The organism is Rhodoferax sp. (assembly GCF_037143375.1).
Classification (GTDB): Bacteria; Pseudomonadota; Gammaproteobacteria; order Burkholderiales; family Burkholderiaceae_C; genus Rhodoferax.
In genome coordinates this window covers 1-56,530 of sequence record NZ_JBAWYV010000009.1, presented here as the reverse complement: position 1 = coordinate 56,530, position 56,530 = coordinate 1, and the positions used below count along the sequence as shown (strand labels likewise).

Here is a 56,530-nt window from a genome sequence, read left to right as displayed (position 1 = left end):
ACATGCCCACGCTGGCCAATCGGCAGCGCGACAAAGTCAAGGTCTTTGCCGACTGGCAGCCCAACGCCGACATGACATTCCAGTTCAGCGCCGAAGACGGCAAAGACAAGTTCAGTGCCCCCACGGTTTATGGCCTGCAAGAAACACGCATGAACCAATACAGCGTCGACTGGAACTACGCGCTGAATTACGCCTGGTCCCTGAACGGCTACGTATCTCAAGGCGTGCAAACTTTGAACCAGTTGCGCCCAGCAGGTTCCCTGATGGCGTTTGAAAACACCACCACCAGCATCAATATCGGTATTGCCGGCAAAGCCAGCAGCAAAATCAATGTGGGCGCCAACCTGACGTTCTCAAACGACAGAAGCATTTATGCCCAAACGCTGGACGGTTCAGCCAGCGCGAGCGATGCCGCATTGCTGGCCTCCACCGGTGGCTTGCCCGACATCGTTTACCGCCAGACAGTTTTGAAAATGTTTGGCAAATATGAGCTCGAGAAAAACTCCTCGCTGCGGCTGGATGTGATCTACCAACAAGCTGCTGTCAGCGACTGGACGTGGGTCTCTTATGCCTATTCTGACGGAACCACCGTCAAACAAAACGCAACACAAAACGTTGGCTTCATAGGTCTCACTTACACCTATCAGTGGCAATAGCCTGAACGAGCAAAACATGTTCTTCGCCAACTTAACCGAGTTCGATACAGGGCGATTACCTGCCCACAACCCGCCAAACACTCTCTCCGAAGTCAGTGGTATTGGTTTTTTAGTAACTCCCTTGGAGACACTCATGAAATATTCTGAGATATCAGAGAAAAAGCTGCCCACGCGGCGCTGGATGCCGTATTTGGCCTCCAGTGTGCTCGCGCTCGCTATTGCCGGTTGCGGCGGTGGCGGTACCGGTGCAAACAGCACCGCTGCAAACACAGCAGCAGCCACCATTGACAGCACGGCTGCATGGAAAGCACTTGCACCTCAAATTACCATTACCAGTGCCAACATTGACACAAAGCCAGTAGTTAACTTCACAGTAAAGGATGCTACCGGCAAGCCGGTCACTGGTATTGGAGGTAAATCAAAAAGTGCAACAGCATCTGTTGCCAGTTTGACAAATATCGCTTTTACTTTAGCCAAGTTGGTACCAGGAACCAACAATCAGCCTAGTAAATGGGTCAGTTACATCGTTACAACGGCACCTGTTTACAACACAGCAACACCACCAGTCCTTCAACCCGTCCTCGGCACATTTCCTGCTAATGACAAGGAAGGTGCCCTGACCGATAACGGAGATGGAAGCTACACCTATACCTTTTATCGAGATGTCAAACAAGCCGCGACCCAAGTTGCTGCACTGGCAGAATTTGCTACCCCAGCGCTTGTAGCTACTGCAGCTACGGCATTTAAATACCAAGCTGATTTGGGTGATGTCACCTTTGATCCTACCTTAACCCATCGCGTAGGCATCCAAATTGGTGGAACGGCCCCAGGTACTGGCACAAATTACGTTGACCCACTCACACTCTTGCCGATCGCCACAGGCGCGCCAGTGGGTGTCAGCATGGTCAACGCAGGCAATGCTTGGTTCGACTTCCGTCCTGACCACAACCCGATTACTTCCACGCGTGAAGTTGTCAAGCTGCAATCATGCAATGACTGTCACGCAGGAAAAGTTCTGGCCCATGGAAGCCGCGTTGATCCAAACTACTGCGTGACCTGCCACACGGATCAGATCAAGTACAGTTTTAATCAGGAAGCTAGCACGGCTGCAGGAAGCAACGGTCTAATTCTGAACGGAACAACCCGACCAACAACTGCAGTCATTGATGGCAGAGCCGTTGGCAATTATCCGAACATGGTTCACAAGATCCACATGGGTACGGAGTTGGTCAAACAAGGCTATTTCTTCAATGCTGCCTCTGAAGGTATGTTTAATGAAGTGAAATTCCCTCAGGATCAACGCAATTGTTCTAAGTGCCACAACGAATCACTGACACCCGTTAATCACAACGATGCCGGTAATTGGAAAACAGTTCCAAGTCCATTGGCTTGCGGATCTTGCCACGACGGTATTAAATTCACCGACGGCACCGGCACCACCACTTCAGGCAAGACGACTGGCCATGGCGGTTGGGCTTTGAAAGGCGTAGCTTCTGCTGACCCAGCGTTGTGCAGTACCTGCCATGATGCAACCAGCATTGCTTTTGTTCATACCCCGGTAACCCCACCAGATACGAACAATTCACTGCTTTTAGGTGGTACGAACGCTAATACAAACGCAGCTTGGATTGCTTCGAACACAGCAAACCGCCCAGCAAATTCAATCAAAGTGACCTATGACATTAAATATGTCTCTCGTGTAGGAACTCATCCTGTCATGAGTTTCAGAATGAAGCAAAACGATGTCGTAGTGCCTTTGAACATCTATACACCATCAGCAAGTCCACCTGTTACTGAAATCTGGAATAACTTCATGGGTTCACCTAGCGTGTACTTTGTTTTCTCTGTACCACAAGATGGCATTGCTACACCCGCTGATTTCAACGCATCAGCATCTAGCTACCTGCGCAGCCTTTGGAACGGTACAGCAACAGGAACTGGTGCAGGAACACTTGTAGCAGATACCGTTAATACTGGCTACTATATTGCGACACTCACCAACGTGATCATTCCTGATAGTGCAGTAATGCTAACTGGTGGATTAGGTTATACCTACAACGTGACTAGTAGCTTGCCACTGACTCAGACAAATCTGCCGGCATATCCAGTAGTCGCGGCAACAGGAAGCGGTCTCACAACAGGGATGCCAAATCAAACTGGTGGCTTAATTGTTGTCGCCCCTGATGTGCAAGTTGTTGCGTCTAAGGGATGTGTTGCAACAACATTAGCACCGAATGCAAATTGCACAAGCTCTGGTGGCTATACAGGCCGTCGAGCCATCGTTGAGGATGCACGTTGCAACAAGTGCCATCAGGAATTGGGTGTCTTTACGGCTGAATCTTTCCACGGTGGACAGCGCAACGATGGTACAACTTGTGCATGGTGTCATACACCAAATAAGACAAGCTCTGGCTGGGGTGCGGACTCCACTAACTATATACATGCCATCCACGCAGCGTCAAAACGAGTTGATCAGTTTACTTGGCACGCAACTGCAGTGCCGACTACAGCAATGCCAAAAGGAGATGGGTTCTTTAGTATCGGCTTCCCTGGCGTATTGAAGAAATGCGAAACTTGTCACCTGCCAGGTACTTATGACCTCGCAGCGACCGCATCTGCTGCTGCGTTGCCTAACAAGCAATATCGGACTGTAGCCACAGGTGTGATAGATAAGACCTCAATGACTCCATTGAACGCATTCTCAGTTTCACCGTACCTTCCAGTGGCAAACCCTAGCACCTTCAACTATGGCGCTGGTTTCTCGTTTAACGTAGCAACAGGGGCGACGACGCAAGCAGCAGGAACTACGCTAGTTGATTCACCAGTCACCACCGTTTGCTTTGCCTGCCATGACAGCAAGGCTGCACAAGCGCACATGAAGGCTGAAGGCGGTTCGATTTACGTTGACCGTGCGACCGCCCTAAACACTCCAGAGCTTTGCATGACCTGCCATGCTTCTGGACGTGTGGCCGATATCAGGCTCATGCACTCGAAATAACGTGAGTCACGTTAGATCGAATTAGCAACTATCTGGGGTCGTGCAAACGGCCCCAGGTTAAGCCAACCAAAACAGAAAAAAACTAACCCGGATGTGGCGACGTATCCGGGTTTTTCGTTAGAAAGTTAGTATGCAATACCGATGTTTCTTACTGGCGCTGACAGCAAGTGCCATGCTCATTGGGACCAGTGTGTCATTTGCCGCCGATAGCATCAGCACAAGCCCGGATAGCGTTGCAACGAGCAAAAAAGCCATTGCCGCCAAACGCAAAGCACAAGCCAATGTGAAACAGGTCAACATTAATGCCGCAACACGCGATGAACTTAAAACGTTGCCCGGCATAGGCGATGCAGAAGCTGACAAAATTATTGCTGGCCGACCCTATGGCAGCAAAGGCGGGCTTGCAAGTAATAATGTTTTGCCAATGGACAAAGCGCTGGCGATCAGAGACTTGGTGTTTGCGGGGAAACCCAACAAAGCAGGTGCGAAGAAGTCACCTACCAACACCCCAAAGAAATAGTCATTGACTTGTTCTCATTCATTTACCGGCCCAAAGGCCGAATGGTTTAACAAAATTGGAGAACCAAATGCAATTTAAATTACGTTTAATACCGGCAGCAGTGGTTGCCTTGACCATCGCCGCCTGTGGCGGTGGCGGCGGTGGCGGAACACCGGCCAGCAACGCCACCAGCGGCGTCGCTGTGGATGGTTACCTGAGTGGCGCCACCATCGTCTGCGATGTGGACGACAACGGCATCGTCAGTGCCAGTGAATTAGCCGCTGCGGTCGTTACCGATGCCAATGGCAAATTCACGTTTCCCAATGGCTGTACGCATGGAATGATTGCCAGTAAGGGTACGAGTGCAGACACAGGACTTGCGTTTACCGGCTTGCTGAAAGCACCCAAGGGCGCCACCGTGATTTCACCGCTGACCACCTTGTTGGCTTCTGGCACCCTGAATGAAGCGGCTCTCAAAACGGCTCTGGGCTTGACTACAACGACAAGTTTGCTCAATACCGACCCTGTCGCGCTGGCCGACCCATCATTGCTCCAGAAAACATTGGTCATTCAGCAGTTGATACAAAAAACCGCTGAGCTGATTGCCGGACTTGCACCTGCAGCAATTAACGCAGGTGTAACGCCTGCTGCAATTTACGCAGAAGTAGCAAAAGCCGTTGCAGCTAACCTGACTGCTGGCAGCTCGCTTAATAGCGCCACACTCCTTCCAGCCGATGTCACGCCGCTAGTCAGTGCGGCCATCACAGCAGTCAATACGGCTATCCCGTCCGTCGGTACCATCTTGACTGCAGTTGGTAAACCAACGCCAGACGTGCTGGCCGCTGTGGCTGGACCCGCCCTTGCGTCTCAGGCACAAGCCATTTTGAGTGCTGCTACGCCCACAGCCATCACAGCAGCGACTTTGGACAAGCAAAGCAATACCACCATCACAAGCGTCATTACCACAGCGGTAACGGACGGTTTGCTAAACGCAACTAGCACGACGACATCTGCAGCCGCGGTGGCGACCACAGTGACAACGGCCGCAGCAACGCCCACGCCAGTCCCCGTCTCTAAAGACTACCTGTACCTGGCCAACAACACCATCAATCTGGTGGACGGCGGAACGACCAGCGCCTACTCGATGGCTGATTTCCAGTCGGCAGCTGGCATCTCCGTGAAATGGCCCTTGACCAACTTGGCCGCTGTCACCTTCACTCTCTCGGAAAATGGCACAGCTGTACTGCCTAGCGGTCAGTTAACGGCGGCCATCTCGGTCAGTGATACAGCCGGTTCTGGACAGGTCAAGGCCTACATTGACAACGTGAATGTCACCAAGACGGGTGGCGTGATACAAGTCACCGTGCCCACCACAGCCAATGCGCTGGTTTACGCTGTGTCAGGCTCGGGCACATTTACTGGTCTGGCAAGTTTCACTTCAGCCGTTTGGGGTGCCAACAATACGATCACAGCAGGCTCTTTGAGCAGTCTACTGTTGGGCAGTACTGTTAACTCGACGTTCACCAGTTTGGGCACGAACTTCAATAGCCAAACTGCTTTGGGTGGGAAATATAAGGTTAGTATCGTCGTCACGAATCTGCCTTTGCGTCAAACTGATGGAACGCCATTCAAGAGTGTGACTGTTGTGGTCCCGACATCTCTTGTCTCAAATGGTTCAAGCAAAACTGTCACTGGTTTGGGTCTCGAAGGCTTTATCACACTGACTAACTGATGTACTTAACATGCTGAAACCTCTTGCCGACATCTTCGTCGGGTTAGGCAAGCGGACATTAACCAGGCAAGCTTTCAGCTTCCTGGTTATTTGTCTTGCTCTGCCCGCATCGGCTGCACCGCTGGATGCTTTATTGACTGCCTTGCCGGAACAGATAGCGCCGAATGGCTATCTGGAAGTTGGCGCAGACCACATGAACGAAGCGCTTGATTTTTTCAAAATCAGAGACAGCAACAAACTGGCATCAGGCTCATCAGCAGGCGACTACCATGGTTCGCATATTGAAGGTGCTTACAAAGTAGCTGACGGCGCGTGGCTTTCAGGCAGCTTTTGGAAGCGCGACATCAGCGGACTGGCGGACAACGACTATCACTTCAACAGTTGGCGGGCGGCTGGCTTGTATCGTTTCGTAGAACAAGATGGCAAGATTCCGGCCATAGCCGTAAAGGTGTCGGCGTGGGGCAATTACGCCAGTGAAATGGGATCAACTTCACCCGTTCACGTTCCTGGCGCAACGCTTGTCAAAAATCAAAACCTGAGCACCGTCAAGATCACAGATCCTTCCGACCGTCAATTGCAAGCAGATTTGATAGGCACCTGGAAACTCTCGCCCTCGACGGATATCAGCGTGCTACTCAGTGCGGGTAGTACTCAATTGTCCTATGGTGAGTTGTCAGCCACGGCAACACTGAATAGCGACGGATGTAGCTACCAACTTCGTTTTATCGGTAATAGCATTCTTGGAACTTGCGATCAGCCATTCAAACAATTTCTTGACAGCAGCGGGAGCTATGGCGTTGACGTCAATAAAGAACTCGGCTGGCGCGGTAACTTCATCCAGGTCGGTGCCAACGCTGCCTGGCGCAGCGGCCCCTGGACCTTGCGCGGTGGATATCTGTTTTACGCCGTGCAGCGCGAAGCGGTGGACGATATTCTGGCCTCACGCGGCTGGACGGTTTACAACCAGAGTCAAAACCTTTTGCTCGAAGCCAACTACCGTTTTCACCCGCATTTGACCGCCTACGCCCGCAGCCAGTTAAGCAGCACCATGTTTTTCAATGAAATGCCGGTGACCTACAACACGTTCTCGTCAGACCTGTTCGGGACTCGCTACTCGCTGTTTACCGTCGGACTGCGAGCAGATTTTTAACCTGCGTCGGTTGCATCCTGGCGCACAGTTTGCTATGAATTAAATAGCTTCTTACGCTTAAAGGACGTTGGCTACAGGCTGATTTGATATAAAAAAACTTGCATGTCATCCCCATCAAAATGCTTCGCAGTTTCTGGCAAAGGCATCCCGAAGCGGAAAACGTCCTACGAGAGTGGCACTCCGTGCTGGAGCACGTCGAATTTAGAGACTTCAATCATGTGCGGGAATTTTTCAACTCGGCAGACTACGTTCCGCCGTACACCATCTTTGATGTAAGTGGAAATAACTACCGCGTTGTAGTGATTGTTAGTTACAAATTCAAAAAGGTTTTCGTGCAAAAGGTATTGACTCACCGTGAATACGATGACTGGAACAAACTTTATCGGAAAGGCAAGGTGTAGCAGTATGCAAGTAGCTAACGCTCAACTCAATATCGGGGCTCTGCAAGCTTCATGGCAGGCGTTCGACGCCATAGCGCACCTGCGCCCCATTCAAAACGAATCAGATGACGACCGTAGGGTCATACTAATGAATTCACTTTTGGAGGCAACCTGTGACGATGACGAGCACCCCATGTCTGGTTTGCTTGAGTTGGCAAGTGAACTGGTATCGCGCTACGAACAAGAACACCATGCCATTGAACCGGCGAGTCCGAAAGATGCATTACGTTTTCTGATGGACGCACGCGGTTTAAAACAAGATGATCTCGAGGCCATTGTTGCCCAAAGTAACTTGTCAGCCATTCTGGCCGGCAAACGAAATATCAGCGCCACGATGGCTGGCAAACTAGGTCAGTTTTTCGGCATCAGCCCTGCTGTATTCGTACCAATTTAAGCAACCCGGCTCACACGTTGATATTAAATAAATAGCTACCTACGCTTACTAGACGGTGGCTACAGGCCGATTCGCATGTTATTTAGGCACTTTATCAAAGAAAACCTCTTTGAGCATGTTCGTGCAGTGTGCGATGGCCGCCACCACATGCGGTATGGACTGCGCCACCTCGGCTTCACGCTCGATGACAAACTCAGCGGTCAGTATCAAGCGCTGCAACCGGTCATAGGGGTCAGCCACCTGGCAGACCTTGGCAAAGTCCAACAGTCCTTGCCGGGCCGAGAAAAACGACTTTTGACCGCATAAGTCCAGCGCCAGTACATCCTCGGGAATGTAGGCCGTGGTGTTGACCACGTCAAATGCCGGTGCCAGACGGCAGTCGCTGGTGGTGGGGTCGGTGTAGAGCATGCTAAAATTTTTCAGATGTGCATCGCCATTGCCCACCACACACGACAGCGCCACCATGTCAAAAAGCGCCTGCAAAGAGGCCGTAACGTGAGGGCCGGAGGCAAAAGCTGCAACCAGTTTTGCCACATGGGTGTAACTGGTTTTGTATTTCTCGCGCGATGAAAATCCTGCCAGCACCGCCATGTCTTCAAACCCCAGGGGGGTGCCGTCAGGCGTTCGGTCGAATCGCTGCATGACGAACAGTTCTTTGTTTTTTCTTCAAAACTGACGCCATCCCGAATAGGGGCAAGTTTTCGTCGGGCCTGTGCGGCACTCACTACTCGCTGTTCACCGTCGGACTACGGGTATATTTTTAGCCTGCGTCGGTGGCAACCGCGCTCACACTTTGCTATTAATAAAATATCAGCTTACGCTTTCTGGACGAGGGCCTACAGGCCGAGTAACCCTAAACCGGCTCAAGGCTAACGGCTACGCTTACATTTAGTCCTCATAGTTTTTTCTTAGAAAATTTTTACTTTCGAAGTAAAATTTTTCTAAACGGAGTGAAAAATGGTTGGACGCACTGTCGGATACGAATTTCTAAGAGAGCAACTTAATCTCAGCGCATTTCCATGCGCGCGACCGGCGCGAATCGCGAGTGTCACAAAAGTCATTCAAGGCCCAGACAGCCTGGAAATACCCGCCAGTGTCGCGCCCGCCTCGCAAATTCCGCTGGATCACGTTTTGTTCGCCTTGAAGCACGAGGGCATCAACCTGCAAGTGCTGGCCCAGGCCTTGCCGCGGATCCCAGCCGCTCAGATCATGGAAGCTTTTCGAAGCAGTCCAGCCAGTAAATACATTCGCATAACGGCTTATTTATGGGAGCAGTTTTGCGGTACTGAAATGGCGGGTATTCCTGCTGCGATTGGCCCCTACGTTGATTTATTTGATGGAAGCAGGTATATAACAGGGCAGCGAACACGAAATACTAAATGGCGCGTAGATTTCAACGGTTTAGGAAACATTAGATATTGTCCAACGGTTGAGCGAACGAATATTATTTCTGAGCTTCTTGAAAAAAATACGCTACAACGTGCACAAGAATTTATATCAGGGCTCGACCTCGAATTACTTGACCGGACCATGAGTTGGTCTTATTTAAGTGAGACAGAGAGTTCGTTTGCTATCGAACGCGAAAACCCAAGCCCAAGCAAAGCAGTAGCCTTTACTGAATTACTAAAACAGGCGCGAGATACAACGCCAATCACCGAAGAATACTTGGTCCAGTTGCAAAACATGACGGTGACCAACCCCATGGACCACGATATGCAGTTTCGTCATCGTGTCAATTGGTTGCGAGGTCCCGGTCGTGGTGTTTTGGGTATTACTTATGTTCCGCCAACGCCTGATTTGATTCCTGAAATCATGGATTCGGTTATGGACTTGCTCAATCATCCGCCGATCAATGTCAGCCCGATTATTATTGGCGCACTAGCGAGCTTTGCCTTTGTCTTTGCGCATCCGTTCATGGATGGAAATGGGCGTTTGTCGCGTTTTATTTTTCATAAGGCTGTTTGTAAATCGAAAATTCTTTCGCAAGGATTGGTCTTGCCCATATCAATTGCCATGAAACGCAATGAATCCAATTATCTGCAAGCCCTGAAATCATTTTCAGTACCAGCTCGCAGGCTTTGGGATATATCGATGATTGATGATGAAAACTTTGATTTAAAATTTAAAGGTGAATCATCAATTTATCGATATTGGGATGCAACTCAATGCGTTGAATTTGGACTTAAAATGGCACAACAAGCGCTTGAACTCGATTTATATAATGAAACAAGTTATTTAAAGAAATACAATACTATTTACGATAAAATAAATAGTGAAATTGACATTAATAATAACGATTTATCACTTATGGTGCGCTTGTGTTTGCAAAACGATGGTTTGGTTTCCCTCAGCCAGCGCAAAAAATTTTTGGCTAATGGCTACAAAGAAGAGACCATTAAGATGGTTGAGTCAATTGCAACATCGGCCTTAAATGGCGGAGCGACGACTCTTTAAAGAAATTCAGCTTTAATGCGCCGCGCAGCGCTGGCCTCTTGCTCCAACCGCACCGCCTGCTCCTCCACAAATTCTGATATCTGCACGGCAAAGGCACGCTCTTCTTCAAGGTAGTCTGAACTCATCGCCACGTCTTTGGCATGCTTGTGCACCAGCTTTGCCAGTCGTTTGGCCTCACGATTCAAGACGCCACAGTCCACGCCGCAGCGCTGAGCGAAATCAGCAAGGGCAAAGCTCTTGACGTCATCCAGAACAAACACATCACCAAAAGCCATGGCCAGTTCGTGGTTCACGCCCGGGTACTGCACCACGCTCACCAAGTCGTACCAGGGCGCTGGCTCCAGACCTTGACTCTGCACAAAAAACGAATAGTTCTTGCCATGCGCATCGCTGTTGCCAATCAAAAACTGAAACAACGCCCATCGCAACATATTGAGCCGTGCAGCCGCTTTGTTGATGGTTTGCGCGACACGGGCAAAGAGAACTTCAAAACTGACGCCATCCCGAATATGGGCCACCATTTCGCCGTTGCCGATATTGCGCTCGTACTTGAAGCTGACGGGCATGTCTGAGGCTTGGCACGCATCAATAACGTGCAGTCGCCGCACGGTCAAATCATCTGGCCCCTCGGTGACAAGTCGGTCAAAACGGGTCACCACCAGCACCGGCAACGGTGCGCGCAAGATACTCACCGCCGCAACCGGCAAGCCCATGCGATGGGCCAAGGTCATGCAGTAATGTTCGTTAACAACCAGGTGCGGCATGTCAGCACCCAAAGGCTGCGGCTTGAGCAGATGCGTTGAAGCCAAAGGCGGCTCTGCCAAAAACATGCGCCCGCCTGCTGCTAGTGGTGAATCCAGATAGACCAGCAATTTGTCTTGGTAGCCGGCAACGGATATGCGAGGGTTGCCGTCCCAGATCACAAAAGGGATTTGCGCCCGCTGAGCCAGTCGTGCATCAAGCTCTGCCAGTGTCAATTCACGCGAAGCAGGCCGTGGGCCCGTTCCAGGGAGATCTGTATTGGGCGGCCAAAACCGAAATGCGCCCGAGGTCTCAACGCCCAACGCGTAGATGAGTCCAAAAATATTCGCCTTGGAAAGGTTGTAGGTGGTCGCCGAGATGTCCAACGCCCGACCTTCTGGCAGCAGGTTTTCAACAAAGCGTTTGACAGCGCCTGGCGCGTAGCCGGTGGCAGGCTCAATCAAAGGCAAAGCGGGCGACAAGGGAAAGGCGTCTTGCGATTGAATCCAGGACGGTTCATAGCGAAGCGACCAACGATCCAGTGTGGGATCGTATTCAAGGGTACTCACTGTCACTCCATCAGCAATCAGGAGCAGCGAGTGGCTCACGGTTGAGCCTCGGCGAGTAGAAGCGTTCGCAGCGCAGGATGGCTGCGGGCGGAAACAACGAGGCACAAGCCCATGCCATCCAGAACTGACAGCAACTTTTCCAAACCAACGCTGCCCTGACCATTTTCCAACCGGGAGAGCAGGTCAACAGAAACATGTGACAGCGCGGCAGCATCGTCAATGCGTAGCCCTTGGTCTTTGCGTTGCTTGCGAACCATCCGACCGATATCCGCCATTTGATGAACCATTTGTGGTGCTGGCAGAACAAACGCAGTTGTGTTTTGACTTTGGCTCTTTGAAATTTTTTGTGTCATAAAAAGATTTCGGAAAATTGGAAACAACTTGATAAATGAAAAAATATACTATAAGTTTCTAGTTTTCCGAAATTATATTGATATTTACAATTTTCTTAACTAATTTCTACTAATCCGAAATTTTCTATTAGTAGCCCAACACCAACGCTTGCATTCCGGCAATCTGTCTGCACATGGTTTGTTTACGAAACCAGGTATTTCAATGACTTCTTTGTTTTCTCCCGTTCAAGTCGGCCGCATCCACTGCGCCAACCGTGTCGTCATGGCGCCGCTCACCCGCAACCGCGCACCTGGCGCGATTCCAACGCCGCTTATGGCCACTTATTACACGCAGCGGGCTGACCCGGTGAATGGCGCAGGCCTGATCGTGACTGAGGCCACCGCCATCAGCCACCAAGGGCAAGGTTATTCCGACGTGCCCGGCATCTGGAGCGATGAACAAGTAGCAGCCTGGAAACTCATCACCGACTCGGTTCACGCCGCTGGCGGCAAGATGGTCATGCAACTCTGGCATGTGGGCCGCGTCTCGCACGTCGACTTGCAACCCGGTGGCCAGGCGCCGGTGGCACCCTCAGCCATTCAAGCCAAGACCAAAACGGTGCTGATTCGTGATGGCGTGCCTTCATTTGAAGACACGTCCATGCCACGGGCTTTAACAATTGAAGAGTTGCCCGGCATCGTTAACGACTATCGCCGCGCGGCCCGCAACGCTATTGCAGCTGGCTTTGACGGGGTTGAAGTACACGGCGCCAACGGTTATCTGCTGGACCAGTTCATGCGCTCGGGCTCCAACACACGCACCGACGCTTATGGTGGCAGCATCGAAAACCGGGCCCGCTTTTTACTTGAAGTGATGACCGCTGTGACTCAGGAAATTGGCGGCGACCGTGTCGGCCTGCGCCTATCGCCCGTTACCCCGGCCAACGATGCGCAAGATCCGAATCCACAACCGTTGTTTGACTACGTGGTGGCTAAGTTGGCGCTGCTGAACCTGGCTTTTCTGCATATCGTCGAAGGCGCTACCGGTGGCGCACGTGACTTTGTGCAGGGCGACACCCCGTTTGACTATGCTGCGTTGCACACCACTTATCAAAATGCGGGTGGCAAGGGTGCCTGGATGGTGAACAACGGGTATGGCGCAGAACTAGCCCAGCAATCACTGGACGCTGGGGCTGATTTGGTGGCGTTTGGTCGTCCCTTCATCTCAAACCCTGACCTGACCCGCCGCCTGCGCGTAGGGGCTGCTTTGAACGAGCAAGATCGCACGACGTTTTACGGCGGTGGCGCTAAAGGCTATACCGACTACCCCGCGTTGGTTTGAAGAGAGCGTTAATTTAAAAAGGGCCGCGCCTGCATCACGATGCGGGTAAATAAGCGGTCAAATAAAGGATCCCGCGGATATTTACCGGAAAGGGGGTCGCAGTTTTTAGCAAAAGCAGCGTCCAGTTCTTTCCAGTCCGCCGCATTCAACACCCGTAGCGCAGCGGGCAAAATCACTGTTTCTTCCAGGCGCATGTGCTCCACATAAAAGCCCAGATACAGCTTCAGCGCGTCATTGAAGGCAACTCGGCGCGAATCACCCACCAGTTCCCAAGCCAGTAGCAAGTGCTGCAATTCCCGCACCGCAGACTCGCCCTTGAGGTGGTCTTGGTCAAGTCGGGCTATTAACTCAGCCGTTTCTGGCGCCAGCAGCGCCACCCGGGGAAAGAGCAACTCGGTCTCTTTGGTGTGGTGCAAGCGGGTAGGGAACTCGTCGACGTAAAACAGCATCGCCCGCATGACATCAAAAAAAAGTTCAGCCTCATTGCCAGGATCCCGGTCGACCATGCGCGTAAGCGACTTAAGCATGGCGGCAAGGGCCAGGTGCTCGTCCTGAATGATGCGAATACTCTCGTGAGCCATGAGGGAGTCTCCTTTTTTATAAGAGTTTCATCTTAACGAACTCAAATTACCTGACTATTTTAAATTTTGACCATGATTAAGGGCTATTTGATAAATGATAAAGCTGTGGATAGAGCTGGCATAAACCACAAGTTATCCACAGACAAATCAAAACCTTGAAAGTTGTTCCTTTTTTGGTTACACCAGAAAAGCAGAGCAGCGCACATGAGTTGTCATCATGTAAGTCATTGAAATTAAATGAAATTATTACCTTATCCACAGAACAGGGCATTCCTTATCTACTACTACTATTAAAAAATAGAATAATTAGAAGATAGCAATACCCAGACAAAACATCCTGTCTTGCAGACGGCAGGAACCCTGATTTCATTCAAGTAAAATTTGCCTGGACAGAAGCTTGGACCCTGCTTCCGGACAATTGCATTCCTACTTTTTTTCTATTCCCTTTTTAAATGCCTGTTTCATCATCAAACACCCCGACAGAAGCTGTGCCTGTTTCTTTTGAAATAAAAAGTGCACAGTTGCCCTTGGTGGCGCTGATGCTCATGACCAGTGACTGGGATCGGTTGGCGTTGGATGTTTCAAAGCAATATGGCGTGAAGGGTGAAGAACCAGATTTCTTTGACCACGATGCACTGGTTATTGACTTTTCACACCTGCCTTCAGACCTGCCGTTGCAAGACATGAAGCCTTTGCTGGTCGCGTTGCGTTTGTGTCGTCTGGTGCCGGTCGCCGTGCGGGGCGCCAGTGAGCTTTGGCTGGAAGCGGCATTGGCAATTGGATTGGTTGAAGCACCGGTAGATTTGCCCCGCGTTCGCCCGGTCGCGGCGGCACCTGTGGCAGCACAACCCGTGGCCCAAGAGGTGGTGATTCGGGAACTGGTGCGTGAAGTCCCCGGCCCGCTCACCATGGTGGTCGACAAGCCGCTGCGCTCAGGGCAAAAAATCTATGCCCGAGGCGCCGATTTGGTGGTGTTGGCCATGGTCAACCAGGGCGCTGAAGTGGTGGCCGATGGCAACATTCATGTCTATGCGCCGCTGCGCGGTAAAGCCATGGCTGGTGCCAGCGGCAATGTGAACGCCCGCATTTTTTCCTTGTGCCTAGAGCCCGAATTAATTTCGATCGCAGGCATTTACCGCACCAGCGAGCATCCCTTGGCGCCTGAAGTGCGCGGCAAGGCAGCGCAAGTGCGCTTGAGCAACGATGGGCAGGACAAACTGCTGATCGAAGCCCTGAACAACTAATTTTTATTTGAAAGACCTCCCTTCCATGGCAAAAATCATTGTGGTTACTTCGGGCAAAGGCGGTGTCGGCAAGACCACCACCAGTGCCAGCTTTGCTACCGGCCTGGCCATGCGCGGCCACAAAACAGCCGTTATTGACTTTGATGTGGGCTTGCGTAATCTTGACTTGATCATGGGTTGCGAGCGGCGTGTGGTGTATGACCTGATTAACGTCATCCAGGGTGAAGCGAACCTGAACCAGGCGCTCATCAAGGACAAGCAGTGCGATAACCTGTTTGTGTTGGCCGCTTCTCAAACCCGCGACAAAGAAGCCTTGTCCCAAGAAGGCGTGGCCAAGGTGCTTGATGACCTGGCCGCCATGGACTTTGAATTCATCGTCTGTGATTCGCCTGCGGGTATCGAAACCGGCGCCATGATGGCGATGCACTTTGCCGACGAAGCGCTGGTGGTCACCAACCCCGAGGTGTCTTCAGTGCGTGACTCAGACCGCATCCTGGGCATGCTCTCAAGCAAAACCAAGCGCGCGATTGAAGGGCTGGCACCCATCAAGGAACATTTGCTTATCACCCGCTACAACCCGGCACGCGTCAACCAGGGCCAAATGCTGTCGCTGGAAGACATTCAGGACATTTTGCGCATCAAGCTGATTGGGGTTATTCCCGAGAGCGAGTCGGTGCTGCAAGCGTCCAACCAGGGCGTACCCGCCGTGCACATGCAGGGCAGTGATGTGTCAGAAGCCTACAAAGACGTGATTGACCGCTTTTTGGGCACCGAGAAGCCGATGCGTTTCACTGAGGCGCCCAAGCAAGGCCTGCTGAAGCGTCTCTTCGGGGGGAAATAAAGTGATGTCATTCCTCTCTTTTTTCATTGGCGAGAAAAAGAAAACCGCCAGCGTGGCCAAGGAACGGCTGCAAATCATCCTGGCACACGAGCGCAGCGGTCGCAATGCCGCCGAGCCTGATTACCTGCCGGACCTTCAGCGTGAACTGATCGCCGTGATCAGTAAATACATCAAGATCAATCCGGCCGACATCAAGGTCAACCTTGAGCGTCAGGACAACCTGGAAGTGCTGGAAGTCAAGATTGAGCTGCCCGACAACCGGTAGTCGCTAGTTTTACAAGTCAACGGGCCTTTTGGGCCCGTTACTTTTCGTGATCTATGTCAAATCAGCACATTTGGTTACAGGGTTGTCTTAAAATTTATCCCTATTCAAAAAATGGTGATATCGCCATTAAATATGGAGACAACATGAAATCACATCCACGTTTACGCTTGGCAATTGCCGGCATTTCATTGGCCGTTTTGTCTTTGGGCGCGACTTCCGCTCTCGCTGCCGATAAAACAGGGCGAGAAGTTGTAGAGCAGGTTTGTGCCGGCTGCCACACCAGCGGTAAAGACGGCGCGCCCAAGATTGGCGACGTGGCCGCCTGGACGCAGCGCTCCAAAAACGGATTGATCAAATTGACCGAACACGCCATCAGTGGCATTGGGAAAATGCCCGCACACGGTGGGCAATCCAACCTGAGCGACCTGGAAATGAGCCGCGCCATTGCCTTCATGGTGAGCTTTGGCCACGCCGTTGACCCCAATAAACCTTACGCTTCGCCGACGACGGTGACCGCCGAGCAATTGGTGGGCAGCCATTGCGTGAATTGCCATGGCACCGGGGTTGCTGGCGCGCCACGCATTGATGACTTTGCGGCCTGGAAACCACGCCTGCAGAAGGGCATGGACAGCCTGGTGCAATCAGCCATTGGCGGCCACAAGGCGATGCCCCCCCGTGCCGGCATGGCCAGCCTGACCGACACCGATCTGCGCAACGCCGTGACCTACATGGTGGTGCAGAGCGCCACTTACAAACCCAAACTGGCCTTGCTGGACAAGCCTGCTGCCAAGTAATTGGAAATCTGCCTGCGTTGTTATTGGCTATATAAATAATAGCTGCTGGCGCAGGTAGCACGGGGGCTAGAGCCTGATTTAGCTTAAATTTTGGTAGGTTTCCAGCGTTTGAGCAGCAAGGCGTTGCTCATCACGCTGACAGAACTCATCGCCATCGCGGCCCCGGCCACGACCGGGTTCAAAAAGCCCAAGGCCGCCAGCGGAATACCCGCTACGTTGTAGGCAAAAGCCCAAAAAAGGTTTTGCCGAATCTTGCGCACGGTGCGGTCTGAAATATCGAGCGCTGCAAGCACCAGCGCCGGGTCGCCGCGCATGAGGGTGATGCCGGCCGCGTGCATCGCCACATCGGTGCCGCCACCCGGGTTGGCCATGGCCATGCCGACATCGGCCGCAGCCAGGGCCGGTGCGTCGTTGACACCATCACCCACCATCGCCACCGTGTGGCCACCGACCTTGAGCGCCATTACTTTCGCGGCTTTGTCGCCCGGCAGCACCTCGGCCAGCACCTCGCCGTTTTCTGGACTCAAGCCCAAACGGCGTGCCATGGCGTTGGCGGCACCCAGGTTGTCGCCAGAAATCATCACGCAGCGGATGCCACGCAAACGCAAGGCGGCCAGTGCTTCTTTGGCGCCGGGCTTGGGTTCGTCGCCAAACGCCAGCAAGGCCAGCACTTGAACACGTTCCGCGTGCTGCGCGGTTGCCGGCAGGCGTTGCGCCATCACCGAGACCGTCGCGCCGGTGTTTTGAAGTTCGGTGACTCGGGCGCGGCGGGCGTCAGCGTTAGCGCCCCAGTCGGCGCCCAGTTCGTCCATCCAGCGCAGGCTGCCGATCAGGGTCGCGGGTGCTGACGCGTCTGTGGTGAGTTCGCCTTCAGTGCCACGGCCCGGCACGGCGCGCACCTGGTGTGGTGGCGCAATGGGCAGACCCTGTTCTTTGGCCGCGTTCACCACCGCTTTGCCCAGCGGATGCTCGCTGCCGCTTTGCAAACTGGCAGCTTGCGCCAGCAAATCATTTTGCACCGACGAAAGCGTGGTGGGCAGAGTGATGATTTCAGGATCAGTGCTCGGAATATTGTCATTGCCCACCAACTCAAAATGCGTCAACCGGGGCCGTCCCAGCGTGAGCGTGCCGGTCTTGTCAAAGGTCATCGTGTCGACCTTGTGCGCCAGCTCCAGTGCCTGCGCGTCTTTGATCAAAATGCCAAATTGCGCCGCCACACCGGTGCCCGCCATGATGGCCGCCGGGGTCGCCAACCCCAGAGCGCAGGGGCAGGCAATGACCAGCACCGCCACCATGTTGATGAGCGCTTGCTCGAACGGGTGGCCGGTGAGCCACCAGCCCAGCAAGGTGAGCAGTGCCAGCACCAACACCACCGGCACAAACACCGCGCTGACCTGGTCCACGAGTCGCTGAATCGGGGCTTTGGCGGCCTGGGCGTCTTCTACCAAGCGGATGATGTGCGACAAAACAGTCTCGGCGCCCACCGCCTTGACCCGCATCACCACGCGACCGTCGCCATTGATGGAGCCGCCAGTCAGTGCGGACTCCACGTTTTTGGGCACGGGCAGGGGTTCACCGGTGAGCATGGACTCGTCGACCTCGGTTTGCCCTTGCAGCAGCGTGCCGTCGACCGGAAAGCGTTCCCCGGGTTTGACCACCAACTGGTCGCCCACCAGCACCTCGGCTACGGGCACGTCCACTTCGCCATCAAGCCCGATCAGGTGCGCCACATCGGGCCGCAAGGCGTGCAGGGCGCGAATGGCGGAGGTTGTTTGGCGCTTGGCGCGGGTTTCCAGCCATTTGCCTAACAGCACCAGCGTGATGACGATGGCCGAGCCCTCAAAGTAGAGGTGCACCATGGCGCCGTTGGCAGCCGTTAACCACAACCACACCGAAAGCGCCCAACCGGCTGTGGTGCCAATCGACACCAGCAAGTCCATGTTGCCGGTGAGCGCCTTGAGCGCGTGCCAGCCGGCTTTGTAAAAACGGGCGCCCAGAATGAACTGCACGGGGGTCGCCAGCGCAAACTGCAACCAGGCCGGCAGCATCCAGTGCAGGCCCAGCAAGTCGCCGAGCATCGGCAATGCCAGCGGGGCCGACAGTGCCAAGCCGATGGCCACCGGCATGAAGCCCGCCCAAGGCGAAGTTTCTTGTTGGTCAACCGCGGTATTCGCTGCCACCGGCTCGTAACCGGCATCGCGCACAGCGCGGCGCAAGCGTGCCTCCATCTGCTCGGAAGGTGCGTAAACAATGCGGGCCGATTCGGTGGCCAGATTAACCGCTACGTCATGCACACCGGGCACTTTTTTCAGCGCCCGCTCGACCCGAGCCGAGCATGAAGCGCAGGTCATGCCGCCGATACCGATGTCCAATGTTGGATTTGTTGTGGTGTTCATAGCCCGTGTCTGATGCTTGCCAGGAGGGCAAGGTTCACAATATTCGATTAGACTGATTTTCACGAAAATTCAAAAGGAAATTCCATGAACCAGACCTTCAATGTACAAGGGATGACCTGCGGCCATTGCGAAAAAGCCGTGACCCGTGCGGTGAAGCAACTCGACCCGCAAGCCGAAGTGAAGATTGACCGAAGTATCAATTGGGTCGAAGTGGCGTCAACGCAGCCGCGTGAAGCCCTGGCCAAAGCCATTGCCGACGAAGGCTACACAGTTGCCGCTTGAGCTTTCAATGACTGAAGCCGCGAATTCGCCCATCACGCTTTATCCGGCGCTCACGCAAGTTCAGCCTTCGTTGGCCGACTTGGGCGCCTTGGTGGCACCGATGCAGGTGCCCGCCGGCACAGTGTTGTTCAATGAAAATTCGGCTTGCCAGGGTTTTCCGCTGGTGCTGGAGGGTGAGATCAAGGTCTCGCGCCAGTCGGGCGATGGGCGTTCTTTGGAGTTGTACCGCGTGGTGCCGGGCGAGTTGTGTCTGGTGTCATCGGCCAGCCTGTTTCGTCTGCAGCCGATGTCGGCCCAGGGTGTCACCACCAAAGCCAGCACGCTGATTTTGATTCCGCACGATATTTTCAAGCGCTGGCTGGAAACCCCTGACTTTCGAAACGAAGTGCTGGGCCTGTTTGCCGAGCGCATGGCCGACCTCACCAGTCTGATTGATGCGGTGGCCTTTCACAAGCTCGACCGCCGGTTGGCCGCCGCCTTGCTGGGCCACGGCCAGCAATTGGCCACCACGCACCAGACGCTGGCCAACGAGCTGGGCACGGTGCGCGAGATAGTTACCCGCTTGTTGCGCCGCTTTGAGCGAGAAGGCTGGGTCACGCTGGGGCGCGAGCAGATTCAGATCGTCAACGGCCCGGCGCTGCGGGCGCTGGCGTCATCGATGGGGGCTTAAAGGCTGGCTGAGTGACTTCTGTCACATACTTTTCGGCATAAACAGCATCTAATCCGCCCTTCACCAACCCATTGAGGAGCTCTCCATGAAATCAAACGTCGGCGGCATTGACCGTATTTTGCGCATCGTAGTCGGTCTGGTACTGATTGGCCTGACCCTGACGGGCAACATTGGCGTGTGGGGCTGGCTGGGCGTTGTGTTCCTGGCCACCGGTGCCATCGGCTGGTGCCCTCCGTATGCCATTTTTGGCTGGAACACTTGTTCGATGAAGAAATAATTCATGCGAAAAATCCTGTTGTCAGTGGTCCTTCTGTCCAGCCTGACGGCCTTCGCAGAAGATGCGCCATGGCTGGGTGAGGCCCGCAAGGTCGCCAGTCAGGTCCCTCCCAAATTGCTGCAGGTGCTCAACGAAGAGATCGCCAAGGGCGGACCAGCCGCTGCCATGAATGTGTGCCGCGACAAAGCCCCGCAAATGGCCAAAGCGGCTTCCGAGCAGACCGGTTGGGCGATCAAGCGCGTCAGTCTTCTAAACCGCAACCCCAAGGCGGTGCCTGATGCCTGGGAGCGCGCCGCTCTGGAAGAGTTTGACCGCCGCGCGGCGGCCGGTGAAAGCCCCGCCACGCTGGAAAAGTCAGACACTGTGACAACGGCAGGTAAAACCGAGGTCCGTTACATGAAAGCGTTGCCAGTGCAACAAGTTTGCCTGGCTTGCCATGGCAAAGCTGACCAATTGATGCCTGAAGTGAGCACCCAGTTGCACACTTTGTACCCCGATGACAAAGCTGTGGGTTATGCCCTCGGCCAGATTCGCGGTGCCATGTCGATTCGCAAATTTCAGTAACGCAGAGAAGCGTTCGACGCAGTAAAAAGCGGCCTGAGGCCGCTTTTTTTAAGCCTTGACCACTTCGCCGCCCAGTGCCGCCAGCACGTCAGGCAGCATTTTGCGCAGTTCGCCGGTGGCAATGGCGGTATCGGCATCAAAACCATCGTCTTTGCCGGTAGAGGCGCCATCAAAGACCACGTCCAGAAACGCCAGCTTCTTGATTTGCAGCCCTTCGGTCAGCATGAACGACACACGGCTGTCCCAGGTGAGAGCGAGGCGCGTCGGCAACTTGCCACTCTCAACGTACTCGCGCACCTCGTCGGTGTCGAGCGGGTGGCGCGTGTAGCGCACCACGGCTTTGGATTCATCAGCGGCTTTGAGCTCGCACTCGCGGTCTACGGTGAAACCTGCCGGTGGTTCCTGGGTGATCAGCCACTCGGACATGGCGGCGGTGGGTGACACTTTGGTGTCTATCAAGGCCACAGCCAGACCGCTCAGGCACTTCACCAGCATCGTCACCACTTCGTCGGCTCGGGCCTGGCTGCCGGCGTCGATCACCAGCAGAAGGGCCTCGGGGTCGATCCAGACCCAGACCGATGATTCCTTGGAGAAGGCCAGCGGCATCAGCTCCAGCTTGATGTCATCCTTGATCTCACGGATTTCCTTCTTGCCCGGTTTGCGACCGGTCGTGGTTTCAATGTGCGCCACGCGCTCATTGGCTTTTTTGGTAATGACCGAACCGGGCAGCGCACGCGTTTCGATCTTCAGCTTGAGAATAAATTGCCCGGCGACCGACTCCACCAGCGGGCCATGGGCCTCGCCGCGTGGTTCAGTCCAGCCGATGGATTTTTCTTGTGAGGCGCCACATTCCACAAAGCGGGCGCTGTCGAGGCTGGTTTCTATGTCGGCCACGGTGGCGGACCACCCGGCCCCGATTCGATACATGATCACGTTCTTGAACACTGGCACCCTTTTAGCGATTGGTTAAACTTTTGACAGCGCTGATCATCCCATCAAAATTGCCCAAAATGAGTTCTTGTAACTTTACAAACTCTTATTTACGCATCACGTAACAGATACAGTTGCGGCGCAAAATTCCCTCTAACCTGATGCCGAATTCGGTGCGTCAGTCTTATCAAAAAGGAAGCTCACATGAAATCAGTTTTCAAACCTCTCTTGATCGCCGGACTCCTTGCCACGGCAGGATTTGCTGCGTTCTCGCAACCCATGGGTGGTGGCGATTGCGCTGGCATGATGGGCGCAGGCGGCCCGATGCAAGGTGGCATGCGCCATGACCGCATGGGAAAAATGGACCCCGCCAAGATGCAAGCCATGATGGACAAGCGCAACACCATGCTCAAAGCGAGTCTCAAGCTCACAGCCGCGCAGGAAGGCGCCTGGACCACCTACACCGCCGCCATGAAACCCCCGGCTGACATGCTGGCCAAGCGCGCCGCACACGATGAGCTCGCCAAGTTGCCAACGCCAGAGCGCATCGACAAAATGAAAGCGCTGCGTGCCCAGCATATGGGCGACATGACCGCCGAGATGGACAAACGGGGCGAGGCCACCAAGGCTTTCTATGCCACGCTGACGCCGGAACAGCAGAAGGTTTTTGATGTCAGCGCGATGCGTAAACCCGGTGCGGGTGGCCGCATGGGTGGTATGCGTAACGGTATGGGCCCTGGCCCTGCCAAGCCTTAAAGCGGTTAAATGCAGCTCTAAACCTGCTTTAATCCATTAAAAAGCCGGAATCGCTTGATACGATTCCGGCTTTTGTCATTCAGGCCAGCATTTTCTTTAACTCGCCGCTGTCAATCAGCTTGATCAAGTCATTGGCACCGCCCACCAGCATGCCTTTGACAAAGACCAGCGGCAGGGTCGGCCAGCCGGTCCACAGTTTGAGCGCATTACGCTGGCGCCACTGGTTGAAATAGTTGCCGTATTCAAGGTATTGGTACGCGACCCCGGCCGCGTCCAGTGCTTTGCACGCCTTCTTCGGAAACGGGTTCATGCCCATGCCGACCACCACGACCTGATGTTTGGCCACGGCAGCCTGCACCTCTTTGACAATCGCTTGTTCGTGGGTGGCCACTTTCTCCCGGATGGCGGGGTGAATGCTTGACTCATCAAGAAGGGGACGGGGCATGGCAGTATCCTGAAGCTGTAAAACTGGCATTATCCGGTGCTTGATTTAATCCTTTCATGCCATACTGGCTAGAAGCTCTTGACTTGAGTCAAGATTCCTTCCAAGTGCCTGCTTTAAACTGGTAGTACCCATGTTCACACCTCCCTCTTTGGCGCCTTATGCCTCCTCTGTTCGTGCCATGCCTGTTGTGCGCACCATCAAACTGAGCCGGCCGTTGCACTGGTTGGTATGGGCTTGGCGTGACATCGCTTACTGTGGTTGGGTCAGCTTTGCACATGGGCTGGTGCTGGCCCTTGGTGGTGCCGCTATTCTGTATATAGCGCATGACCGCTTCTGGTTGTTGGCGGGTGCTATTTCAGGCTTTCTGGTGATTGCCCCAGTGCTGGCCACCAGTTTGTATGCCCTGAGTCGGGCGCTTGAACGGGGTGAAAAAGCCAATTTCAGCGTGGTTCTGAAAACCTGGTTTAACTGGCAAAACAGCGGTTTCAACAAATTTGGCAACGATTATTGGTGTTTGGTGCAATTTGGAGTCCTGTTGGCGATTGCCGCCACGGGTTGGGTGCTGACCTCGGCGGCACTGATCACCTTGCTGGCACCGGTGCCCATCACCACGCCGCTTGAATTTGTGCAGCATGTGATGCTGGCCCGCAATGGTTTTCTGTTTGAGCTTTGGCTCGCTTTGGGTGGCGTACTGGCCGCCCCGATTTTTGCCTCCAGCGTCATCACCATCCCCTTGTTGCTGGACCGCAAGATCAGCTTGATGAAAGCCGTGCTCACCAGCTGGCAAGTGGTGTTGGTGAACCCCCTGCCCATGGCCTTTTGGTCCGCCGTTATCATGGGCTTTACCATGCTAGGCTTGGCCTCCGCCTTGCTGGGCTTGATTGCAGTCGTGCCCATGCTGGGTCATGCCAGCTGGCATGCCTACCGCGACCTGGTCGATGTTTCCGGCCTGCCAGAAAGGACGCCACGCTAATGTTTGGCTACACAGAAGATCAAATTGCCGCCTTTGGGCTGTCCTTTGGCGTGGGGGGCTTCATGCTCTACATGCTGTTCATCATTGGCAACCTGGCTTGGGCTTCCAAGGCTGGGAAATTTGGCACTTTCATCATCTTTATCGGTCTGGGCTTTGGCATGGTTGGTTTTGTGGCCAAGCTTATGATTCAGTGGCTGATGGGTATCAAGTAAGGGGAAGAAATATTCCCCGGGTGTCATCGCCATCTCTTCGTGCGATATCTTCCTTAAACCCCAGCTCTTTTGCCAGCTTTAGCATGCGCTCGTTGTAATCCAGTACGGTGGCCACCATCCGCTGCGTGCCCTGAGTTTTAAGATAAGCAATCATTTTTTGCATGAGCAAACGGCCCAAGCCGCTGCCCTTGAGTTCTGAGCGAACGATAACGCCAAACTCGGCGTCCTGATTGTCGGGGTCGGTGATGGCGCGCACCACCCCCAAGGTCCGGGGTTGGACGTCGGGGTCGTTCGCCAGGGCAACAAACGCCATCTCACGGTTGTAATCAATCTGCACAAGGCGCGCCAACTCGCTACGTTCCATGGTGCGTTTGCTATAAAAAACGCGCATTCTGACGTCTTCGGGGTCCAACTGCTGCAAGAATGCCATGTGCAGCGCCTCGTCTTCTGGCCGAATGGGGCGCAGCAAAACTTCACGACCCTGCCACTGTGTGGTCTCTTCCAATTGCGGTGGATAGGGTTGAATGGCAAAATTTGACGCACCGGCCGGCGCCTTGGCATCCAGGCGAATGCGCGCATCAAGCGCGATAGCCCCTTCAAAATTCACGATCAGCGGGTTAATATCCAGTTCAGCAATTTCTGGAATCTCGGCCAGCAGTTGCGAGACAGACACCAATACCCCCAGTAAGGCCGCCTCATCGACCGCTGGGGTATCGCGCCAGCCGGCCAGTAAGCGGGAAACACGCGTGCGCGACACCAATGCCCGGGCCAAGGGCTCGTTCAAAGGCGGCAAAGCCACCGCGCGATCCGCCATCAACTCAACCGCCGTGCCGCCTTGTCCAAACAAAATAACGGGGCCAAACACCCGGTCAATGGTGGTGCCCACGATCAGCTCTTGCGCATGCTCGCGGCGCACCATGGCTTGCACCGTAAAACCTTGCAGTCGCGCCTTGGGGTGCTGGCGCTTGACGCGTACGAGCATGGTTTGTGCCGCCGCTTTCACTTCGACCGCGTCCTGCAGATTCAGGGCGACACCACCCACATCTGTCTTGTGCGATATGTCATCGGACAAAATCTTCAACACCACAGGAAAACCAATCGTAGCCGCCGCTGTGACTGCGTCTTCAGGATCAGGGCTAACGCGCACAGTGGCCACCACGGGAATGTGACACGCCGTCAAGACCGCCTTGGCCTCAGGTTCGGTCAGCATCGTGCGGCCGCTTGCCAGCGCATTCTTAATCACGGTTTGAATAGCGACCGTGTCTGGGTGCAAGGCATGCGTCAAAGCGGCCGGCGCTTGTGTCAACTCTTGCTGGTTTCGCCGGTAGCGGGCCAGCATGGAAAAGGCCCTCACCGCTTGCTCTGGGGTGTCAAAGTTGGCAATACCCGCTTCCCGAAATATCTGCCGCGCTTGCACCACCGCCTGCTCGCCGAGCCAGCAACTCATCAGACGCGGCGGGGCTGATCCCTGCTGACGCGCCATGGGCACCAAAGCCTGCGCGATTTCGGCGCTGGGAACAATGGCGGTGGGCGCATGAATGAAGAGAATGGCGCCCGTGGACGAATCATCGGTCAGCACTTTCAGGGTTTGTTGGTAGCGTGTCACCGGGGCATCACCAATAATGTCGACCGGATTGGCATGCGACCAATTAGCGGGCAGCACGTCATCGAGCCGATGGCGGGTTGCCTCACTGAGTACCGACAAGTTCACGCCAATGTGCGCCGCGGCATCGGCGGCCATCACCCCCGCACCACCGCCGTTGGTGAGAATGGTGATCGAGTCGCTCTCGTTGTTTCTGAAGCGCGATAAGGTTTCAGCCGCAAGAAACAGCTCTTGCAAGGTGTTGACACGCAGCATACCGGCACGGGCAATGGCCGCTTCAAACACGAGGTCAGAGCCAGCCAACGCGCCTGTATGCGACGCTGCCGCCGCTTGCCCTTGCGGTGAACGTCCGGCTTTCACAATGATCACCGGCTTGTTGCGCGCTGCTGAACGGGCCGCTGACATGAACTTGCGGGGCGAATCGATGGACTCGGCGTAAAGCAGAATGGCCCGGGTTTTGGGGTCGCTTGCCAGGTAGTCCAGCATGTCGCCAAAGTCCACATCGGCATGCTCGCCCAGTGAAACAAAATGCGAAAAACCAATGCCTCGTGCCCGCGCCCAGTCCAGCATGGCCGTCACCAACGCGCCAGACTGAGACACAAACGCCAGTTCGCCCGGTAAGGCGTCCACGTGTGAAAAACTTGCATTCAATCCCTTGTGGGGAGCCAACAGACCAATGCAGTTGGGGCCCAACAGACGCAATAAATGGGGACGGGCGGCTTGCAGCATGGCCTGTTTTTGTTTAAGCGTCATGCCGGCCGTCAGCACCACGGCAGCCCGCGTTCCAAGCTTGGCCAGGGTCTTTATCAAACCCGACACGGTGGAGGCGGGGGTGCAAATCACCGCCAGATCAGGCACGACCGGCAAATCAGACGCGTGGGCAAATACCTGAACGCCATTGAATTCACGGTGCTTGGGGTTCACGGCAAACAGCCGGCCCTGGTAGGCCCCGCCAGACAGATTACGCCAGACCGTGGCGCCCACACTGCCAGCACGCAGCGAAGCACCAAAAACGGCAATGGAGGCAGGGTCAAATAAAGAATCGAGATGACGAATACTCATTGACCCCCTCCCTTTAAGTTTTAGCCCAGCGGACGCACACCAATCAGCAAACCATGTAGCCACAAGGCAAAGGCAATCCAGGTGCCGACTCCGATGGCCACTGTGATGCCCGTCGCACCCGTGGTACCGCGCGAATAACGGGTGCCGTTCAGGGCATCCCGCCGACGCGCAGTGTTGAAATCAAGCGTCGCCCAGACCAGAAAAGAGCCAAACAGCACGACATGACCCAAGTTGCCGTTCGCCAGCAGGTGCGCCGAGGCCCATAACTTGACAGCCAGGATCATCGGATGGTGAAAACGCGCCTTGATGATATTTCCCGGCACATAAGCGGCCACCAGCAACACAAAAGCAATCAAGTTCAAAAAGGCGGCCAGATGGCGCATCCCCACTGGGGGACTCCAGAGCTGCACAGGCTGCTGACGTACCAGGGCAAAGCCCCAGATGATCAGCCCAAGACCGAGCAGCGATGCCGCTGAATACAGCCCTTTGTAGACGCGTTCGCCCAGCCGTAAGCGGGTTTCAGTCCGCCAGTCATCGGCCACGATGCGCACAGAATGCACACCCAGAAAAATAACCAGTCCCAAAATTAAATAATTCATGCGCCCAACACCCTGTTTTTACCTGAGCGCTTGGCCAGGTACATGGCCTGATCGGCTCTTTTGATGGCATCGGGACCCGTTTCATCGTCAGTCAGTTGCGCCACTCCGGCACTGAAAGTGATCATGACTTTTTCAGTACCGGCCAAAAAGAAACGCTTGGTCAATTCACGCTGCAAGCGCGTCATGGCTTCAACGCCTTTATCGAGTGGTGTATCGGGCAGCAAAATTACAAACTCTTCGCCGCCATAACGGGCCACAGTGTCTTGCGGGCGCATCGCCTCGCGCGCCACAGTTACCAAATGGGCCAGCGCTTCGTCACCCGTGGCGTGCCCCAATTGGTCATTGAGTTTTTTGAAGTTATCAATATCCAACAAGGCCATGCACAGCGGCGTCTCTTTGCGCCGCACGTTGGAGACTTCCCGGTTCAGCGCCTCATCAAGACCCTTGCGATTGAGAGCGCCAGTCAGCGGGTCGTGACGCGCCTGCGCACTGACCCGGTCCAATTCTTCGTGCAACTTGGTCATTTCGACTTCGGTGGCCAATGCTTTTTCGCGCATACCTTGCAATTCATCGCGTGCAGCCAGGCTGTCGTGCGCCATGGTGCGGGTGGCGCCAACCACGTCTTTCATCACCGGCGCAATGTCCGCCAAGGTTTTGGCTTGTTCGATCAAGCGGGCGTTTTCTTCCATTTTGCTGTGAAAGACGCTGGTAGATTCGGTCATCTGCGACAAGCGATCAATGAAGGTGGCCATCATCAGACGCATCTCTTCCTGTGCTTCCAGCGCACGGCCTTTGGCTTCGGTTTGCTTGAAGATCACATCTTTCAAGCGACGCTCAACATCGTCCAGGCGCCGCAAAGAGAGTGGGGGTGCCGAAGCGGTCATCAGCGCATCAATCTGCCCCTTGAGCCAACGGTCATCTACGCTTAACTCACCAATGTTTTCGATGATCAGGTGCAGCAGCTTCAAGAGGGTGGTCTTGATCTCGGCCTGGTCTTCAGCCGCAAACGACAAACGGCTGCCAAAGTTGCTGAGCATCAGCTTGACCGCCACCGCATCGGCCCCAGGTTGACGCAAAGCCTTGATCAACAACTGGGTCTGCTCGTTAAACCGGACGTCGTCCGTGCCCAGTGCTGGCAGGGCGTAATGAATAAGGCGTGCGATTTGCTCAAAAAAGTCAGCGGTGAGTGCCGGGGCCGTCGCACTGGCTGAATCAGTTTGCACCGCCGTGGGTGCAGCGAGCGTCGGCGCAGCCACAGCAGGTGGACTGAAGCCGCCATAGGCCATCAAAGCATTCTTGACACCGTCCCAACTCAGGTTGCCAATGGCTGAATCCAGCATGCCCTTTTGCTTTTGCTGGCCGGGCGTCTTGAGTGGCAAAGATTGTGCAATCTCTCGCAACCGGTCTGCAGGAAAGGATGGCTCATTGGCAATACCGGCCACTTCACTGTAAATTGCCTGGTAGTTGACGGGCGTAGGGGCCAACTTGCGTGTAGTGAGTTGCTTGAGGGTTTCACGGGCAATCTCAAACGGTTTTTTATCATTCATCATTGTTTGTTGCTATATAAAAAATAGCTGACTACGTAGATTTAACGGGGGCTAGAGCCCTATTTGTCTAATAAACCTGGGCCACATCACCAGGACATTTGCATCAATCTAGATTTCAGGATAACACCAAGCTTACAACCTTAAGCGCTCTTGCTTATGCGCCGGATAAAGCTGTGCATAGTTCTCGCATAAGTTGATAGTTATCAACAGAAAAGTTTTAAAACCAAATCTATCCCCTTTTCAGGTACACCAGAAAAGCAGGGCCACGCACATGGGTTAAAAGCAAGTAAGCTAATGATTTAAATAAGAAAAATAGGCTTATCCACAGAAGGTCTACTTCCTTATCTACTACTACTATGTATTTATAGAACCATTAGATAAGAAGACAGGAAACCAAAACAGGTCGAAAAATCAGGTTTATGTCGCACTAATACCCAAAATAGAAACAGGGTTTTGACCAAAGTGCTGGCGAAATAAATCAAATGGGTATGGAGCTATTGCCAAGGAAGAAATTTGTTTACACTGCGTTATCAGTCATAAAAATTTTCCTGGAGCCACAATGAAACCTATCTCTGAATTGTTGAAAAAACGTGACTCAACTGTTTATCAGGTTGGTCTTTCCGCCACTGTTTTTGAAGCGCTGCAGTCGCTGGCGGACCACGGCGTGGGCGCCATGACTGTCATGGACCAAGGAAAACTGGTCGGCATCGTGTCAGAGCGCGACTACACCCGAAAAGTAGCCTTGCAGGGCAAAAATTCCAAAGAAACCACTGTCGCTGAGATCATGACCCGCGACATCATCACGGTCACGCCACAAACCGGCACTCACGCCTGTATGGCCCTGATGAGCCAGAAAAAAATTCGTCACCTCCCGGTGATGGATGGTGAAAAAGTCATGGGCATGATTTCTATCCGCGATTTGATGGATGACATCATTGCGGAACACGAAGAAACCATCTCACAACTGACGAGCTATATCAGCAGTTAGTTCTCAATCGGAGGGTAATACCTCCACTTTGCAAGTAAATGGCAGTCGGCTCGGTTGACACTGGTTTGTCATATTGAGCCGATATGGTCTGTGTATTGACACGGAGCCAACATGACCATCGCCATCAGCATCAAGGGATTAAATAAAACGTTTCACGGCGGCCGCAAGGCGCTGGATGAAATACATCTGGACATTGCCGCCGGCGAAATGGTCGCGCTGATTGGTGCCTCCGGCTCCGGTAAATCAACGCTGCTGCGACACATGGCTGGCCTGATGGCCGGTGATGGTGCTTCACAAGGGCTGGTTCGGGTGCACGGACAAACTGTTCAGCAGCACGGCAAAATTGCTTCTGATATTCGCCAGACACGGGCCGGTATCGGCTTTGTCTTCCAGCAGTTCAACCTGGTGGACCGCTTGCCGGTCATCATCAATGTATTGGCGGGAACCCTGCACCGGGTTCCTTTGTGGCGCAGTCTGCTGCGCTGGTTCACCCCGACCGAGAGAGCCCAAGGTGTCGATGCCTTGAAGCGCGTTGGCATTGCCGAATGCAGCGCCCAGCGGGCCTCCACCTTGTCGGGTGGTCAGCAACAACGGGCAGCCATTGCCCGCGCCATGGTGCAGGGTGCCAAAGTGATTCTGGCGGACGAACCGATTGCCTCGCTCGACCCCGAGTCGTCACGCAAGGTGATGGACATTCTGGCGCGCGTCAACCGCGAAGATAAATGTACCGTGGTGGTGTCCTTGCACCAGGTGAACGTGGCCATGAAATACTGTCCGCGCACCATTGGTCTGCACCAGGGTCGCGTGGTGTACGACGGCCCCTCAGTGGCTTTGACGCCCATGCTCCTGCGTGAACTTTATGGCGCTGACGCCGATGAAATTCTCTCGCTGGGCGACCACATTTCCAGTCTGCAAGACAGCCAACACACCGGCCCTCACCTCGCCTGGCCCAAACCGCTGGCCGCACTGTCTCCGATGGCGCTTGCCGCCTGACACTCTTTCGCTTTTTATCTTCGTTTCACCAAGGAAATGTTCATGTTTAAAAAACTAGTGGCTGGCTTGGCTGGCGCTTTGCTGTTGTCCGTCAACCCAGTCTCTGCCCAGGAACTGAAAGAAATCAATTTCGGCATTATCTCGACCGAGTCTTCGCAAAATCTGAAATCTGACTGGCAACCGATTCTGGACGGCATGAGCAAAAAAATCGGCATGAAAGTGAATGCCTTCTTTGCCTCGGACTACGCCGGCATCATCGAAGGCATGCGCTTCAACAAAGTGCAGGTCGCCTGGTTTGGCAACAAGTCAGCAATGGAGGCTGTGGACCGCGCCGGTGGCGAGGTGTTTGCCCAGATGGTCAATGCTGACGGCACGCAGGGCTACTACTCGCACCTGATCGTGCACAAAGACAGCCCGATCAAATCGCTGGACGACATGCTCAAGCAAGGTAAGAACCTGTCCTTTGGCAATGGCGACCCAAATTCCACCTCCGGATTTCTGGTGCCGAGCTACTACGTCTTTACGCAAAACAAGATTGACGCCAAAACCTTCTTCAAGCTGAGCCGCGGCGCTAACCACGAAACCAATGCGCTGGCCGTGGCCAACAAGCAGGTGGATGTGGCCACCAACAACAGCGAAAACCTTGAAAAACTCAAAGAGCATCTGCCACAAAAATTCAACGACATCCGCGTGATCTGGACTTCGCCGTTGATTCCCCTGGACCCACTGGTGATTCGCAAAGATTTGCCAGAGGCCACCAAAGCCAAAGTGCGCGACTTCTTCTACACCTACGGCCAGGGAAGCCAGCAGGAAAAAGACAACTTGTTCAAGCTTTCAAAACTGTCCTCATTCAAGGCCTCGACCAACAGCCAGTTGATACCGATTCGTCAGTTGGAACTGTTCAAGACGCGCAACAAGTTTGAAGCAGATATGACATTGGCTGCCCCAGAGAAGCAGACCAAACTGGCTGATATTGACAAACAACTGGCCGCTTTGAGCTTAGCCAAGTAATGCAAGCAACGCCCCGCACCAGCTGGTTGGGTTTGATGGCTTGGGGCGTGTTGCTGGCGCTGCTGGCCGGTTCCTGGCAGGGCGCCGACCTGCGGCCGTTTGACCTGATTCGCGATTCCGGCAATATGGCTACCTATGCGGCAGATTTCTTCCCGCCCAAGTTTGGCGACTGGCGCCTGTATCTGCAGGAAATGGTCATTACGGTGCAAATTGCCTTGTGGGGCACCGTACTGGCCGTGATCTTTGCGGTGCCGCTGGGCTTGCTGTCGTCGTCGAACATCGCGCCGTGGTGGGTTTACCAGCCGATTCGCCGTTTGATGGACGCCACGCGCGCCATCAACGAGATGGTGTTTGCCATGCTGTTTATTGTGGCGGTGGGTTTGGGGCCGTTTGCGGGCGTGCTGGCCTTGTTTGTGCACACCACTGGCATTTTGGCCAAGCTGTTTTCAGAAGCGGTGGAGTCGATCGATTCCCAGCCGGTGGAAGGCATTCGTGCCACCGGGGCCAATGCCCTGGAAGAAATTGTCTACGGCATCATTCCACAGGTCTTGCCGTTGTGGATTTCGTATTCACTGTACCGGTTTGAATCCAACGTGCGCTCGGCCTCGGTGGTCGGCATGGTGGGCGCTGGGGGCATTGGCGTTATTTTGTGGGACATCATTCGCGGATTTCAGTACGCTGAAACCTGCGCCGTGATGATCATCATCATCGTCACCGTGACGATCATTGATGTGATTTCGGCCCGCATCCGTAAATCACTGATCTGAACCTTGGGCCACCCTGATCACGGGTGCTGCCTTAGTGCGCTAATCGAAAGCGTGTGCCCTTGAAGTTGAAGACCGAGCTTTTCGGCCGAATTTCTTCCAAAATCACCTCAGGGGCAGCCAGACTGCCCTGCGTCAGCACCTGGTTGTTGAGCAGCAGCAACCGATTGGCAGGAGTTTCCGAATAAACCGCGCCGGTGACCACCAAGGTCGGGATCTGGCGCCTCAGCTCTTCCGGCAACTCGCTGAGTAGCGGGGCAGCAGCTGGAACTGGCGCAGGTGTGCTTGCAATATTTGGAATGGCCTTGATCGGCGTGGCTTTCTGAGTTTGAGGTGGCGCTGCAGGGGGTGCCTTGATGAGGACAGGTTCAGGTTTGACAACCGGCGGTGTGGCTACTGGGGCAACAACGGGCAGTGCCACCTTGCTGGCAGGTGTTGGCCAAAGCCAAATACCAGCTGCGATACCGCTGCACGCAACCAAGGTGGCCAAGGCTAGCCAAGTACGGTGGTTATGCCCCGATTCGTTGGGCATGACCGGTGTGGCCAATGACTGGGAATGCAGGCCAGGCACCGCGCCGCGCTCACGTTCAGCATCGGCCCGTTTAAGTGCATCAAGTATGTAGGACATGGTTTAAGGCGAAACAGTTTGCAGGCGGGGCTCGGTCATCCCGGTGGCGCTGTCCAGTTGCATGAAGGTCATGGGACCGGGCTGACCATCCGCCTTGAGGCCCTGAGCGCGCTGAAAAGCCCGCACACGGGCCCTCAAGGCTGAGTCAAGGGTAAGGGGTGCCGAGGAAGCGATAGAAGCGGACATGCCGTCCAGCACCGTGAGCTGCCGGGCCAGCCGTTCAGTGATCGGGCCGCTAATGCCATCACGCAGCTCAGGGCTGTACCCTGGCGGCACGCGCCAGTAGGTGGCGAAGTCGCCGCGCCACAGTCGCCCCAGTGACACCAGTCGCACGGTGTGGAGCCGATCGGCCAACCGGAGCGTGGCGGTCTTCTCGGTCAACCCCGTGAGAAGGGCGTAGACCGGAGGTGCCACACCGTCTTGCAGCGTCAGGATGCCGGGTTGGCCGAGCTGGCGGATCAAGGGCAAGGTCAGGTTGCCGATCCGGTAGCACTGGAGTCCTTGTGTCTGTACGGGCATGCTTGAGCAGGGGTCACCGTCAGTGGCTGCAATGTTCCACAGCGGACCGAGGTCACGCCAGGCCTGGTTTATGTCAAGCGACAACAGGGGCAGTAAGGCCTCCAGTTCTTCAATGGGGACAGGCGCTGCTGGCAAGGCGGCAACAGGCTTCGAACTGGCACTTGCCGGTGCGGATGGCACACCTGCCGACACCGCCGGGCGCGGGCTTTGTGCAGGGTTGTGCCACATGAGAATGCCGACCAACAGGATGCCGACCATCACACCCAGGCCCAGCAAAAACAAGCTTATCGGACGGACTGGGGCAAGATTAACGGGCGTGGATTCCGGCCCGAATACTTCCAGGGCGGCCTTCTGCACGATGCCTTGGGTGACCTGATTCTGACCATTGGCCCAGGCGCCCAGCAGCGCGCGACCACACAGCAGGTTGATGCGACGCGGCACGCCGTTTGCCAGCCGGTAGATGGTTTGCAGGGCAGGCTCGTTAAACGGCAAAGCGCCGGTGTGGCCTGCCACCGCGAGGCGGTGCTGAATATATTGACGGGTCTCGGGCTTGGACAGCGCGTCCAGGTGAAAGCGCGCAATCACGCGCTGGGCCAGTTGTTCAAGCTCCGGGCGCTTGAGCATGGTGCGCAGTTCTGGCTGGCCAATCAGCACGATTTGCAGCAGCTTGCGCTCATTGGTTTCCAGGTTCGTGAGCAAGCGCAACTGCTCGAGTACACCAGCGCTCAGGTTTTGCGCCTCATCGATGATGAGCACGCAACTTTGCCCGGCCGCATGGCTTTGCAGCAAAAAGACGTTGAGCGTGTCGATGTAATTTTTGACCGTCGGCGCGATCGATCCCACCAAGGGCACCGCAATGTGAAACTCGTCGCAAATCGACTGCAGCAACTCCATCACGGTGAGCTTGGGATTAAAGATGTAAGCCACATGGCAACCGATCGGAATCTGCTCCAGGAAGCAGCGGCAGACGGTGGTCTTGCCGGTGCCAATGTCACCGGTCAAAAGCACAAAACCACCGGTTGCACCACTCAAACCCGCCACGCCATACAGCAGGTGTGCCAGTGCCTCCCGATGGCGCTCGCTCATAAAGAGGTAACGCGGATCTGGGGCGATGGAAAAAGGATCTTGTGACAGGCCGAAATGTTGCGAATACATAGACCTTAAGCATAGCGTGAGCTTCGGAAGTTGGGATCAATAAGTCTTACTTAAGAATCCGTCGCAACACTTGCGGCTTTGTTGATTCAATTTTGCACACAAGGGGCCACGATGCTTTCAGTTTTACGTTCCACCGGTCTCAAACTTTGCAGTGGCATCGGACTCGTTCTATGCATTGCGGTGGCCTCGGCCGCCGCCGCGCCTGCCCCCACGCTCGCTACCCCAAAAGCAGAGAGCGCCTTGAACGCTGGTAAAAAATGGGAAACCGACACGGCGATCAGGCAAGGCATGGAGAACATTCGTCAAGCCATGGTGGAGAGTCAGACACGTATAACCGCAGAGCAACTCAGCGCCCAGGACTACCAGCAGTTGGCCAGCAAACTGGATAAAAACATGGCTGACATCGAGAAAAACAAAACGATCACCAAGGAGGCTAAAACAGCTTTCCATCTGGTGATCATGATCGATTTGAAACAAAGCGTGGCCATGATGCGCACGGGCGCGACCGTCAAGTTGCAGCGCGTCGGGGCCTTGGGCGCCTTGCAGTCATTGCGTTTGTATGGCGAATACTTTCAACACCCAGGTTGGGTGTAAAAAAAAGATTTATCGCCCGATTAGCTGAATACTCCAGAAGGCCAAAAAGCCGCCGAACAAGACCAATGTCGAGATCGGCTTTTCTTCGACTTCATGGGCTTCCATGAGCAATTCTTCGGTCACCAGGTAAAGCAAGGCGGCCGCACTGAAGGCCAGTGTTCCGCCAATCACGGCGTGTGAGGCGCCCGACAGCAGCAAATTACCCAGCATCGAAAAAACCAGCACGGTCACGCCCAGTGCGCCGGAGATGCCGATGATGCGCCAGCCCTTGGTTGCGGCCGAGGTCATGGCCAAGCCCAGAAACAACAACTCAACCGACAAGCCCAGCGCCAGGATAGTGCCGGTTTCGCCGCCCGCCGCAAAGCCGGCGCCGATGATGAATCCGTCGGTGGCCACGTCAATAAAGGTGGCGAGCAGCAAGCCGGTGCTCAACCCCGTGGCGGTGCCCGCCAGCTTGGCCGTGTGTTCCATTTTCAGGGTCCACAGTTTCAAGCCGTACATGAACAAACTGCCGAGTGCAAAAGAGCCCGCCAGCACCAATCCAGGCGCATGTTCGCGCTCAATCTCAGGCAGCAGCTCAACCGCCAGCGCTGCCAGCACGACGCCGGCGGCGAAGTGCTGAATCATGCTGCGCGTCGGGTGGCTGGGCGTCCAGACCGCCGCGAGAATGCCGCCGCTCAAAGCCACCAGAGCGGGAATTGCCATGATGAGAAATATGTGTGAGTTCATGGTGAATGACCGTTCAGGTGGGTAGGTTGATTTGCGCGGACTATGCGTGTACCAGCTTAAGCAAAACTTAAAGAAAAGGGCCTGCGCTAAAGCAAAAGATGGCTGTCCTGATTGAATTTAAGGGGCGTTTAATAAATGACTCGCACAATGAAACCCAGCGTGTCGCCGGTCAGATCGGGAGGCTGTTATCTACCTTCAAAAGGAGCTTGTTGCCATGAAAAAATCAATCCATCTCTTTGGAATTCTCAGCCTGTGTGCCTTGGGTGCGCAGGCGGCTGACGTGCCCGCCCCAACCTGTGACGAGATTCGGGTGCAGATCCAGGCGCAGACCGGTTTGTTGCCCCAGGCAAACATCGATTTGCTCAGAACCATCGGCCTCAACCAGCAATGCCAATTTTCAGCGGCGGAAGTTTACCGGGGTGCCTATGGTGACAAACCGCTGCCGGTTCAGGCACCGCGCGCGCCACACCGCAGCCACGATCACGACGACGATTGAGCCGTCAGCAGGTAGTCCGCCAATTGCTGGCCCGCGTCGGCGAGCGCGCCTTGATTGACGATTGTTAGATCGACCCGCAAGTCTGCGTACAAGGTGTTGCGTACCCGTCGCCGTTCCACTTCGTGCGGCAAGTCGCGGCCGCGTTTTTCAAGCCGGTGCGCCAGTTGGTCGGGCTCGGCCATGATCTGCACCACGCGGATTTTTTCCGACACTTCCAGGCCACTGGCATGCTCGCGCGACCCATTCACCACGACCACCCGCCCGGCAGACACCTCGGCTGCATAGTGCGCGTCAATGCCGTAGTGAAAGCCATGCGCCTGCCAGTGCCAGACCAATTCGGCCGAGTCCATCAGGGTCGAAAAATTATCGGGTGTGACGGGGTCATGGTCCGAGCCTGGGTGTGCAGGGCGCGTGACCATTCGCCGGGCAAAAATAATGTTTGGGTTCGCGGCCAGTTGCTCGGCAGCCCAGTTCATCACGCTGTCTTTGCCAGCGCCGGAAGGGCCGCAGACAAACACCCACAGGCCGCTCATGCGCCCAGCCTGACATCGGCAATTCGCCGGAAAGCTTCACCCGGCGCGGGCTCCACAAACAGGCACAGGCGGTCCAACATCAGCGGCGCCTTCTGGTTCAACTGCGCCACCGGTTCGACCACCGCTTGCAGCACACGCTGGGCGGATTCATGCGCCACCGGCCCGCTCAACGTGAAGTGCAATTGATAGCGCTCCAGCACATGGGGGTAGCCGTACTGCAACAGCAGCGCCTGTTCACGCGCATCCAACGGCACGGATTGGCGCCGGGCCAGATCAGCCGGCGTCAAGGGCGCGCGCAGGTCATCCAGATCGGTCACGCAGGTTCCCGCCAGCGTGCAGAGTTCAGTGGGCGGCGTGAGTGGCGTCAGCGCCACAAAGTTGCCCAGTGTCACCGCCTGCAGCGGCCCCAGTGCTACCGGCTTAAGGGTGCTGGCAAGCTCTTCCAGGCGGGCACGAAGGTCATCCAAGGTGTGTTTTCCGCTCAAGTGAAAAGGGGCTTTGACCGTGGCGTGAAAACCATAACGGCGGGGCGAGGTGGTGATCAACCGAAGCTCGACCGGGGTGAACTGCGCCAGCAGCGGTTGCGGCAAATCCTTCCCCGTCGACTCGTCGCGCCCCAACCAATGCGCGCCAAAATTCCACCAGGGCGAGCCAAGCGCAGGGCCATAGTAAACCGCGTAACGCGCACTCATGCCTCAATCCCGGTATTGACCACCAACTGCACCCGGTCGCCACAAAAAACGGTTTCGCCGTACTTGATGGGCGTGCCGTCCATGTCCACATCGAGGCTCTCCACGCACAACAGCGGGCGCGAAGTGGGCTGCTTGAGCAGGCGGGCGGTCTCGTCGTTGGGCATCTGGGTGGTGATGCGGCTTTGCTCGCGCACATAGTCCTGCACGCCAAAATGTTTGAGGATGTCGGTGGTGCGGGTGCCTTGCGAGAGCATCTCCAGCAAGCCGGCAAAGCGCAGCGCCGGGTAGTAGGCGGTGGCCAGGCCAATGGGGGCGTCATTGGCTTCGTCCAGCGTTTCGACCATCAGCACGTTGGCGCCGGGGGGCAGTTTGAGTTCGCGCGCAGCGCGCTCCGGCGCTGGCATCTCAAGCGCGGTGAGCAGTTGCTTGCTGGGCAGAAAACCCTGGCGCAGCAGGTTTTCGCTGAAGCGGGTGCGCCGTGAGAGCGCGTAGTCCAGCAACTCATGCTGCACAAACATGCCCCGACCAGGTTCAATGCGAATCAGGCCTTCGGTTTGCAGCGCGGCAACGGCTTGGCGCAAGGTGTGCCGGTTCACCGCAAAACGGGCCGACAACTCCACCTCGCCCGGCAGGCGACCGGTGGCGGCGTAGGTGCGGTCGCGAATCTCGGTGGTCAGGGTGTCGGCAATCTGTCGCCACACCGAGACCCCGCTGCGGCGGCCGGGGGCATGGGAGATGAGTTGTCCAAAAGGCATAAATCTTTCTGGTTGATGGGCCAATTTTTAAGCCAAATAGGCCTCTAGCCCCCGTGTTGCTTGCGTAAGCAGCTATTAAAACAATAGTTAAAACTGCCAGCGACCGGGCCAGGTCTACCGCGGATGTCATAAATATTTCATGTTGCCGTAGTGAACTAGCGGCTTGTGTTCACTTTAGCAACTGATTTAGACATCTGTATGACAAGCGATAAATCAAGCGATCTTCACGCCGCGCGAAAAACATGGCTGGCTGTGCTGGCCCGCGCCAGTCTGGCGCAACTCAAAGACTATTTGCCGCATGTGCAGCCACTGCTGGTGCGGCACCCGGTGCGCCCACCCGAGGTTGGCATGTTGATGCTGCGCGGGCGCATTGGCGGCACGGGCAACCCGTTTAACCTGGGCGAGGCCAGCGTGGTGCGTTGCGCCGTGCGGGTGGGCGACGGCCCGCTGGGCGTGGCCTATGCGCTGGGCCGCGACAAGCGCCGGGCCGAGCTGGCCGCTACGTTCGACGCCTTGCTGCAAGACCCGCAGCACCACGACACCTTGCAGCGCACTTTGATTGCGCCGCTGGCGCTGGCGCAGGCGCAAGCCCGGGCGCTTAAGCAACAGGCGGTGGCCGGCTCCAAGGTGGAATTTTTTACTTTTGTACGAGGCGAGGCATGAGCAACATGAACACAAGCCCTTTGCTGGCGGCCGGTCTGCTTGACCCGGTGCATGACAGCCAGCAGGCGTTTCGCGCGGTGCTGGACGCGCTGGCCCGACCCGGCCAGGTCCGCTCGATTGGCCCCGCGTTGGCGCAAGTGCCCCTCGGTGGCGCGATGGCGCGCTTGCTGTTGAGCCTGTGCGACGACGAAACCCCGGTGCGCTGGCAGCACGGAGATAACGAAGTGCCGCAGTGGCTGCGTTTTCATACCGGAGCCCCTGTGGCCGAACCGACAGCAGCGGCTGGTTTTGCCGTGGTGACCAACTTGGCGCAACCGGTGGTGCTGGCCGACTTTGCACAGGGCAGTGCGGCTTCGCCCGAGTTTTCGAGTACGGTGCTGATCGAGGTGCCGCACCTGGAAAGTGGCCCGCTGATGGCCTGGACCGGACCGGGAATTCAGGAGACGCAACTGGTCGGCCTGCAAGGGTTGCCGTTTGATTTCTGGTCGCAATGGCAGGCCAACCACGCGAGCTTTCCGCAAGGCGTGGACATCATTTTTACCTGTGGCGAACACGCCCTGGGTTTGCCACGCAGCACGCGTGTGCGCCATCTGGAAGAGGTCTGACATGTACGTTGCAGTCAAAGGTGGCGCTGCCGCCATCGAGAGTTCCTGGCAACTGCTGGAGGCCCAGCGTCGGGGTGACACCACGCTGCCCGCCCTGTCGGTGGCGCAAATTCAGTCCCAACTTTCGCTGGCGGTAGACCGGGTGATGAGCGAAGGCTCGTTGTACGACCCGGAGCTGGCCGCGCTGGCCATCAAGCAAGCCAGCGGGGACTTGGTCGAAGCCATATTCTTGTTGCGCGCCTACCGCACCACCTTGCCACGCCTGGGCTACGCGCTGCCACTCGACACCGCCCGCATTGCACTTGTACGGCGCATCTCGGCCACCTTCAAGGAAGTGCCCGGCGGCCAGTTGCTGGGGCCGACCTATGACTACACCCAGCGACTGCTCGACTTTGCCTTGCTGGCCGAAGGCGACAGCCCCGCCCCTGAAGCCCCGCCAACCCCCGCGGCTTTCGAGTCGCCGCCCGCCACCGTGCCCCGCATCAACGACCTGCTGGCGCGCGAAGGGCTGCTGGAAACCCCGCAACCGTTTGACGCCGCCGCGCCCGGCGACCTGACGCGCGACCCGCTCATGTTCCCGGCGGACCGCGCCTTGCGCTTGCAGGCACTGGCCCGGGGGGACGAAGGCTGGTTGCTGGCGATGGGCTATTCCTCGCAGCGCGGCTACGCCAATTCGCACCCGTTTGCGGGCGAAATCCGGCGAGGTTTTGTGAGTGTGGAACTGGTGCCCGACGAGTTGGGTTTTGCGATTGACATCGGCGATCTGGAAGTCACCGAATGCCAGATGATCAACCAGTTCAGCGGCAGCCGCGAGGTGCCACCGCAGTTCACGCAGGGCTACGGGCTGGCGTTTGGCGGGGCCGAGCGCAAGACCATGGCGATGGCGCTGGTGGACCGCTCGCTGCGCGCTGATGAGTTGGGCGAGCCGCGCACCGCGCCCGGGCAGGACGAGGAATTTGTGTTGTCGCACGCCGACAACGTGGAGGCGTCGGGCTTCGTGCAGCACTTGAAGCTGCCGCACTACGTCGATTTTCAGGCCGAGCTGGAACTGGTGCGCAAGCTGCGCGCCCGCCACGCCCAAGCTGCACAGGAGGCTGCATGATGGACACACATTACAACTTTGCTTTTCTGGATGAACGCACCAAGAAGCGCATCCGGCGTGCGCTGCTCAAGGCGGTGGCCGTGCCTGGTTACCAGGTGCCATTTGGCTCACGCGAGATGCCTTTTGCCTACGGCTGGGGCACCGGCGGTGTGCAGATCACGGCCAGCATCATCGGCCTGAGCGATGTGCTCAAGGTGATCGATCAGGGCGCCGACGACACCACCAACGCCGTCAACATCCGGCGCTTTTTTGCCCGCACCACCGGCGTGCCTACCACCGAGAAAACACGTGACGCCACGCTGATCCAGACGCGCCACCGCATCCCGGAAACGCCGTTAACCGAAGCACAAATTCTGGTGTATCAGGTTCCTATGCCTGAGCCGTTGTCACGGTTGGAGCCGAGTCGGCGCGAGACCATCAAGATGCACGCACTCAGTGAATACGGGCTGATGCATGTGCGGCTCTACGAAGACATTGCGCAGCTCGGCGCCATCTCGCGCAGCTACGACTACCCGGTGATGGTGAACGAGCGTTACCTGATGTCGCCCTCTCCTATCCCGAAGTTTGACAACCCCAAGATGCACATGAACCCGGCCCTGCAACTGTTTGGCGCTGGCCGTGAAAAGCGGCTTTACGCGATCCCGCCCTACACCCCGGTGCGCAGTCTGGACTTTGAAGACCACCCGTTTGAAGTGCAGCGCTGGGACCATGCCTGCGCGCTGTGCGGTGCTACTGAGAGTTACCTCGACGAGATGATCGTGGACGACGCCGGTAGCCGCCTGTTTGTCTGCTCCGACAGCGACTACTGCGAGGAGCGCCGCGAGGCCGGACACGTCGGCACGCAATTGGCGGTGACCTTGAACGACGCACTGGCCGCGCCGGTAGAACAGCTTGAACCGTATGCGGCGTTAGAGCCCCTGACTGAGGAGCAGGCATGAAGCCCAACGTGTTGTTGTCGGTGCGCCAGGCGGGCAAGGCCTTTGTGCACCAAGGCCAGCCACGCTGGGCCTGCCGTGATGTGAGTTTTGATTTGTACCCCGGCGAGGTGCTGGCGGTGGTCGGCGAATCCGGCTCCGGCAAGAGCACGCTGCTGCGCTTGCTGGCAGCACGCCATGCCTGCGACGAAGGCTCGGTGCACTACGACGTGCGGCCGCAAACCCCGACACCAACGCCTGATGAGGACGAGCCCAAAAACAGGACCGGTGAACTGCTTGATCTGGCCGAAATGTCGGAGGCGCAACTGCGCTGGCTGGCGCGCACCGACTGGGGTTTTGTCGAGCAACATGCCCGCGACGGCCTGCGCATGAATGTTTCGGGCGGCGCCAATATTGGTGAGCGCCTGATGGCGCTGGGGGCGCGGCATTACGGCAACTTGCGCAGCGAAGCTCTGTCGTGGATGGCGCGCGTGGAGCTGGACACCGGTCGCATTGACGACCTGCCCGGCACCTACTCGGGCGGCATGCAGCAGCGTCTGCAGATTGCCCGTAACTTGGTGACGAACCCGCGCCTGGTGTTCATGGACGAGCCCACCACCGGCCTCGATGTGTCGGTGCAGGCGCGCCTGCTGGACCTGTTGCGCGAGCTGGTGGATGAGTTGCAACTGGCCGCCGTGGTGGTCACGCACGACCTCGCCGTGGCGCGCTTGCTGGCCCAGCGCATGCTGGTGATGAAAGATGGGCAGGTGGTTGAGCAAGGCCTGACCGACCGTGTGCTGGACGACCCGCAACACGCCTACACCCAACTGCTTGTTTCCTCGGTACTGACACCATGACCGCCCTGATTGAAACCATTGACCTGTCCAAAACCTTCACGCTGCACGGACGTGGTGGCTTGAAGTTGCCGGTGTTTGACGGCATCGATTTGAGCGTGCGCCCCGGCGAATGCCTGGCCCTGACCGGACATTCGGGCAGCGGCAAAAGCTCGCTGCTGCGCTGCCTCTACGGCAACTACGGCGCCACCCGTGGCGATGTGCGCATTCGCCATCAAGGCGCGTGGCTCAGCCTGGCCAGCGCTGCGCCGCGCGAGGTGTTTGAGGTGCGCCGACGCACGCTGGGTTATGTCTCGCAGTTCTTGCGCGTCATCCCGCGTGTGTCCACGCTCGACATCGTGGCCGACCCGCTGCGCCGCTTGGGTGTGGCGCCCGAGGACGCCCGGGCGCAAGCCGCTCAATGGTTGACGCGGCTGAACCTGCACGAGCATTTATGGCATTTGCCGCCCGCGACTTTCTCAGGCGGCGAGCAGCAACGCGTCAACATTGCCCACGGCATGATCACCACACCGCCGGTGCTGTTGCTGGACGAACCGACCGCCTCGCTGGATGCCGACAATCGGCGCGTGGTGGTGGAACTGATTCGCGCCGCCCGTGCCCAAGGCAGCGCCGTGGTCGGTATTTTTCACGACGACGAAGTGCGCGAAGCCGTCGCCACCCGCTGCTTCGATGTTGAACAGCACCGCCAACCTATTTGAATTTTCAGGAGTATTTTCATGAAGTCACGCCTTATTAAAAACGCCCGCATCATTGCCTTGAATGAAGAATTCATCGGCTGCCTGCACATGGAAGACGGGCTCATCCGCTCGGTCGATCGCGGTGACACGGCGGTTGCCGGTGCCGAAGACTGGGCCGGCGACTGGCTGATGCCCGGCATGGTCGAGCTGCATACCGACAACCTGGAAAAGCACCTGTCGCCGCGCCCCGGCGTGCTGTGGAACGCTCACTCCGCCATGACGGTGCATGACGCGCAATGCGCGGCGGCCGGCATCACCACGGTGCTGGATTCGGTGGTGATTGGTGATCTGGACGAAGGCGGCGCCCGCAGCCAGACCCAGCACACCTCGATAGCCGCGCTGCACCAGTGCCGCGACGAAGGCCTGATGCGCGTGGATCATTTTCTGCACTTGCGCTGCGAGGTGTCGGCGCCCGATATTCTGGAGGTGTTTCACCAGTACGCGGATGACTCGCTGCTGCGCCTGGTGAGCGTGATGGACCACACGCCCGGCCAGCGCCAGTGGCGCGACCTGGCCAGCTACCGCCGCTACACCGAGCGCAATGGGCGCTACAACGAAGCCGAGTTCGACGCCATGATCGCGCAGCGCAAAGCCGACCAGCAAGCCTATGCGCTGCCGCACCGCCAAGTCATTGTCAAAGCCAGCCGTGAGCGCCATATTCCGCTGGCCAGCCATGACGACACGTTGTTGAGCGACGTGCAACTCGCCGTTCTCGAAGGCGTGAGCATGGCGGAATTCCCGACCACCGTGGCCGCCGCGCAGGCGGCCCGCGAGGTCGGCATGGCCATCATCATGGGCGGGCCCAATATGGTCAAAGGTGGCTCGCATTCCAACAACGTCTCGGCCGCCGAGTTGGCACAACTGGACCTGCTGGACATCTTCTCGTCCGACTATGTGCCGAGCAGCCTGTTGATGGCGACCTTCATGCTGGGGGCGTTGGACAACTGGACCTTGCCCAAAGCAGCGCGCACGGTGACGATCAACCCGGCGCGCGCCATTGGCCTGAATGACCGTGGCGAAATCGCGCCCGGCGTGCGCGCCGACCTGCTGCGCGTGCGCATGAACCGCGCCGGCATGCCGACCGTGATGGAAACCTGGCTCGCGGGCCAACGGGCGTACTGACCATGACGCACACCACTATTGCCGCCCACAACCTGCCCGGCGCCGTCAGCTTGTCGCGGGCCCCCACCTTGGCTGCCAGCGCTATCGTGAAAGACTGTCGCTTCGGCCGCTACACCCAAGTGGGGGAGCAGACACGCATGGAAAACTGCCTGCTTGACGACTATTCCTATGTTCAGCCCTATGGCGACCTGATGTCGGCCGACATCGGCAAATTCGCCAACATCGCTTCCATGGTGCGCATCAACCCCGGTTTTCACCCGATGGAATACCCGACGCTGCACCACTTCACCTACCGCCCCACGATGTACGGCATGGCCGATACCGATGAGGCTGATTTTTTCGCGTGGCGGCGCCGTCAGCGTGTGGTCATCGGGCACGACACCTGGATCGGCCACGGCGCGGTCATCATGCCGGGCGTGCGCATTGGCAACGGTGCCGTGGTCGGCAGCAATTCAGTGGTGACCAAGGACGTGCCGCCTTACGCCATCGTTGGCGGTGTGGCGGCCAAGGTGATTCGCCAGCGCTTTCCGAAGGCAATTGCCGACGCGCTGGACGCCACCGCGTGGTGGGATTGGGACCACGACACCCTGACAGAACGCCTGCCCGATTTTCGGGATATTCGGGGTTTTCTGGCCAAATACGCCTCGCCGGTCTGACGCGGTTATGTCAGTTGGTTTGCTATATATCTAATAGCTGCTAGCGCAGGTAGGACGGGGGCTAGAAGCCTAAATGGTGCTTATTGATTAAGCAGCTCGGTCAGCTCTGCAGCAAAGCGATCAGGTTGCAACAGATGCGGGCAGTGGTCTGCGCCGTCATAGAAGCTCAAGCGCGCAGCGGGTATCTGACTGGCCACAAAGTGGGCGGTGTCGGCGGTGTAGAAATTACTCGCCGTACCGTAGGCCAGCAAGGTAGGCACGTCGATTTTGGGCAGCACATCGCGGTAGTCGGCGGCCACCAGCGACTGCCAGATGGCGATGGCCGGTGCCGGGTCGATGCGGTTCAAGGCCTCGCGTGCGGCGCGCCAGCCTGAGCTGTTGCGCAGGTAGGTTTCGCGCGCCTTGGAGTTGAGTCCCAGCGCGATCAAGCGCAGCACCGCTTCCGGAAAATCAGTGCCTAGGTCGTCCAGCAGGCGCTGTGCGTGGGCGCTGTCGAAATTGCCGTAAATGCCGTTCTGCCAAGTGGCGTCGGTCAGTAGTTTGGGCGACTGGTCGATGAAGGCGAGGTGCGAAAAACGGTCGGTGCCGACATCGCGCAGGCACTGCCAAAGCGTCAACGCGCCCATCGAGTGACCGACCGCTGCAATCCGCTCGATGCCATAAAAATCAAGCAGGTTGATGACGTCGCGCGCCAGGCGTTTGACATCCGGCGCCTGATTGACGGTAAGGGGTTGACCACTGTGACCGCGCGCATCCGGGCGCAGCAGGCGGTAGTTTTCGCCCAGCGGTTCCAGCAGGGGCGACCACGCGGCATGGTTGGACGTCCACCCGTGCAAAAGAAGAATCGGGGTGCCGCTGCCCATCAGGTGTACTTGCAGTAGTTCGCCATCGTCGGCGCGAATCGTGTCGTGTTTCATGCGTCTATTGTCCGCGCATCAGATGTGCAGCTTTACAGGTTCACTGTGGTGATTTGTCAATGCGCTCACTCAAAAAAATGAAAAAAAAAGTTTACTTTTGCAGCGCTATTACATACACTTACCAAATTAATTCCTGCATGTGCTGGGATTATTGAGGGCAAACCTGACGAAAGTTGGGGACGCAAAGCCACCGGCCTAACGCGCGCAAGCGCCATGGTAGCGGGGTTGCCAACGTGAAGACAAGCCCATCGGGTTTGTTGCTGCTGCCAAGCAAAAAACGTTGTTCAAGCGTGGCCCTCGCCCAACCTGGAGCGACGTTGTCATGCTAAACAAATCTATTGAATTCAAGCCAGCCCACCGCGGTGCTTTATTGGCCGTTTGCGCTGCCGCATTGCTGAGCGCATGCGGTGGGGGTGGCGATAGCGAAAACAGTTCAGTGAACAGTCCGCAAGTCGCCACGCCGATGGCCAGCGGTGTCACCACCCTGCACATGGCCGTGGAACCTTTGCCCGACGTGACGGCGGCCTTGGTGGTGCAGCCTTTGTTCCACGTGGCGCCCGCGTTGCTGTCGACACCCGACGATGGCGATGCCGTCACCCACGACACTTCAGCCCATCGCAGACCCCATCAGCATCACCTGTCGGCTGACGTGGAACATTTATCAAGCCGCCGCCTGACGGTCCAATCCATGAAGGCTGCCCGCCACCACCGTGCCGAGCGTGCGCCGGTGGTCTTGTCGGCCGATGCCGCTGCTGCCCCGATGGCAGCCACGGGTGTCATCTCAACCTACACGCCGGCGCAGATTCGTTCGGCTTACGGCCTGCCCCTGCTCCCCGCTGCGGGCACAACAATGACCACGGCGCAAGCGGCGCAGATGGGCGCGGGGCAGACGATCTACATCGTGGATGCGATGCACGACCCCAATATTGCGGCCGAGCTGGCGGCGTTCAATACAAAATTTGGGTTGCCTGCTTGCACCACCAAGGCCATCGCCGTAACGGCCAGTTTGCCGTTGGCAACGGCTTCCAAAACCGCCTGCGAGTTCTCTGTCGTCTACAACACCGCCAGCGCCACCATGACCGCTGCAGCGCCCGCCTATGACGCAGGTTGGGCCACTGAAATCACGCTGGATGTGCAGTGGGCCCATGCCACGGCACCGCTGGCGCGCATCATCCTGATCGAAGCCGCCGATGCCTCGCTCAACAGCCTATTGGGCGCCATCAAGCTGGCCAATGTCATGGGCCCTGGCATCGTGTCAATGAGCTTTGGTGCCAACGAGGGTAACTACACCGCCTCGGTGGACGCCGCTTTTGGCAACGCCAACATGACCTATCTGGCTGCCACGGGTGACTCCGGTGCGGCTGTTTCCTGGCCTGCGGTTTCTCCTAACGTGGTGGCCGTTGGTGGCACGACCCTGACTTACACCGGCACCGGCGCCCGCTCAGAAGTGAGTTGGTCGGGCACTGGGGGTGGCACCAGCCTCTACACGCCAACGCCCAGCTACCAGACCAATGCGGTCCCGGGCATGGGCACGTTGGCACGCCGTACCGTGGCCGACGTAGCTTTCAATGCTGATCCCGCTTCAGGCCAATATGTGGCAGTACTCTCGCCCGGTAGCGCCACCGTGAGCTGGCTCAGCGTGGGCGGCACCAGCCTGTCGACCCCGCAATGGGCCGGCCTGATTGCCGTCGCCAACGCCACCCGCGCCCAAGTGGCCAAGCCCATTTTGGGCGCCCCGCATGCCGTTCTGTATGGCCAGATTGCAACCGTTCCCGGCAACTACGCCAGCGTGTTTGCCGATGTCACCAAAGGCACCGATGGAACCTGTGCCACCTGTACCGCCAAGGTCGGTTATGACCCGCTGTCGGGCTTGGGAACCCCCAATGTCACCAGTTTGCTGAGCGTCTTGTCGGGTACAACTGCGGTGGCAGCAGCCCCTGTTGTCACGGCGGCCAGCATCAGCGGCAAGGTGGGTACGGCGCTGTCGTTTACTGTGGCGGTCACCGCCCCGAATCCCGTCACCTATAGCTTGATCGGGGCGCCAGCCGGCATGGCCATTAGCGCTGCGGGTGTGGTGACGTGGGCAACACCTTTGGTGGGAACCTTCCCAGTCACCGTCATTGCCAAAGACTCCCAAACCGCTTTGAGCGGACAAGGCCTCTACACCGTCACCATCGCCCAGCAACCAGCCCCCGTGGTGACTGCGGCCGCCATCAGCGGCAAGGTCGGCACGGCGTTGTCGTTCACCGTGGCTGTCAGCGCCTCCAATCCGGTCACGTACACCTTGAGTGGCGCGCCGGTCGGGATGGCTGTCAGCACAACAGGTGTGGTCACTTGGGCTGTTCCTGTGGCTGGAACTTACTCGGTGACCGCCATGGCCAAAGACACCAAAACCGGCTTGAGCGGCCAGGGCGTCTACACGATTGCCATTGCGGCGCCATTGCCCCCAGTGGTGTCAGTTGCCACCATCAATGGCAAGCCCGGCGCGGCACTCTCGTTCACCGTAGCCGTGGTGGCCCCTAACCCCGTCACCTACACGCTGACGGGCGCCCCCGCTGGCATGAGCATCAGCAGTGCGGGTGTGGTCAGCTGGGCCAGCCCGGTGCTGGGCACCTTCGCTGTGACCGTGGTGGCCAAGGACACCAAGACTGCTTTGAGCGGTCAGGGTGTCATGACCGTAAAGATTGCCACAGCTGGCCCTGTGATCACCGCCTTGGCTATGAAAGGCGTACTCGGAAAACCGCTGACGGGCACGATCAGCATCACCGACTCGGGTGCTATTAGCTGGATATCGGTGTCCATCTCCGGTGTTCCGCTGGGCATGTCGTTCTCGATGAGTGGCTTGACCCTGACCGCCGTTTGGCCAAGCCCAGTGGTGGGCAGTTACAGCCTGAAGGTCTCGGCGGTTGATTCGCTGGGGCTGTCATCCACGGTGACCATTCCGGTGACTGTGACGGCAAAGTAATGAATACGCTTCAAAATTAATAGCTACTTGCGCAGGTAACACGGGGGCTAGAAGGCTATTTTGCTTATAACAAAAGCGAGGTAGCAGCACGACCGGTCTCATGAAATGGAAAAGGGTTCGATGCCACCATCGAACCCTTTTTAACAAGTCTGTTGCCGCAGTGGCAAGCTGCATCTGCAAAGATTTGCCGCTAAAACGGCAAATCTTTGCCCATCAAATGTCGATATTTCCAGCACGCAAGGCGTTGGTTTCAATAAATTCACGGCGGGGCTCAACTTCATCGCCCATGAGCATGGTGAACACGCGGTCGGCTTCGATGGCGTCGTCGATCTGTACCCGGAGCAGGCGGCGCACGGTGGGGTCCATGGTGGTTTCCCAGAGCTGGATCGGGTTCATCTCGCCCAAGCCTTTGTAGCGCTGGCGTGAGGTGGTGCGCTCGGCTTCGGTGATTAGCCAAGCCATGGCTTGACGGAAATCGGAAACTTTTTCTTCTTTTTGGCGTTCGCCTTCACCACGCATGACCTTGGCGCCTTCGCCCAGCAGGTCTTTGAAGGTTTTGGCGGCTTCGGCTAGGGCGGCGTAGTCGGAGCCATGCGCAAAGTCTTGCGTCAGTACGCTGCTTTTCACGTTGCCATGGTGGCGGCGGCTGATACGCAAAATCGGTTTGTCAGTGCGCACGTCAAACTCACCGGCCACTTCGGCGTCGGGCAATTTGGCTTGAAGCGCAGCGGCTGAGATTTCAGCATCGGCCACGGTGTCGAGATTCAGCACCACGCCGTCGGCGATGGAGCGCAGGGCTTCGGCATCCATGAAGTTTTTCAAGCGGGCAATCACGGCCTGAGCAGTCTGGTGCTTACGCGCCAGTTCAGCCAGGGTGTCGCCGTTCAGCAAGGTGCCGTTTTCGCCACCGGTGTGCACAGAGGCATTGACCAGCGCGATGCGCAGCAAAAAGCCGTCGAGTGCGGGTGCGTCTTTCAGGTAGAGCTCTTCTTTGCCGGCCTTCACTTTGTAGAGGGGCGGTTGGGCAATGTAGATGTGGCCGCGCTCGACCAACTCTGGCATCTGGCGGTAGAAGAAGGTGAGCAGCAGCGTGCGGATGTGGGCGCCGTCAACGTCGGCATCGGTCATGATGATGATGCGGTGGTAGCGCAGTTTGGCGACGTTGAAGTCGTCGTTGCCGGTGGTGCCGCCCGCCTTGCCGATGCCGGTGCCTAGCGCCGTGATGAGCGTCAAAATTTCGTTGCTGGTCAGCAGCTTCTCGTATCGGGCTTTTTCGACATTCAAAATCTTGCCGCGCAAGGGCAGAATCGCCTGGAATTTACGGTCACGGCCTTGCTTGGCAGAGCCGCCGGCGGAGTCGCCCTCGACGATGTAGATTTCGCACATCGCCGGGTCTTTTTCCTGGCAGTCAGCCAGTTTGCCGGGCAGGCCCATGCCGTCAAGCACACCTTTGCGGCGTGTCATGTCGCGGGCTTTGCGGGCCGCTTCACGGGCGCGCGCCGCTTCGATGATCTTGCCGACGATGATCTTGGCGTCGGCCGGGCGTTCTTGCAGGTAGTCGTGCAACAGGCGGCTGACGATGTCTTCCACCGGGCCCCGCACTTCAGAGCTGACCAGCTTGTCTTTGGTCTGGCTGCTGAACTTGGGTTCGGGCACTTTCACGCTCAGCACGCAGCACAGGCCTTCGCGCATGTCGTCGCCGGTCACTTCGACCTTGGCTTTTTTGGCGATTTCGCTGTCGTCAATGTATTTGTTGATGACGCGTGTCATGGCGGCGCGCAGGCCGGTCAGGTGAGTGCCACCGTCGCGCTGGGGGATGTTGTTGGTGAAGCACAGCACTTGCTCGTTGTAGCCGCTGTTCCACTGCATCGCCACTTCAACGCCGATGTTGGTGTTTTGGTCGCTCTGGCGGTCGCCCATGGCGTGGAAGATGTTGGGGTTCAACACCGTCTTGCCTTTGTTGATGAAGTTGACAAAGCCCTTGACGCCACCGGCGCCCGAGAAGTCGTCTTCTTTGCCGCTGCGCTCGTCTTTCAGGCGAATGCGCACGCCGTTGTTCAGAAAGCTGAGTTCGCGCAGGCGCTTGCTCAGAATTTCGTAATGAAATTCGGTGTTGGTCTGGAAAATTTCCAGGTCGGGCAAAAAGTGCACTTCGGTGCCGCGTTTTTCGGTCGTGCCAATCACCTTCATGGGCGACACTTCAACGCCGTTCACCATCTCGGTGATGCGGTTTTGCACAAAGCCCTTGCTGAACTCCATGACGTGCACTTTGCCATCACGGCGGATGGTCAGGCGCAGCATTTTGGAGAGTGCATTCACGCAACTCACGCCCACGCCGTGCAAACCGCCAGAGACTTTGTAGCTGTTCTGGTTGAATTTGCCACCAGCGTGCAGTTCGGTCAGGGCGATTTCAGCGGCCGAGCGCTTGGGCTCGTGCTTGTCATCCATCTTGACTCCGGTAGGGATGCCGCGCCCGTTGTCCACCACGGACACCGAGTTGTCGGAGTGGATGGTGACCAGAATGTCGTCGCAATGGCCCGCCAGGGATTCGTCGATCGAGTTGTCCACCACCTCAAAAACAAGGTGGTGCAAGCCGGTTCCGTCTGAGGTGTCGCCGATGTACATGCCAGGCCGTTTGCGAACCGCCTCCAGGCCTTCCAGAATCTGGATCGAGCCTTCGCCATAGGCTTCTGACGCGCCTTCTTGGTGAGCGTCGATGGTGGGCTGGAAGTTGGAGCTGTCAGAGGTTCCCTCGCCCGTGTTCACGGCATCCTCGCCGTTTTCTGGGGTCTGAACTGGCTTGTTTTCTTCGGTCATGGCGATCTAATCAGTGGATTTAATAAATTCTCAAGGGCTACAAGAACCGGACTCAAATACGCATCGGCATCACCACATATTTGAAGGTGGCGTTGTCGGGAATGGTGAACAAGGCCGAGCTGTTGCCGTCCGACAGTTCCAGCGTGACCATGTCCTGGCTCATGTTGGTCAGCGCATCAATCAGATAGGTGACATTGAAGCCAATTTCGATGCTGTCGCCACCGTAATCAATGTCGAGCTCATCGACGGCCTCTTCCTGCTCTGCGTTGTTGGACGCCACGCGCAGGGTGCCGGGGTCCAGGTTCAGGCGCACGCCCTTGAACTTGTCGCTGGTCAGGATGGCAGTGCGTTGCAAGGTGGCGAGCAAGGCGGCTCGACCCAGCGTGATGCTGTTTTTGTGATTTTTGGGAATCACGCGGTTGTAGTCAGGGAACTTGCCCTCGACCAGTTTGGTCACGAATTCCATCCCGCCAAAAGTGAACTTGGCCTGGTTATTGGCAAACTGCATGTCGATGGCGCCGTCCGCGTCGCTTAAAAGTCGTTGCAACTCGATCACAGTTTTACGCGGCAGAATAACTTCTTGCTTGGGAACTTCGACGTCCAGCGTGGCCGAGGCAAAGGCCAGACGGTGGCCATCGGTGGCAACCAAGCTTAGTTGATTGCCTTCTGCCACAAACAAAATGCCGTTGAGGTAGTAGCGAATGTCGTGCACCGCCATGGCAAACGACACTTGGCTCAGCAAGTCTTTCAGGGTCTTTTGCGGCACGCTGAACACCGGGCCAAAGTTGGCAGCTTCCTGAACCAACGGAAAGTCTTCTGCGACCATCGTTTGCAAAGTGAACTTGCTCTTGCCACCCTTGAGGATGAGTTTGCTGGCGCTTGATTCCAGCGAAACGGTCTGGTCTGCGGGCATGGTACGCAGAATATCGATCAATTTGCGGGCGCCCACAGTCGTGGTGAAGTCGCCTTCGTCGCCTTCCATGACGGCCGTGGTGCGAATCTGTATTTCCAGGTCACTGGTGGTGAGTTGGAGCGAAGTGCCGGTCTTTCGAATCAGCACATTGGCCAGGATGGGCAGGGTGTGCCGGCGTTCAACAATACCTGCGACCGATTGCAGTACTGATAAAACTTTGTCTTGGGTGGCCTTCAGGACGATCATGTCAACCTCTTTTTAGTGTCTTAAATTCAAACCAATATCGAGCAGAAAAAGCGATATGCAAATCCTGCCATTTTCCACTTTTATTGTTACTGTCAGCCTTTGAGCGTTTGCTCCAGCACATGGAGTTGCTGGTTCAGTTCGGTCATTTGCTGGCGCTCGCCGCCAATCTTCCGCACGGCGTGCAAGACGGTGGTGTGGTCGCGCCCACCAAATAGTTCGCCGATTTCCGGAAGACTTTTTTGCGTCAACTCTTTCGCCAGGTACATGGCGATCTGGCGTGGTCGGGCAATGCTGGCGGGGCGCTTCTTGGAATACATGTCAGCGATTTTTATCTTGTAGTAATCAGCCACCGTTTTCTGGATGTTTTCCACCGAGATTTGACGGTTTTGAATTGACAGCAAGTCACGCAGGGCTTCCCGGGCCAATAAAATCGAAATTTCTTTCTGGTTAAAGCGGGAGTAAGCCAGAATTTTTCGCAACGCGCCTTCGAGTTCGCGCACGTTGGAGCGCACGTTTTTAGCCACGAAAAACGCAACTTCTTCCGGCATATCAATGCCTTCCACCCGGGCTTTGTTGATCAGAATGGCGACCCGCATCTCCAGTTCAGGCGGTTCAATGGCGACCGTCAGTCCGGAGTCAAAACGTGAAACCAAGCGCTCATGGATGTCCGTGAGGCCTTTGGGATAGGTGTCGCTTGTCATCACGATGTGAGACTTTTTGGCCAGCAAGGCTTCGAACGCATTGAAAAACTCTTCTTGCGTGCGTTCTTTGTTGGCGAAAAACTGGACGTCATCGATCAGCAGCAGATCCAGTGAGTGATAGCGCTCTTTAAATTCATCAAACGTCTTGCGCTGGTAAGCTTTAACCACATCCGAGACAAACTGCTCAGCATGGATGTAGAGAACTTTGGCCGACGGCATGTCTGCTAGCAGCCGGTTGCCCACCGCGTGCATCAAATGGGTCTTGCCCAGACCGACGCCGCCATAGATGAAAAGTGGGTTGTACAAGTGCCCCGGCATACCTGCCACATGCATGGCGGCGGCGCGTGCCATGCGGTTGGCGGTACCTTCGATCAGGGTGTCAAAGGTCAGTGCAGAGTTAAGGCGATTTTTATGGTCGTTTTGTGCACGGTCTTCACCTGGTTCGCTCGTCTCTTCCATCGCAATGGGTTCAACGGCTCGCTGAAGAGAATGAGTTCTGGCGGGGGCTTCACGAGGAGCAAGTGCTAACTCAATTTGCACCGACTGGCCAGAATACTTTTCAAGAAGGCTGGAAATACGATTGCTATATTGGGCCCTGATCCAGTCCAGTTTGAACCGGTTGGCAACAAAAATAGTGACTTTGGAAAGGTCATCAGTGACCTGAGCCGAGAGCGGTTTGATCCAGGTATTGAATTGTTGTTCAGGTAGTTCCTGAGCCAATTGATCGATACAGGTTTGCCACAAGCTTTGCCCAGCGCCCTGGCCTGAAAATCCAGCCTGGCTGGCGTGTTGTCCCTCTGTCATTATTGGTATTAGTTTCTGTGGATAAATTGAAATTACTGCGACCCGGATTGTAATTTATCAAGAATTTATCCACAATCTTGAAATGCCTCAAGCAGCACACAGGGTTTGGCCTGTGTGCAAGTGCTACAAGTTCGACTCCGGCTTAGTATTTGTAAACGCCCTGTCCAGATTTACGACCCAAACGGCCAGCCGCCACCATTTCTTTCAGGAGTGGGCAAGGGCGATATTTGCTGTCGCCGTATTCGCTTAAGTAAACATCCATCACCGCCAAGCACACGTCCAGACCAATCATGTCGGCCAGCGCCAAGGGGCCAATCGGTTGATTGCAGCCTAATTTCATACCGGCATCAATGTCTTCTGCTGTGGCCAAGCCTTCTGCCAAAACGAAGAGTGCTTCATTGATCATGGGTATCAAAATGCGGTTGACAACGAAACCCGGTGCATTTTTGACCGTGATGGGCGTTTTGCCCAGCACCTTGGCCATGGCATGCACTGCATCGTGCGTTGCATCGCTGGTTTGAAGGCCGCGAATGATTTCAACCAGTGCCATCATCGGCACAGGATTGAAAAAGTGCATGCCGATGAAACGGTCGGCGCGCGAGGTGACGGCCGCCAACTTGGTGATGGAAATTGACGAGGTGTTTGACGCCACAATCACTTCTGGCGCAACCAAGGCATCGATTTGCTTGAGAATTTTGACTTTTAAGTCGTAATTTTCAGTTGCCGCTTCGATGACCAGTTGGGCGGCTTTCAGTTCGTCATAGTTGGTACTGCCCTTGACGCGGGCCATGGCGGATTCTTTGTCGGCGGCAGTGATCTTTTCTTTCTTGACAAGGCGGTCCAGACTGCCGGAGACGGCGGCAATGCCTTTCGCCACGGCGGCGTCCGAAATGTCGACCATGACCACGTTGATGCCAGAAACGGCGCATGCCTGCGCAATGCCGTTGCCCATGGTGCCTGCGCCAATAATGCCGACGGTCGTAATACTCATGCTAAAAACTCCAGTGGAACAAACGGGCAATCTTAACGGCCGTCACCAGCGGACAAAAATCAGGGAGTCAACAATGACTTTTGAAAAGCGTAAAAATTGTTTAAAAAAACAGCAGAATATGCAAAGTAAAGCGAATTCATGCGTTGTGAACTGACAACATGAATTGCGTCAAATTGACTTGGGTCAAGAATTTAGTTGGACGGGAAAGCATCTATAGATCGGCTTAGGGTTTACCCGTGCATACTCAACAACCTACAGGATTAAAGGTCAAAGCCATGAAAAAAACGACATCCCCCGCCCAGCCCTCAGAGCAGCAAC

Annotated in this window: 56 protein-coding genes and 1 riboswitch (1 of these 57 cut by a window edge); of the genes, 35 read left to right on the top strand and 21 right to left on the bottom strand. The window is 56.4% G+C overall.

Annotated features, from left to right (window positions below):
- The 7 genes from WCG50_RS03005 to WCG50_RS02975 form a co-directional block, all read left to right on the top strand.
- Positions 1–656, top strand: the final stretch of a protein-coding gene (locus tag WCG50_RS03005; protein WP_336898085.1) for an MtrB/PioB family decaheme-associated outer membrane protein. It extends 1,519 nt beyond the left edge of the window; 656 of the gene's 2,175 nt are visible here — the last part of the coding sequence; its start codon lies off the left edge, out of view; it ends in the stop codon at positions 654–656.
- Between the two features lie 16 nt (positions 657–672).
- On the top strand, positions 673–3,654 hold the full coding sequence (locus WCG50_RS03000; RefSeq protein ID WP_336898084.1) for an OmcA/MtrC family decaheme c-type cytochrome: 2,982 nt from the start codon (positions 673–675) through the stop codon (positions 3,652–3,654).
- A 190-nt stretch (positions 3,655–3,844) separates the two neighbouring features.
- Positions 3,845–4,174, top strand: a complete 330-nt coding sequence (locus tag WCG50_RS02995; RefSeq protein ID WP_336898083.1) for a helix-hairpin-helix domain-containing protein — start codon at positions 3,845–3,847, stop codon at positions 4,172–4,174.
- Positions 4,175–4,241: 67 nt separating this feature from the next.
- Positions 4,242–5,885 carry a hypothetical protein gene (locus WCG50_RS02990; protein ID WP_336898082.1) on the top strand — a complete coding sequence of 548 codons (1,644 nt, stop codon included), beginning with the start codon at positions 4,242–4,244 and terminating at the stop codon, positions 5,883–5,885.
- A 10-nt stretch (positions 5,886–5,895) separates the two neighbouring features.
- Positions 5,896–7,035 (top strand): hypothetical protein, encoded by a 1,140-nt coding sequence (locus WCG50_RS02985; RefSeq protein WP_336898081.1) that lies wholly within the window; start codon positions 5,896–5,898, stop codon positions 7,033–7,035.
- A gap of 98 nt (positions 7,036–7,133) precedes the next feature.
- Positions 7,134–7,436 carry a type II toxin-antitoxin system HigB family toxin gene (locus WCG50_RS02980; protein ID WP_336898080.1) on the top strand — a complete coding sequence of 101 codons (303 nt, stop codon included), beginning with the start codon at positions 7,134–7,136 and terminating at the stop codon, positions 7,434–7,436.
- 4 nt (positions 7,437–7,440) lie between these two features.
- On the top strand, positions 7,441–7,869 hold the full coding sequence (locus WCG50_RS02975) for a helix-turn-helix domain-containing protein (protein WP_336898079.1): 429 nt from the start codon (positions 7,441–7,443) through the stop codon (positions 7,867–7,869).
- A gap of 78 nt (positions 7,870–7,947) precedes the next feature.
- On the opposite strand, the gene WCG50_RS02970 is transcribed toward WCG50_RS02975, so the two are convergent.
- Positions 7,948–8,520, bottom strand: coding sequence for a HipA domain-containing protein (locus WCG50_RS02970; RefSeq protein ID WP_336898088.1), 573 nt, complete (start codon positions 8,518–8,520; stop codon positions 7,948–7,950).
- A gap of 306 nt (positions 8,521–8,826) precedes the next feature.
- Here WCG50_RS02970 and WCG50_RS02965 point away from each other — a divergent pair, with 306 nt between their 5' ends.
- The gene (locus WCG50_RS02965; RefSeq protein WP_336898078.1) at positions 8,827–10,323 is read left to right on the top strand and encodes a Fic family protein; all 1,497 of its coding nucleotides are present in this window, start codon (positions 8,827–8,829) and stop codon (positions 10,321–10,323) included.
- Here the strand turns inward: WCG50_RS02965 and WCG50_RS02960 are convergent.
- Positions 10,320–11,672 (bottom strand): HipA domain-containing protein, encoded by a 1,353-nt coding sequence (locus WCG50_RS02960; protein WP_336898077.1) that lies wholly within the window; start codon positions 11,670–11,672, stop codon positions 10,320–10,322. The genes WCG50_RS02965 and WCG50_RS02960 overlap by 4 nt on opposite strands.
- Positions 11,669–11,986, bottom strand: a complete 318-nt coding sequence (locus tag WCG50_RS02955; protein WP_336898076.1) for a helix-turn-helix domain-containing protein — start codon at positions 11,984–11,986, stop codon at positions 11,669–11,671. The genes WCG50_RS02960 and WCG50_RS02955 overlap by 4 nt, the downstream gene beginning before the upstream one ends.
- 202 nt (positions 11,987–12,188) lie before the next feature.
- Between WCG50_RS02955 and WCG50_RS02950 the strand changes: the two genes are divergently transcribed.
- Positions 12,189–13,307, top strand: a complete 1,119-nt coding sequence (locus WCG50_RS02950; protein WP_336898075.1) for an alkene reductase — start codon at positions 12,189–12,191, stop codon at positions 13,305–13,307.
- Positions 13,308–13,315: 8 nt separating this feature from the next.
- Here WCG50_RS02950 and WCG50_RS02945 read toward each other — a convergent pair whose 3' ends face one another.
- Positions 13,316–13,888, bottom strand: a complete 573-nt coding sequence (locus tag WCG50_RS02945) for a hemerythrin domain-containing protein (protein WP_336898074.1) — start codon at positions 13,886–13,888, stop codon at positions 13,316–13,318.
- Between the two features lie 452 nt (positions 13,889–14,340).
- On the opposite strand from WCG50_RS02945, the gene minC reads away from it, so the two are divergent.
- From minC to WCG50_RS02925, 4 genes are all read left to right on the top strand, one after another.
- A complete protein-coding gene (gene minC, locus WCG50_RS02940; RefSeq protein WP_336898073.1) occupies positions 14,341–15,132 on the top strand; it encodes a septum site-determining protein MinC in 792 nt (263 codons plus the stop codon).
- A 25-nt stretch (positions 15,133–15,157) separates the two neighbouring features.
- Positions 15,158–15,973: a septum site-determining protein MinD gene (gene minD, locus WCG50_RS02935; protein WP_336898072.1), complete on the top strand. Its 816-nt coding sequence runs from the start codon at positions 15,158–15,160 to the stop codon at positions 15,971–15,973.
- A 4-nt stretch (positions 15,974–15,977) separates the two neighbouring features.
- Positions 15,978–16,238, top strand: coding sequence for a cell division topological specificity factor MinE (gene minE, locus WCG50_RS02930; protein WP_336898071.1), 261 nt, complete (start codon positions 15,978–15,980; stop codon positions 16,236–16,238).
- A 143-nt stretch (positions 16,239–16,381) separates the two neighbouring features.
- Entirely contained in the window at positions 16,382–17,032 is a 651-nt protein-coding gene (locus WCG50_RS02925) for a c-type cytochrome (protein ID WP_336898070.1), read from the top strand.
- An 83-nt stretch (positions 17,033–17,115) separates the two neighbouring features.
- Here the strand turns inward: WCG50_RS02925 and WCG50_RS02920 are convergent, their stop codons facing one another.
- On the bottom strand, positions 17,116–19,428 hold the full coding sequence (locus tag WCG50_RS02920; RefSeq protein WP_336898069.1) for a heavy metal translocating P-type ATPase: 2,313 nt from the start codon (positions 19,426–19,428) through the stop codon (positions 17,116–17,118).
- An 84-nt stretch (positions 19,429–19,512) separates the two neighbouring features.
- Here WCG50_RS02920 and WCG50_RS02915 point away from each other — a divergent pair, with 84 nt between their 5' ends.
- The 4 genes from WCG50_RS02915 to WCG50_RS02900 all read left to right on the top strand — a co-directional run bounded on the left by WCG50_RS02915 (position 19,513) and on the right by WCG50_RS02900 (position 21,221).
- Entirely contained in the window at positions 19,513–19,710 is a 198-nt protein-coding gene (locus WCG50_RS02915; RefSeq protein ID WP_336898068.1) for a cation transporter, read from the top strand.
- 7 nt (positions 19,711–19,717) lie between these two features.
- On the top strand, positions 19,718–20,380 hold the full coding sequence (locus WCG50_RS02910; protein ID WP_336898067.1) for a Crp/Fnr family transcriptional regulator: 663 nt from the start codon (positions 19,718–19,720) through the stop codon (positions 20,378–20,380).
- An 85-nt stretch (positions 20,381–20,465) separates the two neighbouring features.
- Entirely contained in the window at positions 20,466–20,657 is a 192-nt protein-coding gene (locus tag WCG50_RS02905) for a DUF2892 domain-containing protein (RefSeq protein WP_336898066.1), read from the top strand.
- A gap of 3 nt (positions 20,658–20,660) precedes the next feature.
- A complete protein-coding gene (locus WCG50_RS02900) occupies positions 20,661–21,221 on the top strand; it encodes a DUF3365 domain-containing protein (protein WP_336898065.1) in 561 nt (186 codons plus the stop codon).
- Positions 21,222–21,269: 48 nt separating this feature from the next.
- Here WCG50_RS02900 and WCG50_RS02895 read toward each other — a convergent pair whose 3' ends face one another.
- Entirely contained in the window at positions 21,270–22,166 is an 897-nt protein-coding gene (locus WCG50_RS02895; protein WP_336898064.1) for a recombination-associated protein RdgC, read from the bottom strand.
- Positions 22,167–22,355: 189 nt separating this feature from the next.
- Between WCG50_RS02895 and WCG50_RS02890 the strand changes: the two genes are divergently transcribed.
- Positions 22,356–22,907 carry a Spy/CpxP family protein refolding chaperone gene (locus tag WCG50_RS02890; protein WP_336898063.1) on the top strand — a complete coding sequence of 184 codons (552 nt, stop codon included), beginning with the start codon at positions 22,356–22,358 and terminating at the stop codon, positions 22,905–22,907.
- Between the two features lie 79 nt (positions 22,908–22,986).
- Here the strand turns inward: WCG50_RS02890 and WCG50_RS02885 are convergent, their stop codons facing one another.
- A complete protein-coding gene (locus WCG50_RS02885; RefSeq protein WP_336898062.1) occupies positions 22,987–23,352 on the bottom strand; it encodes a glutaredoxin domain-containing protein in 366 nt (121 codons plus the stop codon).
- A gap of 130 nt (positions 23,353–23,482) precedes the next feature.
- Here WCG50_RS02885 and WCG50_RS02880 point away from each other — a divergent pair, with 130 nt between their 5' ends.
- Positions 23,483–24,325 carry a DUF2189 domain-containing protein gene (locus WCG50_RS02880; RefSeq protein ID WP_336898061.1) on the top strand — a complete coding sequence of 281 codons (843 nt, stop codon included), beginning with the start codon at positions 23,483–23,485 and terminating at the stop codon, positions 24,323–24,325.
- On the top strand, positions 24,325–24,537 hold the full coding sequence (locus WCG50_RS02875; protein ID WP_336898060.1) for a DUF2788 domain-containing protein: 213 nt from the start codon (positions 24,325–24,327) through the stop codon (positions 24,535–24,537). Before WCG50_RS02880 ends, WCG50_RS02875 begins: the two co-directional genes overlap by 1 nt.
- Here the strand turns inward: WCG50_RS02875 and WCG50_RS02870 are convergent.
- The 3 genes from WCG50_RS02870 to WCG50_RS02860 are packed head-to-tail and all read right to left on the bottom strand — an operon-like array spanning position 24,530 to position 29,348.
- Positions 24,530–27,202, bottom strand: a complete 2,673-nt coding sequence (locus WCG50_RS02870; protein ID WP_336898059.1) for a bifunctional acetate--CoA ligase family protein/GNAT family N-acetyltransferase — start codon at positions 27,200–27,202, stop codon at positions 24,530–24,532. The genes WCG50_RS02875 and WCG50_RS02870 overlap by 8 nt on opposite strands.
- Positions 27,203–27,222: 20 nt before the next feature.
- On the bottom strand, positions 27,223–27,801 hold the full coding sequence (locus tag WCG50_RS02865; protein WP_336898058.1) for an NnrU family protein: 579 nt from the start codon (positions 27,799–27,801) through the stop codon (positions 27,223–27,225).
- Positions 27,798–29,348 carry a GGDEF domain-containing protein gene (locus tag WCG50_RS02860; protein ID WP_336898057.1) on the bottom strand — a complete coding sequence of 517 codons (1,551 nt, stop codon included), beginning with the start codon at positions 29,346–29,348 and terminating at the stop codon, positions 27,798–27,800. Before WCG50_RS02860 ends, WCG50_RS02865 begins: the two co-directional genes overlap by 4 nt.
- Before the next feature lie 559 nt (positions 29,349–29,907).
- Between WCG50_RS02860 and WCG50_RS02855 the strand changes: the two genes are divergently transcribed.
- From WCG50_RS02855 to phnE, 4 genes are all read left to right on the top strand, one after another.
- Positions 29,908–30,336 carry a CBS domain-containing protein gene (locus WCG50_RS02855; protein WP_336898056.1) on the top strand — a complete coding sequence of 143 codons (429 nt, stop codon included), beginning with the start codon at positions 29,908–29,910 and terminating at the stop codon, positions 30,334–30,336.
- A gap of 111 nt (positions 30,337–30,447) precedes the next feature.
- The gene (gene phnC / locus WCG50_RS02850; RefSeq protein WP_336898055.1) at positions 30,448–31,329 is read left to right on the top strand and encodes a phosphonate ABC transporter ATP-binding protein; all 882 of its coding nucleotides are present in this window, start codon (positions 30,448–30,450) and stop codon (positions 31,327–31,329) included.
- A gap of 42 nt (positions 31,330–31,371) precedes the next feature.
- The gene (phnD, locus tag WCG50_RS02845; protein WP_336898054.1) at positions 31,372–32,340 is read left to right on the top strand and encodes a phosphonate ABC transporter substrate-binding protein; all 969 of its coding nucleotides are present in this window, start codon (positions 31,372–31,374) and stop codon (positions 32,338–32,340) included.
- Entirely contained in the window at positions 32,340–33,107 is a 768-nt protein-coding gene (phnE, locus tag WCG50_RS02840) for a phosphonate ABC transporter, permease protein PhnE (RefSeq protein WP_336898053.1), read from the top strand. The genes phnD and phnE overlap by 1 nt, the downstream gene beginning before the upstream one ends.
- Positions 33,108–33,138: 31 nt before the next feature.
- Here the strand turns inward: phnE and WCG50_RS02835 are convergent, their stop codons facing one another.
- The gene (locus tag WCG50_RS02835; RefSeq protein ID WP_336898052.1) at positions 33,139–33,732 is read right to left on the bottom strand and encodes a general secretion pathway protein GspB; all 594 of its coding nucleotides are present in this window, start codon (positions 33,730–33,732) and stop codon (positions 33,139–33,141) included.
- A gap of 3 nt (positions 33,733–33,735) precedes the next feature.
- Positions 33,736–35,406: an AAA family ATPase gene (locus WCG50_RS02830; protein ID WP_336898051.1), complete on the bottom strand. Its 1,671-nt coding sequence runs from the start codon at positions 35,404–35,406 to the stop codon at positions 33,736–33,738.
- A gap of 111 nt (positions 35,407–35,517) precedes the next feature.
- On the opposite strand from WCG50_RS02830, the gene WCG50_RS02825 reads away from it, so the two are divergent.
- Positions 35,518–36,000 (top strand): hypothetical protein, encoded by a 483-nt coding sequence (locus WCG50_RS02825; protein ID WP_336898050.1) that lies wholly within the window; start codon positions 35,518–35,520, stop codon positions 35,998–36,000.
- A gap of 9 nt (positions 36,001–36,009) precedes the next feature.
- Here the strand turns inward: WCG50_RS02825 and WCG50_RS02820 are convergent, their stop codons facing one another.
- A complete protein-coding gene (locus tag WCG50_RS02820) occupies positions 36,010–36,705 on the bottom strand; it encodes a zinc permease (protein WP_336898049.1) in 696 nt (231 codons plus the stop codon).
- Between the two features lie 238 nt (positions 36,706–36,943).
- Between WCG50_RS02820 and WCG50_RS02815 the strand changes: the two genes are divergently transcribed.
- On the top strand, positions 36,944–37,225 hold the full coding sequence (locus WCG50_RS02815) for a hypothetical protein (RefSeq protein WP_336898048.1): 282 nt from the start codon (positions 36,944–36,946) through the stop codon (positions 37,223–37,225).
- Here the strand turns inward: WCG50_RS02815 and WCG50_RS02810 are convergent.
- The 3 genes from WCG50_RS02810 to phnF are packed head-to-tail and all read right to left on the bottom strand — an operon-like array spanning position 37,210 to position 39,205.
- Positions 37,210–37,758 carry a phosphonate metabolism protein/1,5-bisphosphokinase (PRPP-forming) PhnN gene (locus WCG50_RS02810; RefSeq protein WP_336898047.1) on the bottom strand — a complete coding sequence of 183 codons (549 nt, stop codon included), beginning with the start codon at positions 37,756–37,758 and terminating at the stop codon, positions 37,210–37,212. The genes WCG50_RS02815 and WCG50_RS02810 overlap by 16 nt on opposite strands.
- Positions 37,755–38,450, bottom strand: coding sequence for a DUF1045 domain-containing protein (locus WCG50_RS02805; RefSeq protein WP_336898046.1), 696 nt, complete (start codon positions 38,448–38,450; stop codon positions 37,755–37,757). The genes WCG50_RS02810 and WCG50_RS02805 overlap by 4 nt, the downstream gene beginning before the upstream one ends.
- Entirely contained in the window at positions 38,447–39,205 is a 759-nt protein-coding gene (gene phnF, locus WCG50_RS02800) for a phosphonate metabolism transcriptional regulator PhnF (protein WP_336898045.1), read from the bottom strand. Before phnF ends, WCG50_RS02805 begins: the two co-directional genes overlap by 4 nt.
- Positions 39,206–39,403: 198 nt before the next feature.
- Between phnF and phnG the strand changes: the two genes are divergently transcribed.
- From phnG to WCG50_RS02760, 8 genes are read left to right on the top strand one after another with little or no spacing between them, the layout of a single operon-like run.
- The gene (gene phnG / locus WCG50_RS02795; RefSeq protein WP_336898044.1) at positions 39,404–39,868 is read left to right on the top strand and encodes a phosphonate C-P lyase system protein PhnG; all 465 of its coding nucleotides are present in this window, start codon (positions 39,404–39,406) and stop codon (positions 39,866–39,868) included.
- 5 nt (positions 39,869–39,873) lie between these two features.
- Positions 39,874–40,473, top strand: a complete 600-nt coding sequence (phnH, locus tag WCG50_RS02790; RefSeq protein WP_336898043.1) for a phosphonate C-P lyase system protein PhnH — start codon at positions 39,874–39,876, stop codon at positions 40,471–40,473.
- Position 40,474: 1 nt separating this feature from the next.
- Positions 40,475–41,575, top strand: coding sequence for a carbon-phosphorus lyase complex subunit PhnI (locus tag WCG50_RS02785; protein WP_336898042.1), 1,101 nt, complete (start codon positions 40,475–40,477; stop codon positions 41,573–41,575).
- Positions 41,572–42,513, top strand: coding sequence for an alpha-D-ribose 1-methylphosphonate 5-phosphate C-P-lyase PhnJ (locus WCG50_RS02780; protein ID WP_336898041.1), 942 nt, complete (start codon positions 41,572–41,574; stop codon positions 42,511–42,513). Before WCG50_RS02785 ends, WCG50_RS02780 begins: the two co-directional genes overlap by 4 nt.
- Positions 42,510–43,346, top strand: a complete 837-nt coding sequence (gene phnK / locus WCG50_RS02775) for a phosphonate C-P lyase system protein PhnK (RefSeq protein ID WP_336898040.1) — start codon at positions 42,510–42,512, stop codon at positions 43,344–43,346. The genes WCG50_RS02780 and phnK overlap by 4 nt, the downstream gene beginning before the upstream one ends.
- The gene (gene phnL / locus WCG50_RS02770; protein ID WP_336898039.1) at positions 43,343–44,041 is read left to right on the top strand and encodes a phosphonate C-P lyase system protein PhnL; all 699 of its coding nucleotides are present in this window, start codon (positions 43,343–43,345) and stop codon (positions 44,039–44,041) included. Before phnK ends, phnL begins: the two co-directional genes overlap by 4 nt.
- Positions 44,042–44,059: 18 nt before the next feature.
- Positions 44,060–45,202 carry an alpha-D-ribose 1-methylphosphonate 5-triphosphate diphosphatase gene (locus WCG50_RS02765; protein WP_336898038.1) on the top strand — a complete coding sequence of 381 codons (1,143 nt, stop codon included), beginning with the start codon at positions 44,060–44,062 and terminating at the stop codon, positions 45,200–45,202.
- A gap of 2 nt (positions 45,203–45,204) precedes the next feature.
- A complete protein-coding gene (locus WCG50_RS02760) occupies positions 45,205–45,858 on the top strand; it encodes a DapH/DapD/GlmU-related protein (protein ID WP_336898037.1) in 654 nt (217 codons plus the stop codon).
- Between the two features lie 80 nt (positions 45,859–45,938).
- On the opposite strand, the gene WCG50_RS02755 is transcribed toward WCG50_RS02760, so the two are convergent.
- Positions 45,939–46,775: an alpha/beta hydrolase gene (locus WCG50_RS02755; RefSeq protein ID WP_336898036.1), complete on the bottom strand. Its 837-nt coding sequence runs from the start codon at positions 46,773–46,775 to the stop codon at positions 45,939–45,941.
- Positions 46,776–46,921: 146 nt separating this feature from the next.
- Positions 46,922–47,008: riboswitch (cyclic di-GMP riboswitch) on the top strand.
- An 89-nt stretch (positions 47,009–47,097) separates the two neighbouring features.
- On the opposite strand from WCG50_RS02755, the gene WCG50_RS02750 reads away from it, so the two are divergent.
- Complete coding sequence (locus WCG50_RS02750; protein ID WP_336898035.1) at positions 47,098–49,740, top strand: S53 family peptidase; 2,643 nt, start codon at positions 47,098–47,100, stop codon at positions 49,738–49,740.
- 213 nt (positions 49,741–49,953) lie between these two features.
- Here WCG50_RS02750 and gyrB read toward each other — a convergent pair whose 3' ends face one another.
- The 4 genes from gyrB to WCG50_RS02730 all read right to left on the bottom strand — a co-directional run bounded on the left by gyrB (position 49,954) and on the right by WCG50_RS02730 (position 56,212).
- The gene (gene gyrB / locus WCG50_RS02745) at positions 49,954–52,557 is read right to left on the bottom strand and encodes a DNA topoisomerase (ATP-hydrolyzing) subunit B (protein WP_336898034.1); all 2,604 of its coding nucleotides are present in this window, start codon (positions 52,555–52,557) and stop codon (positions 49,954–49,956) included.
- Between the two features lie 52 nt (positions 52,558–52,609).
- On the bottom strand, positions 52,610–53,716 hold the full coding sequence (gene dnaN / locus WCG50_RS02740; protein ID WP_336898033.1) for a DNA polymerase III subunit beta: 1,107 nt from the start codon (positions 53,714–53,716) through the stop codon (positions 52,610–52,612).
- A gap of 92 nt (positions 53,717–53,808) precedes the next feature.
- Entirely contained in the window at positions 53,809–55,221 is a 1,413-nt protein-coding gene (gene dnaA / locus WCG50_RS02735) for a chromosomal replication initiator protein DnaA (protein WP_336898032.1), read from the bottom strand.
- 142 nt (positions 55,222–55,363) lie between these two features.
- Positions 55,364–56,212, bottom strand: a complete 849-nt coding sequence (locus WCG50_RS02730) for a 3-hydroxybutyryl-CoA dehydrogenase (RefSeq protein ID WP_336898031.1) — start codon at positions 56,210–56,212, stop codon at positions 55,364–55,366.
- Positions 56,213–56,530 lie beyond the last annotated feature (318 nt).

Coding starts and splice junctions, on each gene's coding strand:
- WCG50_RS03000 (WP_336898084.1), top strand. CDS start 673: ATGTTCTTCGCCAACTTAACCGAGTTCGATACAGGGCGATTACCTGCC.
- WCG50_RS02990 (WP_336898082.1), top strand. CDS start 4,242: ATGCAATTTAAATTACGTTTAATACCGGCAGCAGTGGTTGCCTTGACC.
- WCG50_RS02985 (WP_336898081.1), top strand. CDS start 5,896: ATGCTGAAACCTCTTGCCGACATCTTCGTCGGGTTAGGCAAGCGGACA.
- WCG50_RS02975 (WP_336898079.1), top strand. CDS start 7,441: ATGCAAGTAGCTAACGCTCAACTCAATATCGGGGCTCTGCAAGCTTCA.
- WCG50_RS02965 (WP_336898078.1), top strand. CDS start 8,827: ATGGTTGGACGCACTGTCGGATACGAATTTCTAAGAGAGCAACTTAAT.
- WCG50_RS02955 (WP_336898076.1), bottom strand. CDS start 11,986: ATGACACAAAAAATTTCAAAGAGCCAAAGTCAAAACACAACTGCGTTT.
- WCG50_RS02950 (WP_336898075.1), top strand. CDS start 12,189: ATGACTTCTTTGTTTTCTCCCGTTCAAGTCGGCCGCATCCACTGCGCC.
- WCG50_RS02945 (WP_336898074.1), bottom strand. CDS start 13,888: ATGGCTCACGAGAGTATTCGCATCATTCAGGACGAGCACCTGGCCCTT.
- minC (WP_336898073.1), top strand. CDS start 14,341: ATGCCTGTTTCATCATCAAACACCCCGACAGAAGCTGTGCCTGTTTCT.
- minD (WP_336898072.1), top strand. CDS start 15,158: ATGGCAAAAATCATTGTGGTTACTTCGGGCAAAGGCGGTGTCGGCAAG.
- minE (WP_336898071.1), top strand. CDS start 15,978: ATGTCATTCCTCTCTTTTTTCATTGGCGAGAAAAAGAAAACCGCCAGC.
- WCG50_RS02925 (WP_336898070.1), top strand. CDS start 16,382: ATGAAATCACATCCACGTTTACGCTTGGCAATTGCCGGCATTTCATTG.
- WCG50_RS02920 (WP_336898069.1), bottom strand. CDS start 19,428: ATGAACACCACAACAAATCCAACATTGGACATCGGTATCGGCGGCATG.
- WCG50_RS02915 (WP_336898068.1), top strand. CDS start 19,513: ATGAACCAGACCTTCAATGTACAAGGGATGACCTGCGGCCATTGCGAA.
- WCG50_RS02910 (WP_336898067.1), top strand. CDS start 19,718: ATGACTGAAGCCGCGAATTCGCCCATCACGCTTTATCCGGCGCTCACG.
- WCG50_RS02905 (WP_336898066.1), top strand. CDS start 20,466: ATGAAATCAAACGTCGGCGGCATTGACCGTATTTTGCGCATCGTAGTC.
- WCG50_RS02900 (WP_336898065.1), top strand. CDS start 20,661: ATGCGAAAAATCCTGTTGTCAGTGGTCCTTCTGTCCAGCCTGACGGCC.
- WCG50_RS02890 (WP_336898063.1), top strand. CDS start 22,356: ATGAAATCAGTTTTCAAACCTCTCTTGATCGCCGGACTCCTTGCCACG.
- WCG50_RS02885 (WP_336898062.1), bottom strand. CDS start 23,352: ATGCCCCGTCCCCTTCTTGATGAGTCAAGCATTCACCCCGCCATCCGG.
- WCG50_RS02880 (WP_336898061.1), top strand. CDS start 23,483: ATGTTCACACCTCCCTCTTTGGCGCCTTATGCCTCCTCTGTTCGTGCC.
- WCG50_RS02875 (WP_336898060.1), top strand. CDS start 24,325: ATGTTTGGCTACACAGAAGATCAAATTGCCGCCTTTGGGCTGTCCTTT.
- WCG50_RS02870 (WP_336898059.1), bottom strand. CDS start 27,202: ATGAGTATTCGTCATCTCGATTCTTTATTTGACCCTGCCTCCATTGCC.
- WCG50_RS02865 (WP_336898058.1), bottom strand. CDS start 27,801: ATGAATTATTTAATTTTGGGACTGGTTATTTTTCTGGGTGTGCATTCT.
- WCG50_RS02860 (WP_336898057.1), bottom strand. CDS start 29,348: ATGAATGATAAAAAACCGTTTGAGATTGCCCGTGAAACCCTCAAGCAA.
- WCG50_RS02855 (WP_336898056.1), top strand. CDS start 29,908: ATGAAACCTATCTCTGAATTGTTGAAAAAACGTGACTCAACTGTTTAT.
- phnC (WP_336898055.1), top strand. CDS start 30,448: ATGACCATCGCCATCAGCATCAAGGGATTAAATAAAACGTTTCACGGC.
- phnD (WP_336898054.1), top strand. CDS start 31,372: ATGTTTAAAAAACTAGTGGCTGGCTTGGCTGGCGCTTTGCTGTTGTCC.
- phnE (WP_336898053.1), top strand. CDS start 32,340: ATGCAAGCAACGCCCCGCACCAGCTGGTTGGGTTTGATGGCTTGGGGC.
- WCG50_RS02835 (WP_336898052.1), bottom strand. CDS start 33,732: ATGTCCTACATACTTGATGCACTTAAACGGGCCGATGCTGAACGTGAG.
- WCG50_RS02830 (WP_336898051.1), bottom strand. CDS start 35,406: ATGTATTCGCAACATTTCGGCCTGTCACAAGATCCTTTTTCCATCGCC.
- WCG50_RS02825 (WP_336898050.1), top strand. CDS start 35,518: ATGCTTTCAGTTTTACGTTCCACCGGTCTCAAACTTTGCAGTGGCATC.
- WCG50_RS02820 (WP_336898049.1), bottom strand. CDS start 36,705: ATGGCAATTCCCGCTCTGGTGGCTTTGAGCGGCGGCATTCTCGCGGCG.
- WCG50_RS02815 (WP_336898048.1), top strand. CDS start 36,944: ATGAAAAAATCAATCCATCTCTTTGGAATTCTCAGCCTGTGTGCCTTG.
- WCG50_RS02810 (WP_336898047.1), bottom strand. CDS start 37,758: ATGAGCGGCCTGTGGGTGTTTGTCTGCGGCCCTTCCGGCGCTGGCAAA.
- WCG50_RS02805 (WP_336898046.1), bottom strand. CDS start 38,450: ATGAGTGCGCGTTACGCGGTTTACTATGGCCCTGCGCTTGGCTCGCCC.
- phnF (WP_336898045.1), bottom strand. CDS start 39,205: ATGCCTTTTGGACAACTCATCTCCCATGCCCCCGGCCGCCGCAGCGGG.
- phnG (WP_336898044.1), top strand. CDS start 39,404: ATGACAAGCGATAAATCAAGCGATCTTCACGCCGCGCGAAAAACATGG.
- phnH (WP_336898043.1), top strand. CDS start 39,874: ATGAACACAAGCCCTTTGCTGGCGGCCGGTCTGCTTGACCCGGTGCAT.
- WCG50_RS02785 (WP_336898042.1), top strand. CDS start 40,475: ATGTACGTTGCAGTCAAAGGTGGCGCTGCCGCCATCGAGAGTTCCTGG.
- WCG50_RS02780 (WP_336898041.1), top strand. CDS start 41,572: ATGATGGACACACATTACAACTTTGCTTTTCTGGATGAACGCACCAAG.
- phnK (WP_336898040.1), top strand. CDS start 42,510: ATGAAGCCCAACGTGTTGTTGTCGGTGCGCCAGGCGGGCAAGGCCTTT.
- phnL (WP_336898039.1), top strand. CDS start 43,343: ATGACCGCCCTGATTGAAACCATTGACCTGTCCAAAACCTTCACGCTG.
- WCG50_RS02765 (WP_336898038.1), top strand. CDS start 44,060: ATGAAGTCACGCCTTATTAAAAACGCCCGCATCATTGCCTTGAATGAA.
- WCG50_RS02760 (WP_336898037.1), top strand. CDS start 45,205: ATGACGCACACCACTATTGCCGCCCACAACCTGCCCGGCGCCGTCAGC.
- WCG50_RS02755 (WP_336898036.1), bottom strand. CDS start 46,775: ATGAAACACGACACGATTCGCGCCGACGATGGCGAACTACTGCAAGTA.
- WCG50_RS02750 (WP_336898035.1), top strand. CDS start 47,098: ATGCTAAACAAATCTATTGAATTCAAGCCAGCCCACCGCGGTGCTTTA.
- gyrB (WP_336898034.1), bottom strand. CDS start 52,557: ATGACCGAAGAAAACAAGCCAGTTCAGACCCCAGAAAACGGCGAGGAT.
- dnaN (WP_336898033.1), bottom strand. CDS start 53,716: ATGATCGTCCTGAAGGCCACCCAAGACAAAGTTTTATCAGTACTGCAA.
- dnaA (WP_336898032.1), bottom strand. CDS start 55,221: ATGACAGAGGGACAACACGCCAGCCAGGCTGGATTTTCAGGCCAGGGC.
- WCG50_RS02730 (WP_336898031.1), bottom strand. CDS start 56,212: ATGAGTATTACGACCGTCGGCATTATTGGCGCAGGCACCATGGGCAAC.